The 57,431-nt window shown below is 73.2% G+C and carries 45 protein-coding genes and 3 pseudogenes (2 of these 48 running past the window's edge); 20 read left to right on the top strand and 28 right to left on the bottom strand.

Features of this window, described 5'->3' with window-relative positions:
• The 3 genes in view from opcA to gnd are tightly spaced (at most 1 nt apart) and all read left to right on the top strand, a layout consistent with a single transcriptional unit that may run on beyond the window.
• Positions 1-553: the 3' portion of a glucose-6-phosphate dehydrogenase assembly protein OpcA gene (gene opcA / locus PV419_RS27290; RefSeq protein ID WP_319693445.1), read on the top strand. Its footprint begins 419 nt before the window's first position; 553 of the gene's 972 nt are visible here — the last part of the coding sequence; its start codon lies off the left edge, out of view; its stop codon occupies positions 551-553.
• A complete protein-coding gene (gene pgi, locus PV419_RS27295) occupies positions 546-2,213 on the top strand; it encodes a glucose-6-phosphate isomerase (protein ID WP_319693446.1) in 1,668 nt (555 codons plus the stop codon). Before opcA ends, pgi begins: the two co-directional genes overlap by 8 nt.
• A 1-nt stretch (position 2,214) precedes the next feature.
• Positions 2,215-3,096: a phosphogluconate dehydrogenase (NAD(+)-dependent, decarboxylating) gene (gene gnd, locus PV419_RS27300; RefSeq protein ID WP_319693448.1), complete on the top strand. Its 882-nt coding sequence runs from the start codon at positions 2,215-2,217 to the stop codon at positions 3,094-3,096.
• A 54-nt stretch (positions 3,097-3,150) separates the two neighbouring features.
• On the opposite strand, the gene PV419_RS27305 is transcribed toward gnd, so the two are convergent.
• The 5 genes from PV419_RS27305 to PV419_RS27325 all read right to left on the bottom strand — a co-directional run bounded on the left by PV419_RS27305 (position 3,151) and on the right by PV419_RS27325 (position 11,273).
• Positions 3,151-4,479 (bottom strand): enolase C-terminal domain-like protein, encoded by a 1,329-nt coding sequence (locus tag PV419_RS27305; RefSeq protein ID WP_319693450.1) that lies wholly within the window; start codon positions 4,477-4,479, stop codon positions 3,151-3,153.
• A 129-nt stretch (positions 4,480-4,608) separates the two neighbouring features.
• On the bottom strand, positions 4,609-5,829 hold the full coding sequence (locus PV419_RS27310) for a cytochrome P450 (RefSeq protein ID WP_319693452.1): 1,221 nt from the start codon (positions 5,827-5,829) through the stop codon (positions 4,609-4,611).
• Positions 5,830-5,845: 16 nt separating this feature from the next.
• Positions 5,846-6,730 carry an alpha/beta hydrolase gene (locus PV419_RS27315; RefSeq protein ID WP_319693454.1) on the bottom strand — a complete coding sequence of 295 codons (885 nt, stop codon included), beginning with the start codon at positions 6,728-6,730 and terminating at the stop codon, positions 5,846-5,848.
• 9 nt (positions 6,731-6,739) lie between these two features.
• The gene (locus PV419_RS27320; RefSeq protein WP_319693455.1) at positions 6,740-7,735 is read right to left on the bottom strand and encodes a 3-oxoacyl-ACP synthase III family protein; all 996 of its coding nucleotides are present in this window, start codon (positions 7,733-7,735) and stop codon (positions 6,740-6,742) included.
• A gap of 187 nt (positions 7,736-7,922) precedes the next feature.
• Positions 7,923-11,273, bottom strand: coding sequence for an AfsR/SARP family transcriptional regulator (locus PV419_RS27325; RefSeq protein ID WP_319693457.1), 3,351 nt, complete (start codon positions 11,271-11,273; stop codon positions 7,923-7,925).
• 215 nt (positions 11,274-11,488) lie between these two features.
• On the opposite strand from PV419_RS27325, the gene PV419_RS27330 reads away from it, so the two are divergent.
• From PV419_RS27330 to PV419_RS27355, 6 genes are all read left to right on the top strand, one after another.
• Positions 11,489-12,484, top strand: a complete 996-nt coding sequence (locus PV419_RS27330; RefSeq protein WP_319693459.1) for a TauD/TfdA family dioxygenase — start codon at positions 11,489-11,491, stop codon at positions 12,482-12,484.
• A 166-nt stretch (positions 12,485-12,650) separates the two neighbouring features.
• Complete coding sequence (locus tag PV419_RS27335; RefSeq protein ID WP_319693461.1) at positions 12,651-14,189, top strand: AlkA N-terminal domain-containing protein; 1,539 nt, start codon at positions 12,651-12,653, stop codon at positions 14,187-14,189.
• Entirely contained in the window at positions 14,186-14,680 is a 495-nt protein-coding gene (locus tag PV419_RS27340; RefSeq protein WP_319693463.1) for a methylated-DNA--[protein]-cysteine S-methyltransferase, read from the top strand. Before PV419_RS27335 ends, PV419_RS27340 begins: the two co-directional genes overlap by 4 nt.
• The gene (locus PV419_RS27345) at positions 14,677-15,360 is read left to right on the top strand and encodes an alpha-ketoglutarate-dependent dioxygenase AlkB (protein ID WP_319693464.1); all 684 of its coding nucleotides are present in this window, start codon (positions 14,677-14,679) and stop codon (positions 15,358-15,360) included. Before PV419_RS27340 ends, PV419_RS27345 begins: the two co-directional genes overlap by 4 nt.
• Positions 15,361-15,537: 177 nt before the next feature.
• Positions 15,538-16,503: a threonine/serine dehydratase gene (locus PV419_RS27350; protein ID WP_319693466.1), complete on the top strand. Its 966-nt coding sequence runs from the start codon at positions 15,538-15,540 to the stop codon at positions 16,501-16,503.
• 261 nt (positions 16,504-16,764) lie between these two features.
• A complete protein-coding gene (locus tag PV419_RS27355; RefSeq protein ID WP_319693467.1) occupies positions 16,765-18,465 on the top strand; it encodes an NAD(P)/FAD-dependent oxidoreductase in 1,701 nt (566 codons plus the stop codon).
• A 24-nt stretch (positions 18,466-18,489) separates the two neighbouring features.
• Here the strand turns inward: PV419_RS27355 and PV419_RS27360 are convergent, their stop codons facing one another.
• Both PV419_RS27360 and PV419_RS27365 read right to left on the bottom strand, forming a co-directional pair.
• On the bottom strand, positions 18,490-18,840 hold the full coding sequence (locus PV419_RS27360) for an MmcQ/YjbR family DNA-binding protein (protein WP_319693468.1): 351 nt from the start codon (positions 18,838-18,840) through the stop codon (positions 18,490-18,492).
• Between the two features lie 70 nt (positions 18,841-18,910).
• A complete protein-coding gene (locus PV419_RS27365) occupies positions 18,911-20,719 on the bottom strand; it encodes a gamma-glutamyltransferase family protein (protein ID WP_319693469.1) in 1,809 nt (602 codons plus the stop codon).
• 218 nt (positions 20,720-20,937) lie between these two features.
• Here PV419_RS27365 and PV419_RS27370 point away from each other — a divergent pair, with 218 nt between their 5' ends.
• The gene (locus tag PV419_RS27370; protein WP_319693470.1) at positions 20,938-21,216 is read left to right on the top strand and encodes an FCD domain-containing protein; all 279 of its coding nucleotides are present in this window, start codon (positions 20,938-20,940) and stop codon (positions 21,214-21,216) included.
• Positions 21,217-21,234: 18 nt separating this feature from the next.
• Here the strand turns inward: PV419_RS27370 and PV419_RS27375 are convergent, their stop codons facing one another.
• From PV419_RS27375 to PV419_RS27400, 6 genes are all read right to left on the bottom strand, one after another.
• On the bottom strand, positions 21,235-21,723 hold the full coding sequence (locus tag PV419_RS27375; RefSeq protein WP_319693471.1) for a GNAT family N-acetyltransferase: 489 nt from the start codon (positions 21,721-21,723) through the stop codon (positions 21,235-21,237).
• A gap of 58 nt (positions 21,724-21,781) precedes the next feature.
• A complete protein-coding gene (locus PV419_RS27380; RefSeq protein WP_319693472.1) occupies positions 21,782-22,726 on the bottom strand; it encodes a TIGR03564 family F420-dependent LLM class oxidoreductase in 945 nt (314 codons plus the stop codon).
• Between the two features lie 134 nt (positions 22,727-22,860).
• Positions 22,861-24,321 (bottom strand): DHA2 family efflux MFS transporter permease subunit, encoded by a 1,461-nt coding sequence (locus tag PV419_RS27385; RefSeq protein WP_319693474.1) that lies wholly within the window; start codon positions 24,319-24,321, stop codon positions 22,861-22,863.
• Between the two features lie 177 nt (positions 24,322-24,498).
• Positions 24,499-26,820, bottom strand: a complete 2,322-nt coding sequence (locus PV419_RS27390) for a protein kinase domain-containing protein (RefSeq protein ID WP_319693476.1) — start codon at positions 26,818-26,820, stop codon at positions 24,499-24,501.
• 4 nt (positions 26,821-26,824) lie between these two features.
• On the bottom strand, positions 26,825-29,167 hold the full coding sequence (locus tag PV419_RS27395; protein WP_319693478.1) for a PQQ-binding-like beta-propeller repeat protein: 2,343 nt from the start codon (positions 29,165-29,167) through the stop codon (positions 26,825-26,827).
• Positions 29,168-29,374: 207 nt separating this feature from the next.
• A complete protein-coding gene (locus PV419_RS27400) occupies positions 29,375-31,537 on the bottom strand; it encodes a protein kinase domain-containing protein (RefSeq protein WP_319693562.1) in 2,163 nt (720 codons plus the stop codon).
• Positions 31,538-31,589: 52 nt separating this feature from the next.
• Between PV419_RS27400 and PV419_RS27405 the strand changes: the two genes are divergently transcribed.
• Positions 31,590-32,450 carry an SMI1/KNR4 family protein gene (locus PV419_RS27405; protein WP_319693480.1) on the top strand — a complete coding sequence of 287 codons (861 nt, stop codon included), beginning with the start codon at positions 31,590-31,592 and terminating at the stop codon, positions 32,448-32,450.
• 34 nt (positions 32,451-32,484) lie between these two features.
• Here the strand turns inward: PV419_RS27405 and PV419_RS27410 are convergent, their stop codons facing one another.
• The 3 genes and pseudogenes from PV419_RS27410 to PV419_RS27420 all read right to left on the bottom strand — a co-directional run bounded on the left by PV419_RS27410 (position 32,485) and on the right by PV419_RS27420 (position 35,336).
• On the bottom strand, positions 32,485-33,252 hold the full coding sequence (locus tag PV419_RS27410; RefSeq protein ID WP_319693482.1) for a polysaccharide deacetylase family protein: 768 nt from the start codon (positions 33,250-33,252) through the stop codon (positions 32,485-32,487).
• A gap of 210 nt (positions 33,253-33,462) precedes the next feature.
• A complete protein-coding gene (locus PV419_RS27415; protein WP_319693563.1) occupies positions 33,463-34,497 on the bottom strand; it encodes a DMT family transporter in 1,035 nt (344 codons plus the stop codon).
• 19 nt (positions 34,498-34,516) lie between these two features.
• Positions 34,517-35,336 (bottom strand): annotated as a pseudogene (locus tag PV419_RS27420) (SDR family NAD(P)-dependent oxidoreductase).
• Positions 35,337-35,575: 239 nt separating this feature from the next.
• On the opposite strand from PV419_RS27420, the gene PV419_RS27425 reads away from it, so the two are divergent.
• Positions 35,576-36,700, top strand: coding sequence for an MGDG synthase family glycosyltransferase (locus tag PV419_RS27425; protein ID WP_415925391.1), 1,125 nt, complete (start codon positions 35,576-35,578; stop codon positions 36,698-36,700).
• Positions 36,701-36,793: 93 nt separating this feature from the next.
• Here the strand turns inward: PV419_RS27425 and PV419_RS27430 are convergent, their stop codons facing one another.
• The 3 genes from PV419_RS27430 to PV419_RS27440 all read right to left on the bottom strand — a co-directional run bounded on the left by PV419_RS27430 (position 36,794) and on the right by PV419_RS27440 (position 39,045).
• On the bottom strand, positions 36,794-37,489 hold the full coding sequence (locus PV419_RS27430) for a prephenate dehydrogenase (protein ID WP_319693484.1): 696 nt from the start codon (positions 37,487-37,489) through the stop codon (positions 36,794-36,796).
• A gap of 286 nt (positions 37,490-37,775) precedes the next feature.
• Positions 37,776-38,246, bottom strand: a complete 471-nt coding sequence (locus PV419_RS27435) for a VOC family protein (RefSeq protein ID WP_319693486.1) — start codon at positions 38,244-38,246, stop codon at positions 37,776-37,778.
• Between the two features lie 142 nt (positions 38,247-38,388).
• Positions 38,389-39,045: a winged helix-turn-helix transcriptional regulator gene (locus tag PV419_RS27440; RefSeq protein WP_415925392.1), complete on the bottom strand. Its 657-nt coding sequence runs from the start codon at positions 39,043-39,045 to the stop codon at positions 38,389-38,391.
• 86 nt (positions 39,046-39,131) lie between these two features.
• Here PV419_RS27440 and PV419_RS27445 point away from each other — a divergent pair, with 86 nt between their 5' ends.
• From PV419_RS27445 to PV419_RS27465, 5 genes and pseudogenes are all read left to right on the top strand, one after another.
• A complete protein-coding gene (locus PV419_RS27445; RefSeq protein WP_319693489.1) occupies positions 39,132-40,346 on the top strand; it encodes a pyridoxal phosphate-dependent aminotransferase in 1,215 nt (404 codons plus the stop codon).
• A 76-nt stretch (positions 40,347-40,422) separates the two neighbouring features.
• Positions 40,423-41,224 (top strand): annotated as a pseudogene (locus PV419_RS27450) (AEC family transporter); the annotation flags it as partial.
• 139 nt (positions 41,225-41,363) lie between these two features.
• A complete protein-coding gene (gene gndA, locus PV419_RS27455; RefSeq protein ID WP_319693565.1) occupies positions 41,364-42,800 on the top strand; it encodes an NADP-dependent phosphogluconate dehydrogenase in 1,437 nt (478 codons plus the stop codon).
• Between the two features lie 121 nt (positions 42,801-42,921).
• Entirely contained in the window at positions 42,922-44,343 is a 1,422-nt protein-coding gene (locus PV419_RS27460; protein WP_319693490.1) for an MFS transporter, read from the top strand.
• A complete protein-coding gene (locus PV419_RS27465; RefSeq protein ID WP_319693492.1) occupies positions 44,334-45,527 on the top strand; it encodes an anhydro-N-acetylmuramic acid kinase in 1,194 nt (397 codons plus the stop codon). Before PV419_RS27460 ends, PV419_RS27465 begins: the two co-directional genes overlap by 10 nt.
• Before the next feature lie 93 nt (positions 45,528-45,620).
• On the opposite strand, the gene PV419_RS27470 is transcribed toward PV419_RS27465, so the two are convergent.
• Complete coding sequence (locus PV419_RS27470) at positions 45,621-46,055, bottom strand: cytidine deaminase (protein WP_319693493.1); 435 nt, start codon at positions 46,053-46,055, stop codon at positions 45,621-45,623.
• A gap of 52 nt (positions 46,056-46,107) precedes the next feature.
• On the opposite strand from PV419_RS27470, the gene PV419_RS27475 reads away from it, so the two are divergent.
• Both PV419_RS27475 and PV419_RS27480 read left to right on the top strand, forming a co-directional pair.
• Positions 46,108-46,587, top strand: a complete 480-nt coding sequence (locus PV419_RS27475; protein WP_319693495.1) for a macro domain-containing protein — start codon at positions 46,108-46,110, stop codon at positions 46,585-46,587.
• Positions 46,588-46,737: 150 nt separating this feature from the next.
• A complete protein-coding gene (locus tag PV419_RS27480; protein WP_319693496.1) occupies positions 46,738-47,292 on the top strand; it encodes a DoxX family protein in 555 nt (184 codons plus the stop codon).
• 88 nt (positions 47,293-47,380) lie between these two features.
• Here the strand turns inward: PV419_RS27480 and PV419_RS27485 are convergent, their stop codons facing one another.
• Both PV419_RS27485 and PV419_RS27490 read right to left on the bottom strand, forming a co-directional pair.
• Entirely contained in the window at positions 47,381-48,235 is an 855-nt protein-coding gene (locus PV419_RS27485; protein WP_319693497.1) for a hypothetical protein, read from the bottom strand.
• The gene (locus PV419_RS27490) at positions 48,235-49,506 is read right to left on the bottom strand and encodes a VWA domain-containing protein (RefSeq protein WP_319693498.1); all 1,272 of its coding nucleotides are present in this window, start codon (positions 49,504-49,506) and stop codon (positions 48,235-48,237) included. Before PV419_RS27490 ends, PV419_RS27485 begins: the two co-directional genes overlap by 1 nt.
• Before the next feature lie 206 nt (positions 49,507-49,712).
• Here PV419_RS27490 and PV419_RS27495 point away from each other — a divergent pair, with 206 nt between their 5' ends.
• Positions 49,713-50,903, top strand: a complete 1,191-nt coding sequence (locus PV419_RS27495) for a CdaR family transcriptional regulator (protein WP_319693500.1) — start codon at positions 49,713-49,715, stop codon at positions 50,901-50,903.
• Here the strand turns inward: PV419_RS27495 and PV419_RS27500 are convergent.
• From PV419_RS27500 to PV419_RS53400, 6 genes and pseudogenes are all read right to left on the bottom strand, one after another.
• The gene (locus PV419_RS27500; protein ID WP_319693501.1) at positions 50,894-51,667 is read right to left on the bottom strand and encodes a YoaK family protein; all 774 of its coding nucleotides are present in this window, start codon (positions 51,665-51,667) and stop codon (positions 50,894-50,896) included. The two genes, PV419_RS27495 and PV419_RS27500, sit on opposite strands and share 10 nt — an antisense overlap.
• A complete protein-coding gene (gene dnaK, locus PV419_RS27505) occupies positions 51,664-53,559 on the bottom strand; it encodes a molecular chaperone DnaK (protein WP_319693503.1) in 1,896 nt (631 codons plus the stop codon). The genes PV419_RS27500 and dnaK overlap by 4 nt, the downstream gene beginning before the upstream one ends.
• Before the next feature lie 62 nt (positions 53,560-53,621).
• On the bottom strand, positions 53,622-55,616 hold the full coding sequence (locus tag PV419_RS27510) for a SpoIIE family protein phosphatase (protein WP_319693504.1): 1,995 nt from the start codon (positions 55,614-55,616) through the stop codon (positions 53,622-53,624).
• Between the two features lie 70 nt (positions 55,617-55,686).
• Positions 55,687-56,367: a class I SAM-dependent DNA methyltransferase gene (locus PV419_RS27515; protein ID WP_319693506.1), complete on the bottom strand. Its 681-nt coding sequence runs from the start codon at positions 56,365-56,367 to the stop codon at positions 55,687-55,689.
• A gap of 95 nt (positions 56,368-56,462) precedes the next feature.
• Entirely contained in the window at positions 56,463-57,083 is a 621-nt protein-coding gene (locus tag PV419_RS27520) for an extensin (protein ID WP_319693508.1), read from the bottom strand.
• A gap of 126 nt (positions 57,084-57,209) precedes the next feature.
• Positions 57,210-57,431, bottom strand: a pseudogene (locus tag PV419_RS53400) (FadR/GntR family transcriptional regulator) (it continues 151 nt past the right edge of the window).

The following is a 57,431-nucleotide window of genomic DNA, read 5'->3' on the forward strand; positions in this document are numbered from 1 at the left end:
GGGCGCGCTCGCGCAGCGGCGGATCACCGACGCGTACGCCGTCGAACAGCCGCTGGAGCAGCTGGCCGCCCGCGCCGCCTCGTACGCGCCCGGCGACACCGACCTGGCCTGGACCCGGCTCACCCCGTGGCGAGCCATGCTCGCGGCCGCGCTGGACCAGGCCCGTACGGAGGTCACCTCGGCGGTGGTGGAGAGCGAGGCGGACAATCCGAGCGCCGAGCTGCTGGCGCGCTGGTTCGCCCACCGGCTGAAGGTGCCGGTGGAGCAGATCGTCACCGACGGCCCGGTGGTCACGGCGGTCCGGCTGCGCACCGCCGCCGGGGACATCCACATCGACCGCCCGGACGGCCCGGTGGCCACCCTGTCCATTCCGGGCCAGCCCGACCGCACCCTCGCGCTGAAGGTGCGCAGCACCGCCGAGCTGATCGCCGAGGAGCTGCGCAGGCTCGACCCCGACGAGGCGTACGCCGCCGCCCTCCGCGCCCGGGTCACCGCCCCCGCGCCGGCTCCGGCTACCGCGGTCTCCGAGAAGAAGGAGCAGAAGGATGTCTGACCCCGCCCCCCTCGACCGGCTGCCCGAGTGGGCCGCGCTCGCGGGGCACCGCGAGGAGCTCACGGGGGTCCATCTGCGCGATCTGTTCGCCGCCGACGCCGGGCGCGCCGACCGCTATGTGGTGCGGGTCGGGGATCTGCGCATCGACTACTCCAAGAACCTGGTGACCGACGAGACGCTGCGGCTGCTGCGGGAGCTGGCGGAGGCGCGCGGCGTCGCGGAGCTGCGGGACGCGATGTTCCGCGGCGAGAAGATCAATGTCACCGAGAAGCGGGCGGTGCTGCACACCGCGCTGCGCGCTCCGCGTGACGCGGTGATCGAGGTCGACGGCGAGAACGTGGTCCCGGCCGTGCACGCGGTGCTGGACACGATGGCCTCCTTCGCGCGGCGGGTCCGCTCGGGTGAGTGGACCGGCGCCACCGGCAAGCGCATCCGGGCCGTCGTGAACATCGGAATCGGCGGCTCGGACCTGGGACCCGCGATGGCGTACGAGGCGCTGCGCCCGTACACCGCACGGGAGTTGGACGTCCGCTTCGTGTCCAATGTGGACGGCGCCGATCTGCATGAGGCCGTGCGGGACCTGGATCCGGCCGAGACGTTGTTCATCGTCGCGTCGAAGACCTTCACCACGATCGAGACCATTACCAACGCCACGTCCGCGCGCGGCTGGCTGCTGGCCAATCTCGGCGCCGACGCCGGCGAGGAGGCGGTGGCCAGGCACTTCGTGGCGCTGTCCACCAACGCGGAGAAGGTGGCGGAGTTCGGCATCGACCCCGCCAACATGTTCGAGTTCTGGGACTGGGTCGGCGGGCGCTACTCGTTCGACTCCGCCATCGGCCTGTCGCTGATGATCGCCATCGGCCCGGAGCGGTTCCGCGAGCTGCTCGACGGTTTCCATCTGGTCGACGAGCACTTCCGCACCGCCCCCGCGGAGGCCAACGCGCCGCTGCTGCTGGGGCTGCTGGGCGTGTGGTACGGCGCGTTCTTCGACGCCCAGTCGCATGCGGTGCTGCCGTACAGCCACTATCTGTCGAAGTTCACCGCGTATCTGCAGCAGCTGGACATGGAGTCCAACGGCAAGTCGGTGGACCGCGCGGGCAATCCGGTCAGCTGGCAGACCGGCCCGGTGGTGTGGGGCACCCCCGGCACCAACGGCCAGCACGCCTACTACCAGCTGCTGCACCAGGGCACGAAGGTCATCCCGGCCGATCTGATCGGCTTCGCCCGGCCGGTGGCCGAGCTCGGCCCCCAACTGGCCGCCCAGCACGACCTGCTGATGGCCAACCTCTTCGCCCAGGGCCAGGCGCTGGCGTTCGGCAAGACCGGTGAGGAAGTGCGCGCCGAGGGCATCGCCGAGGAGCAGGTCGCGCACCGCACCTTCCACGGCAACAAGCCCACCACCACGATCCTGGCCGCCGAGCTGACCCCCTCGGTGCTGGGCCAGCTGATCGCGCTGTACGAGCACAAGGTGTTCGTACAGGGCGCGATCTGGAACATCGACTCCTTCGACCAGTGGGGCGTGGAGCTCGGCAAGGTCCTGGCCAAGCGGGTCGAGCCCGCGCTCACCGAAGGTGCCGCCGTGCCCGGCCTGGACGCCTCCACCGCCGCCCTGGTCGCCGCCTACCGCTCGCTGCGCCACGAAGAGCAAAGGAACATCTGAGATGCAGCTTGGACTCATCGGCCTGGGCAAGATGGGCGGCAACATGCGTGAGCGCATCCGCCGCGCGGGCCACACCGTCATCGGCTACGACCGCGACCCCAACCTCTCCGACGTCGCCGACCTCGCCGAGCTCGTCGGCGCCCTCGAAGGGCCGCGCGTGGTGTGGGTCATGGTCCCCGCCGGCGGTCCCACCCAGGCCGTCATCGACGAACTCGCCGGCCTTCTCTCCCCGGGCGACATCGTGGTCGACGGCGGCAACTCCCGCTGGACCGACGACGAGAGCCACGCCGAACAGCTGGCCGCGCGCGGCATAGGCTTCGTCGACGCGGGGGTCTCCGGCGGCGTGTGGGGCCTGCGGAACGGCTACGCCCTGATGGTGGGCGGCGAGCCCGAGCACATCGCCGTCGTGCGGCCCGTCTTCGACGCGCTCAAGCCGGAGGGCGACTTCGGCTATGTCCACGCCGGGAAGGTCGGCGCCGGCCACTTCGCGAAGATGGTCCACAACGGCATCGAGTACGCGATGATGCAGGCCTACGCCGAGGGCTGGGAGCTGCTGGAGGCCGTGGACTCGGTCACCGACGTCCGCGAGGTCTTCCGGTCCTGGCGGGAGGGCACCGTGATCCGCTCCTGGCTGCTGGACCTCGCGGTCGACGCCCTGGACGACGACGAGCACCTGGAGAAGCTGCGGGGCTACGCGCAGGACTCCGGCGAGGGCCGCTGGACCGTCGAGGCGGCCATCGACAACGCCGTGCCGCTGCCCGCCATCACGGCCTCGCTCTTCGCCCGGTTCGCGTCCCGCCAGGACGACTCCCCGCAGATGAAGATGATCGCCGCACTGCGCAACCAGTTCGGCGGCCACGCGGTCGAGAACAGCCAGGGCTGAGCCAGGCCCGGTCCGCCACGGCGGGCCGGGCCGCTCGCTCGGAGACTGTACGGACTAGCGCACGAGGCAGGGGCGCTTGTTGTCGAACGTCCAGTCCGGGACGAGGTACCGCATCGCGACCGCGTCGTCCCGGGCCCCGAGCGCCTTCTCCTGGTAGAGCTGGTGGGCGGCGAGGAGCCGGTCCATGTCGAGCCGGATGCCGAGGCCCGGGAGGTCGGAGACGGCGACCCGGCCGTCGGCGATCCGGGGCGGCTCGACGGTGAGCCGCTCCAGCCCTTCCTGCCAGATCCAGTGCGTGTCCAAGGCGTTGTACTCACCCGGCGCGGCGGCGCCGCAGTGGGCGATCATCGCCAGGGAGATGTCGAAGTGGTTGTTCGAGTGGCATCCCCAGGTCAGCCCCATCTCATGACACAGCTGGGCGACCCGTACCGAGCCCTGCATGGTCCAGAAGTGCGGGTCGGCCAGCGGGATGGACACCGACTGCAGGGCCAGCGTGTGGGTCATCTGCCGCCAGTCGGTGGCGATCATGTTGGTCGCCGTGGGAAGGCCGGTGGCGCGGCGGAACTCCGCCAGGATCTCACGACCCGAGTAGCCCCCTTCGGCTCCGCACGGGTCCTCGGCGTAGGCGAGGGTGCCCAGCAGGGGCCGGCACAGCTCGACGGCTTCGCGCAGTGACCAGGCGCCGTTGGGGTCGAGGGTGATCCGGGCCTCGGGGAAGCGCTCCTTGAGCGCCCGGATGGCCTTGACCTCCTCATGGCCCTCCAGGACCCCGCCCTTGAGCTTGAAGTCGCGGAAGCCGTAGAGGTCGTAGGTGGCCTCGGCCTGGCGGACGATCGCCTCGGGGGTCAGCGCCTCCTCGTGCCGGATGCGGTACCACTCCGCGTCGGCGTCGGGTTCGCGGACGTACTCCAGGTCGGTGCGGTCGGGGTCGCCGACGTAGAACAGATAGCCGAGGACCCGGACGGAGTCACGCTGCTGCCCGTCGCCCAGGAGTGCCGCGACGGGGACGTCGAGGTGCTGTCCCAGCAGGTCGAGCAGTGCCGACTCGACCGCGGTGACGGCGTGGACGGTGGTGCGCAGATCGAAGGTCTGCAGGCCCCTTCCCCCCGAATCGCGGTCGGCGAAGCGGTTCGCGATCTCCCGCAGCACGCGCTTGTAGTCGCCCACGCGGGCGCCGACGACGAGGGAGGCGGCGTCCCGCAGCGTCTGTGTGATCTTCTCGCCGCCCGGTACCTCTCCCAGCCCCGTGCGTCCTTCGGAGTCTTCGAGGACGACCACGTTGCGGGTGAAGTAGGGGCCGTGCGCCCCGGAGAGGTTGAGCTCCATGCAGTCCCGGCCGGCGACCGGGTAGACGGAGAAGGCGGTGACGGTTGGCTGACTCATGGACGGGTTCCCTGCCTCCGAGATAGCTCCACGCATGCGCACTGCATCTACATATGAAGATGGAGGCTAGGCTGGTGAACGCCATGGGTCAATGGGTCCACGCTTATGGATCACGCTCGGCCGCACCCCTCACGGAGCGTGATCCTCACGAAGCGCGACGATCATGGCCCGGGGCCCGCGGAGGGTGATGTGCTCTTTGAAGCGGAGGGCGCCTTCCACCAGCCGCGCTCCGGGAAGCCGCGAGACCAGCGTCTCCAGAGCCGTGGTGGCTTCCAGCCGGGCCAGTGGCGCGCCCAGGCAGAAGTGCGGCCCCGCGCCGAAGGCCAGGTGGTGGTCGGCTCCCCGATGGATGTCGAAGCGGTCCGGGTCCGGGAAGACGTCCGGATCACGGCCCGCCGCCCCCAGCTGGAAGCACACCTCGCTCCCCGCGGGCAGGTCGACGTCACCGATGCGCATGGGTTCGAGGAGGAATCGGTTGGTGAGCTGTACCGGGGGGTCGTAGCGCAGGGTCTCCTCGACGGCCGCCGCGGCGAGGGCGGGGTCCGCCCGCACCTCGGCCATCTGCCCGGGGTTGCGCAGCAGGGCCAGATAGCAGTGGGCGATGAGACTCACGGTCGTCTCGTAGCCGGCCGTCAGGAGCAGTGTGCAGGTGGAAACCAGTTCGTCGGTGGTGAGCTGGTCGCCCTGGTGCTCCAGGTGTACGAGCTCGGAGAGCAGGCCCGGGCGCGGGGCGCGGCGGCACTCCTCGAACCAGGTGTGGAAGTAGCGGTGGAACTCGGTCGCGGTGGCCCGCACCAATTGGTCGTTCTCCAGGTCCGCGGACTGCTGGGGCGGCGGGTCGAAAGCCACCCGGGTCAGCCGGTCCACCCAGTCCTGGATCCTTTCACGGTCCTCGGCGGGCACACCCAGCAGTTCGCCGATGACGCGGGAGGGCAGCGGGTGGGCGAACTGCGAGATCAGGTCGAACCGGCTATGCCCGACGAGGTCCGAGGCCAGCTCCTCGGCGATCCGCCGGATCCGCGGTGCCATGCCGCTCACTGCCGTGCGGGTGAAGGCGCGGGACACCAGCCGGCGCAGCCGGGTGTGGTCGGGGGGATCCATCGACAGGAAGGACGGTACGACCGGACGGCGGCTGATGACGTCCGCTCCCCGGCTGATCCGGTCCGCGCTGAGCCGGGGGTCGTGCAGCAGCCTGGCACAGTCGCGGTGTCGTGCGACCACGACGCCCCGGCCGCCCGCAAAGAGGAACGGCGAGGCCTCCCGCACCCGGTGCAGCACCGGATACGGGTCCGGCCTGTTCGACGGGTGGTACAGCTCGTCGAGCAGGTCCGCGTCCGGTGTGCCCGGCATGGCCAAGTCACCTCTCTCAGGTATCCGGAAGGGCCGCCCGCCCACCGCCCACGCCGTCCAGCGAGGCGTAGAAGTCGCGGAGGGCGCTGTTCACCGGCTCCGGGGTGGCGTAGGGAAGGAAGTGTTCGCCGCCCGGGACGACCTCGAAGTCGCAGTGCGGGCCGATGAGCTGGGCCATACGGCGGGCCTGGTCGACGGTCAGCAGCCGGTCCCGGTCGCCGCAGAGGGCGAGGGTGCGTACGGCGATCTCGCCCTCGACGGGTCGGTGTTCGATGAGATTCGGCAGCACGCTGTGCTTGAACAGCCGCAGGAACCGGGGGATGGCTCGCGCTTCCCGGCGGACCCACCCCGCGGGGGTGCGCTCGCCGCTGAGGTAGTAGCCGAGCAGCAGATTCAGGATCAGCGGCGGGATGAGTCGTTCGCCGGGGTTGCGGTAGGCGACGTTGGCCAGATACCGCACCGGCGCGGGGAAGGTGTAGCGGTCGGCCAGGCCGATCAGGCACAGGGAACGGCAGCGGTCCGGGCGGGCCTTGGCCAAGCGGTAGGCCGCGGACCCGGTGTCGCTCCAGGCGTACACATGGGCGCTGTCGATCTCCAAGGCGTCCAGCACCAGCTGGACTTCCTCGGCCCGGTCGGCCACTGCCACCCGTGAGGTGCGGCTGAGCCTCGGCTCGTAGACGATGAACTCATGGTCGCACGAGAGGGCCTGAATCTGCCGCGCGTAGACGAAGTTGGTCTCGGCGACCATCGGGAGGCAGATGACCGGGGTCCCCGAGCCGATGCGGGCGCAGGGCACCTGGGAGCCGTCGGACAGGCGCAGCGGCCGCATCAGCCGCTTCAGGGCCTTCCGGTCGGACACCGCCTCCTGGCTGATGTCCGCCGCGCGGCGTGGCGTGGGCATGGCCGTCCCTCAGGTCTCGATGGCGGCGGCGCCGCAGGAGAAGCCGACGCCGAAGGTGGTGAGCAGGGCCTTGGTGCCGGGGGGCATTCTGCCTTCGTGCCGGGCCAGGGAGAGGTTGACCAGCAGGCTGGCCGGGCCCATGTTGCCCAGGTGGCTGACGGGTGTGGGGACGGCGGAGGCGGAAAAGCCCAGCTCGCGGGAGACCATCGTCAGCAGCCGGACGTTGGGCTGGTGGGCGAGCAGGAGATCGACGCCCTCCGGATGCCAGCCCGCCTCCTTCATGGTGGCGCGGATGAGTGCGGGCACGGTGCTCTTGCCGAACCGGGCCAGCGCCATGCCCTGCATGGTGTAGTAGCCGACCTCGAGTCTCACCGCGGAGTCCTCCGGGTGCTTGGCGTGGATCGGCGCCACGCCCAGCTCCCATTGCTCGGAGTGGGTTTCCCAGCGGATGGCGCGGATGGCCAGCGGCGTGCCCTGGGTCGGTTGCGCCGAGAGGATCGCGGCCCCGGCGCCGGCCCCGAACAGGCCTGCCGTGCCGAGGTCCTTGGGGTCGACGGCCCAGAGGAAGTCCGCGGCGGCCGACAGGATGACACGGCGGCAGCGGCCCATGGCGAGCAGGGTCTCGGCGACCTCGAGGGCGGCCACCGGCTCGGCGCAGGCGCCGTCGATGCCCAGCACTCGGACGCGTTTGAGGCCGAGGTGGCCGCTGAGGACGGCGCCCGCGGAGGGCGTCAGATGGGTGGGGCCGTTCTGGATGTGCAGGAGCACGGTTTCGTGCCCGAGGTCGTCCGGGCTCAGTCGCGCGTCCTTCAGGGCCGCGGTGACGGCCTCGCCGGCGAGGGTCACCACGGACTCGTGGGCGTCGGTGGCGCGTCTTTCCACGATCCCGGTGCGCCGCTGGAACCAGTCCTGCGGCAGTCCCAGAGACATGGCGACGTCGGCGTTGCGTATGACCCGCGAGCCGATGGCGTGTCCGGTCCCCGACAGCTCCAGTGGAGTATTCATCCCATGCCCCTCCGCGCGGATGGTCATGTGCACGCCAAACCTTCCCGCTCCTGGAAGGACCATGCGGCCTCAACGCATCTTTCACGCTCCCCGGTGACACTGGGAGCGGTCGCTCTCGGGGGGAACGACCACCCCGTGTCGACACGGGCTCCACGGGGGTGGGCCCGCGTCGGCGCGGACGCCGCCTTCATACGGCGCGCAGCCGCTCCCCCGGCGGTGCGCCGATGTCCTCGCAGGTGCGCGCAGCCTCCGCACGGCGCCGACGGGCCTCCTGTGACCGGCCCTCCGCGGCCAGTACATCGCCCAGAACCTGCAGGGCGCGGGACGCGCCGAGGCGGTATCCGATGTCCCGGTGGACCGCGAGGGCGCCTTCCGCGAGCCGTCGCGCCTCGGCGAGCGCGCCGCCTCCCAGGTGCAGGGCGCCGAGCACGGCGAGCGCCTCGCCCTCGTGGAGCCTGAAGCCGGACCCGGCGGCGATCCGGGCGGCCGCCTCGGCCTCGGCGCGGGCCTCGTCCTCACGCCCCAGCTCGCGGTGCGCGGCCGCCAGCCCCGTGTACGCCGCCGCCTGCTCCCGGCGGCAGCCGGTGCGCAGCGCCTCCTCCAGCGCGCCGCGGTGGTGGTCCTCCGCCGCCGGGAGGTCGCCGAGACGGCTCAAAACCGTGCCAAGGACGTTGCGTACCTCCGCCTCGAAGGTGCGGCGCTTGGTCCGCTGGATGATGTGCAGGGCCCGTTCCGCGTACTCCAGGGCCCGCTGATAGCCGCCGGTGTCGCGGCACAGAGCGGCGAACTCGGCCAGCGCCGTCTCCCGGGCGTAGGAGAACCGCGGCCAGGTGCCCGTGACGTCCACGGCCTCGGTCAGGTGCCGGCGGGCCTCACCGGCCCTTCCCCGGGCGCGGTGGACGAACCCGAGGCCGCGCAGCGCGAGGGTGGTGGCGAGGAAGCTGCCGGTTTCCCGGTCGACGAGGAGGGCCGCGGAGAACCGCTCCCGGGCCTCGTCGAACCGGCCCCGGTCGGCGTGCGCATATCCCAGGTAGGCCAGCGCGGACGCGGTGGGCCGCTTCTCCCCGCCTTCCATCACCCGCAGCGCACGGGTCAGGGAGTGCTCGCTGTGGTCGAGGCCGCCCAGCTCGCGCTGGGCGGCGCCGAGGATGACCAGGGCGGTGCAGCATTCGCTCGCGATCCCGCTCTCCGCGTAGCCGATCTCCTCGTACAGGGCCACGGCCGTCCCGGCGTGGTCGACCGCGTCCGCGAACTCGGCTTCCTCCCAGCAGAGATTGCCCAGGCTGTCGTGCATGGCCGCCTGGCCGTATGCGCTGCGGCCCTTCTCGGCGGCGCGGAGTCCCGCCCGCGCGGCCCGCGCCCAGTCCGGGCGCTCCCCGCTGAGCATCAGATGGCCGTGCAGGGCGTCGGCGATCTGCCAGGTGAAGGCGGACGGGCCGAACTCGGCGGCGTGGTCCATGGCGGACAGCAGATTGCTCCGCTCGGCGCTCAGCCATGTCATGGTCTCGTTCAGATCGGCGAACTCCACCGGGCGCACCACGGGGTCGCTCAGCTCGTCCCCGGCGGGGACGAAACCCGAGTAGAACTGCCCGAACAGCCGACGCCCCGCCCTGGCGGTGGTGGACAGATACCACACCAGCAGCCTGCGCAGGGCGGCCTCCCGCTCCTCGTCGCCGTCCTCCTGTTCGGCCCGGTCGCGGGCGTAGACCCGCAGCAGGTCGTGCTGGCGGTAGCGGCCCGGCTGGTGGGCCGAGACGAGGTGGCGCGCGGCCAGATGGTCCAGCAGCCGCTCGGCCTCCTTCTCCTCGGCGCCGATCAGCGCGCCGGCGGCCGCGGCGGTCACATCCGGGCCGGGAACCAGGCTCAGCAGACGGAACAGCCTGCGTTCGGCCGCGGGGAGCGCGGCGTACGACAGATCGAAGGCGCCCTGCACCGCCGGGCGCCGCTCCCCCGCGATGTTCAGCGCGGCCAGGCGGTTGCCCTCCCGCAACTCCCGCGTCAGGTCGGCGATCCGCCGGTGCCGGCTGCCGATGAGGTTGGCCGCGCAGACCCGCAGGGCCAGCGGCAGATACCCGCACAGCCCGACCAGCTCCGAGGCCGCCTCGGGCTCGGCCCGCACCCGCCCCTCCCCCACCGTGCGGGCCAGCAGGGTGATGGCCTCGTCCTCGCTGAAGACGTCGAGGTCGACGTGGAGGGCGTCGTGGAAGGCGGTCAGCCCCCGCAGGTCGTTGCGGCTGGTGACGACCACCAGGCAGGTCGGGGAGCCCGGCAGCAGCGGTCGCACCTGCTCCAGCTCGGCCGCGTTGTCCAACAGCACCAGCATGCGCTTGCCGGCCAGCAGCGAGCGGTACAGCGCGCCCTTCGCGTCGCAGTCCTCCGGGACGCGGACGGCGGCCACGCCCAGCGCCCGCAGGAAGTGACTCAGCGCCTCGTCGGCGGCGACCGGCGATCCGGAGGCGTAGCCGCGCAGGTTCACATAGAGCTGGCCGTCCGGGAACCGCCCGGCCACCCGGTGCATCCAGTGCACCGCCAGCGTGGTCTTGCCGACGCCCGCCGTGCCGGTGACCGATGAGATCACCAGGGTCTGGGCCGGATCCGGGTCCCCCGCGGGCAACGTCGCGTCCAGCAGCCGCAGATAGCCCGCGCGGCCGGTGAAGCTTGCCACGTCCGCGGGGATCTGCCGCGGCACGGGCATGGCCGCCGCGGGCTCCGCACGCCGCTCGATGCCCGGGTCGGCCAGCAGGACCCGCTGGTGCAGATCGCGCAGCGACCGCCCCGGCTCCACTCCCAGCTCCTCGTCGAGGATCCGGTAGATCTCGCGGTACGCGGCGAGCGCCTCGGCCTGTCTGCCCGACCGGTAGAGCGCGAGGATGAGCTGCGACCACAGCCTCTCCCGCATCCGGTGCTCACCGATCAGCACGGTGAGCTCACCGATCGCCTCGTCGTGCCGGCCCAGCGTCAGGAGCGCGTCGATCCGCTCCTCCCTGGCCGTCAGCCGCAGCTCCTCCAGGCGCGTGGCCTCGGGTCCGGCGAAGGCCTGCTCACTGACCTCGCCCAGCGCCGTGCCGTCCCACAGGGCGAGCGCCCGGTCCAGCTCCGCCAGGGCCCGGTGCGCATCGCCCTGGGCCATGGCGCGCCGCGCGTCCCGGGTGAGCTCGACGAACCGCGTCGCGTCGAGCTGGCCGTCACGCAGGCGTAACGCGTAGCTCGCCTCACTCCTGCCGCCCGCGCTGACCAGCACCTCGAAGCCGAGCCCCGCCCGCCGCGTCGGCTCGAGCAGCCGCCGCAGGTTCAGCACATGGGTGCGCAAGGTCGCGGCGGCACCGTCCGGCGCCTCGCCCGTCCACATCAGCTCGATGAGCCGGCTCTTGCTGACGGCCTGTCCGCCGGCCAGGACCAACGCGGCCAGCAGCACCCGCTGTTGCGGGCCGAGCCCGATCCTGCGCCCGTCGGCCTCCAGGGACACCGGGCCCAGAATGCGCACCCGCACCGCCCCGGCCGGCGCCGAGCACGCCCCTGCCCCAGCAGCCGCGTTCACCATTCCCCCTCTGCTCGCAGACCTGGTGCCCTATGAGCCGCCCCCCGCAAGCCGCCCTTGGTTCACGTTAGTTCAGGGGGCGACATCAGCGGTGCTGCCGCGCCCGGGCGGCCGTGGGGAAGCGGCGGCGGTCACGGGGGCGGCATCCTCAGAATCCGCTCAAATCTTCCACAGAAGACGAATACCGCGAGCGAGGTGTTCGTAGGGTCAAGATCATGACCAAAAGCCGTAGCCGTATCCAGCCCCTGCACATCCCGGACTCCGCCAAGGCCGCGGCGCAGGCCGCCCTGGGCGCGGTCACCGAACTCGGCGACGCCGTGCCCGACACCGGCCTCGACCTCTATCTGGAGTACGGCGCCAAGCAGCTGCGCAACCACCTGCCCGCGCAGATCCTGGACGCGCTCGCGCAGTGGCGGCACTCCCCCACCGCATGGCTCACCCTGGCCAATCTGCCCGGCCCCCACGAACCCGTGCCCACCCCCCGGGACGGGTTCTGCGACGAGTCGCTCCTGAGGACGCCCAACCTCGTGCACTTCGGCATCCTCCACCTGCTCGGGCTCGCGCCGATCGCCTACCCGTGGGAGAACGACGGCCGCCTGATCAGGAACGTGGCGCCGCGCGCGGCATCGGCCCGCACCCTCACCTCCTGGGGGTACGCACAGCCACTGGACTGGCACACCGACGACTCGGTGCTCGACCACCGGCCGGACGCGGACGCCGCCGAGGCCATCCCCCACTATCTGTCCTTCTACGGCATGCGCAACGACGAGCGGGTGCCCACGGACCTGCTGCCCGTCGACACCCTCCTCGAGGCGCTGCCGGCCCGGACGGCGGAGGCACTGCGGCGCCCCGACTTCACGGTGACCGCGCCCGAGTCGTACACCGCCGACGGCGATGGCAGGCCGCTGAGCCGGACCGGTATCCCCATGCTCTGGACCCTTCCGGACGGCAACGCCGCCCTGCGCTACGGCCCCGGCAGGCTCACCGGCCTCACCCCTGACGCGCGCGAGGCGCTGGCGGACCTCGAGCGCCACGCGGCCACCCTGCCGGGGACTCCGGTGCTGGTCGAGGCGGGCGGGTTCCACATCTTCGACAACCGCCGCGTGATGCACCGCCGGGTGCCCTTCCAGCCGCTCGCCGAGGGCCGGGCCCGCTGGCTGCGGCGCTGCTACGCCTACCGCCCCGCGACCCGGCCCGCGCCCGTCGACTGAGCGGTCACCCCGGTCAACCCGCGCGGCGGCGGGGTGCGGCGTCGGGCCGTACGGGGTCGAGGCATGACCTTGCCGTAAAAGACCGGTGACGGCCACGCGCGCCGTGAAGCGCCATGTCCGATTCCCGCCAGCACACCGCCCTGTCCTGCCGCACAGTGGAGGGGTGATGAGCGACGACAGCAAGTACGAGGCGGTGTGCAGCCGCGACGACCGCTTCGACGGCGAGTTCTTCCTCGCCGTCTCGACGACCGGCATCTACTGCCGGCCGAGCTGCCCCGCGAACACGCCCAAGCGCAAGAACGTCCGCTTCTTCCCGACCGCGGCCGCGGCCCAGGGCGCCGGCTTCCGGGCCTGCCGTCGCTGCCGCCCGGACGCGGTGCCCGGATCCGCGGAGTGGAACATCCGGGCCGATCTGGTCGGCCGGGCGATGCGGCTGATCGGGGACGGCGTCGTCGACCGCGAGGGGGTGGCCGGGCTCGCCGGGCGGCTGGGCTACAGCGCCCGGCAGGTACAGCGCCAGCTCAACGCCGAGCTGGGCGCGGGCCCTCTCGCCCTGGCGCGCGCCCAGCGCGGTCACACCGCGCGGATCCTGCTGCAGACCACCTCCATGCAGGCCGCCGAGATCGCCTTCGCGGCCGGATTCGCCAGCGTGCGGCAGTTCAACGACACCATCCGCGAGATCTACGCCGCCACACCCAGCGAGTTGCGCGCCGCCCGCCCCGGGCACGACGCGCGCGTCGGTCCGGTCGGCTCCGGGGACGGCGCGGCCGGGATACCGCTGCGGCTCGCCTTCCGTGGTCCGTACGCCTCCGCCGAGGTCTTCGACTACCTGGGCGCCCGCGCCCTCGCGGGCGTCGAGGAGATCACCGGCGAGCGCGGCGCCCGCCTCTACCGGGGGGCCCTGCGGCTGCCGAACGGCGCCGGGATCGCGGAGGTCGGCGAGGCGCCCGGCGCGGGCGGCTGGCTGGAGTGCCGACTGCACCTGGGCGATCTGCGCGATCTGACCACCGCCACCCAGCGGGTGCGCCGCCTGTTCGACCTGGACTCCGACCCGTACGCGGTCGGCGAGCGGCTGGGCGCGGACCCCGCGCTCGCCCCCCTGGTCGCCCTGCGGCCGGGGCTGCGCGCGCCCGGCGCGGCCGATCCGCACGAGCTGGCGGTCCGGGCGGTGCTGGGCCAGCAGGTCTCGGTGGCCGCGGGCCGCAGGCTCGGCGAGGCGCTCCTGGCGGCGTACGGCGAGCCGCTGCGGACGCCCAGCGGCGGGCTGACCCATCTCTTCCCGCGGGCGGAGCGGCTGGCCGAGGCGGCGCTGGGAGAGCTTGGAATGCCCGACGCGCGCCGTGACACCGTGCGCGCCGTCAGCGCGGCGCTCGCCGACGGCGCCGTCCGGCTCGACCCCGGCGCCGACCGGGACGAGGCCGAGAAGGCGCTGCTGGGCCTGCGCGGCGTCGGTCCCTGGACGTCCGGCTACATCCGCATGCGGGCGCTGGGAGACCCGGACGTGCTGCTGACCGCGGATGTGGCCGTACGGGCCGGGATGCGGCACACGGGCGCCGCGGCGGTCGACTCCGAGGCCTGGCGGCCCTGGCGCAGCTACGCCATGCACCACTTCTGGAACGTTGCCGCGGACCGTGAAGACTTCCACAGGCACGACAGGCACGAGACGCACGAGACGTACGAGGAACACGAAAGGAAAGACCGATGACGGTCTACACGACGGTCGACAGCCCGCTGGGCGAACTGCTGCTGGTGGGCGAGGAGTCGAAGACCGCCAAGGGCGGCACCGCACTCGCCTCTCTGTCCGTGCCCGGCCAGAAGGGCGGTGCCGTGGTCCAGGACGGCTGGCGGCCGTCCCCGCAGGCGTTCGGTGAGATCGTCTCTCAGCTGCGCACGTACTTCGACGGCGGGCTGACCCGGTTCGACATCGAGTATGTGACCCGCGGCAGCGCATTCCAGCAGCGGGTGTGGCAGGCCCTGGACACCATCCCGTACGGCTCCACGACCACCTACGGCAGGCTCGCCGAGCGGATCGGGGCCCCGCGCGCGGCGGTGCGCGCCCTGGGCTCGGCGCTCGGCGCGAACCCGCTGCTGGTGGTGCGCCCCTGCCACCGCGTGATCGGCGCGAACGGCTCGCTGACCGGCTACGCCGGCGGCCTGGAGCGCAAGCGGCAGCTGCTCGCCCACGAGGGCGCATGAGCGCACTGATCCCACGCCCCCGCAGGGAGGTCGCCCCGGGCGCGGTGCATGTGCCGGACTGGCTCACGCTCCAGCAGCAGCGCGAGCTCGTCGCGGCCTGCCGGGCCTGGGCGGGCGGGCCCGTCCCGATCCGGCACACCAGGCTGCCCAGCGGAGGCGTGATGTCCGTACAGACCGTGTGCGTCGGCTGGCACTGGCTGCCCTACCGGTACAGCCGTACGGCCGACGATGTGAACGGCGCCCGGGCCGCGGAATTCCCCAACTGGATGGTGGAGCTGGGCCGCCGAGCGCTGGCGGAGGCATACCGTGACGAGGGGGCCGGGATGGCCGACATGGCCGCGGCCGACTACACACCCGATACGGCGCTGATCAACTTCTACGACGGGGACGCCAAGCTGGGTATGCACCAGGACAAGGACGAGAAGTCCTCCGCCCCGGTCGTCTCGCTGAGCATCGGCGACACCTGCGTCTTCCGGGTCGGCAACACCGCGACCCGCACCAAGCCGTACACGGACATCGAGCTGGCGTCCGGCGACCTGTTCGTCTTCGGCGGCCCCTCGCGGTACGTGTACCACGGGGTGCCCAAGGTCCACGGGGGCACCGGCGACCCGGCCACCGGGCTGCGCGCGGGGCGGCTGAACATCACCATGCGGGTGACCGGGCTGCGGAACGCGTCGTGACCGTCCGGGTGGCGTGGTTAGGGTGTTGATCACGGGCGATGGCGACGGGGTTGGCGAGGCGCCGCGGATGACGCTCCCCCAGCTACCGCTGGCGGGGTCCCCCAGCGGTAGCCGAGGGCGCGCCCTGTCGTCCGTCGTCGCGCCCCGTCGCACTCTCACAGAAAGGTGGGTGCCGTCATGGGCATCGCGGACATCGAGGCGATCGAGACGGCCGCCGAACGGATCGCCGGATATGTCGTACGCACCCCGACCGTGCCGAGCCCGGGTCTCACCGGTCTGCTCGGTGCGCCGGTCACCGCCAAGCTGGAGTTGCTGCAGCGCACCGGCTCCTTCAAGGCGCGCGGGGCGACGGCGAAGCTCCTGTCGCTGAGCGAGGCCGACCGCGCGGCAGGGGTGGTGGCGGTGAGTGGCGGCAACCACGGGATCGCGGTCGCGGTCATGGCCGGCGCCCTGGACGTGAAGGCGACCGTCGTGATGCCGCGGTCGGCGCCCGCGCGCGCCGTGCGGATCGCGGAGGGGGCGGGGGCCACGGTGCGTCTGACGGACGACATGGACGGCGCGTTCGCTTTGATGTCGCGGCTGCAGGCCGAGGGCCTGACGCTGGTGCACCCCTACGACGACCCCCTGGTGGTCGCCGCGCAGGGCACCGTCGGCCTGGAGCTGACCGACGACGCCGACGAGCTGACCGATGTGCTGGTCAGCATCGGCGGCGGCGGGCTGATCGCCGGGGTCGCCGCGGCGCTGCGCGCACGGCGGCCCGGGGTGCGGATCTGGGGTGTGGAGACGGAAGGTGCCCAGGCCATGTCCCAGGCGCTGGCCGCGGGCGGCCCGGTGCCGGTCGCGCTGTCCTCGATCGTCTCCACCCTCAGCGCGCCATCCGTCTGCCGACTCACCTACGACCATGTGTCCGCCTTGGTCACCGAGGTACTCGTGGTGTCGGACGCCGAGGCGGTGCAGGGCACCCTCGATCTCGCCGAGCACGCGAAGGTGTGGGCCGAGCCCGCCGCCGGCTGCCTCCTTCCGGCCGCGCGGCGGGTGTTGGAGCGGGTGGGCGACGGCGCCCGGCTGGGGCTGGTGATCTGCGGCGGCAACGTGACCACGTGGGACGTCATGTCCTGGGCGGACCGCTTCGGCCTTCGCTGAAGGGGGCCCACCGGCTGTCCGCCCACATAGTGGACGGCACGCGCGCGCAACCCCACGGAGCGACACCTGGGCTGATGGCTGATCAACGCTTCGCGGCGGCTCACACTTATGTGAGTTTTCACCGTTAGCCGGAGCTTCAGGCCATATATTGCGGTCAGGATTTATCCATGAGCACGTGGCTCATGTCGTTAAGTCCTGGGCCGGGCCGGTACGCCACAGTTGGCCTTGAGGTCCAGGCGGCACCGTACAAGGGGGAGCTGGATGGCCACCGATGTGACCTCGGACCAAACGACACGGTCGGATCGCTATGACGCGATCATCGTCGGCAGCGGCATCGGCGGCCTGGTGTGCGGCGGTTATCTCGCCGCCGACGGCCGCCGGGTGCTGGTCCTGGAACAGCACGACGTGGCCGGCGGAAACGCGCATGTCTTCCGCAGGCGGCGCCAGTACGAGTTCGACGTCGGCACCCACTACCTGGGCGACTGCGGGACGGACGGGATCATTCCGGCCATCCTCTCCGGACTCGGCGTCGGCGACCGGGTGCGCTTCCGGCCGATGGACAACGAGCGCGGCTTCGACCGGGTGATCACCCCCACCACCACGCTGGATGTGCCGTCGGGCTGGGACAACTACCGCGACAGACTCAAGCGCGCGCTGCCCGGCGAGGCCGTCGGCATCGACACGTTCATCGACCTCTCCAAGAGCACGACCGCGCTGAGCCGGGCGAGTCTGCTCGGCGAGCCGGTCATTGATCTCTACCACGCCAACCCCGAAGTGACGCGCTGGAGTCGGCGGTCCCTCGGCAAGGTCTTCGGCCACTGCGGGTTCTCGCCCAAGGCCAGGACCCTGCTGGCCGCACAGTTCGCAAACTACGGGGCGCTGCCCGACGACATCGGCTTCGCCGTGCACGCCAACCTGATGGATCACTACATGCGCGGCGCCTACTACCCCGAGGGCGGCGGCCAGGTGCTGGTGGCCACCCTGGTCGAGGCGCTCGAGGGACATGGCGGGGAGCTGCGCACCCGAACCGCGGTGGCTCGTATCCTCATCGAGAACGACACGGCGGTCGGGGTCGAACTCACCGACGGCGAGCGCGTCATGGCGCCCTTGGTGATCTCCAACGCCGACTACCGCCGGACCATCCTCGACCTGTGCGGCGGGGAGGCGGCCTTCCCCGCCCACCTGGTCAGACAGACCCGGGAAGCGACCATGCGGTGCCCGTTGACCGCGGTGTACGTCGCGCTGGACATGGAGCTGCCCGACACCCCCAACGCCAACGTCTGGTGGCACGACAGCGACGACCTGGAGCGGGCGCACGCGAGGATGATCGAGGAGCAGATGAGGGAGGTTCCTCAGCTGGTCTTCTCCTTCGCCTCGGTCAAGGACGCCGGCGCCCCCCATGTGTGCCCGCCGGGTCACAGCAACTTCCAGATCATGACGCTCTGCCCGCCCGGCTATGAGTTCTGGGGCGTGGAGAAGGGCCCGGCCGACGGCGGGCGCTACCGCCGCAACGCCGCCTACGTGGCGCGGAAGAAGCAGGTCACCGAGAAGATGCTGGCCACCGCCGAGCAGGTCATCGGCCCCTTCCGGGACCACATCACCCATCTGGAGACCGCCACCCCGCTGACCAACGAGCGATACATCCTGGCCAGCGGGGGCACCCCGTACGGGCTGGCCGACTGGGGCGGCGTGGGCAAGCGCCCCGATGTGCGCACCGGCGTCGAAGGCCTGTACGTGGTCGGCCAGAGCACCCGGTACGGCAGCGGGGTGGGCGGCGCCGCCACCGGCGGCATGGTGTGTGCCTCCCATGTGCTGGGCCGCCGGCTGCTGCCGGAGGTGCACCGGGGCGCCGTCCTGGGAGACCCGTCGCTGCTCCCCGACCGCGGGCCGGACTGGGATCCGCTCAGGGTCTCCCGCGGCCGGGCCCGTCAGCAGGCGAAGGGCCTGGCGCGCATCGGCTGACGGCGCGCTTGCCCCGCCGTGGGCTCATCGCCCCGTCTGCCCGGCCCGCTCCGCCAGGAGCCGGGGCGGTGCGGCCTGCTGCCAGGAGTCGACCAGGATGTCGCGCAGCTCGTCCAAGTCCTCCAGCGCGGCAAGCCGCACCCGCACCCAGGCGAAGCTCGCCTCGTGGTCGGCGATCCAGAACTTCTCCGGCTCGGCGAGGACCAGCTCGTCGCGCTCCACCTTGGGACATCGGACCGCCATCGAGGTCTCGTCCTCGGGGAGCGTGGCGAACATCTTCCCGGCGACCCGGAAGGTGGGCATGGACCAGGCGGTCTTCTCCGTCGTCTCCGGGAGCGAGAGCGCGATGGCACGGACATCGTCGGACGTGGTCATGGGATGACCGTAAGGCACGCCACCGACACCCGCCCGGCAGGCCGCTCCTCGCAAGGGCCGGGGCCCTCCGTCAGCGGCCCACGGCGTACCCCTGGGCGCCACGGGGGTTGGCCGCCGCGAGGAGGACACCGGTGTCCGGGTCGCGGGCGACCGCGCACAGCCGGCCCTCGGTCCAGGCGCCGCCGACCGTGACGTCATGGCCGCGGCGGCGGAGCTCGGCGATGGCAGACTCGCCGATCCGGGACTCGACGACGACCTTCCCAGCCGCCATCGACCGTGGGTGGAACGAGCCGGGGAAGCTCTCCTGGTGCCAGTTGGGCGCGTCGATGGCGCCTTGCAGGTCGAGTCCCGAGCGCACCGGCGCGCGCAGGGCGACGGCGAGGAAGAAGTGTGTGCTCCACTGGTCCTGCTGGTCGCCGCCGGGGGTACCGAAGGCCATCACGGGGGTGCCGTCGCGCAGCGCGAGGGAGGGGGTGAGGGTGGTGCGGGGGCGGCGGCCAGGGGTGAGGGAGCCCGGCAGCCCGGGATCCAGCCAGGTCATCTGCAGGCGGGTGCCGAGCGGAAAGCCGAGCGCCGGGATCACGGGGTTGGACTGCAGCCAGCCGCCACTGGGGGTGGCCGCGACCATGTTGCCCCAGCGGTCGACGACGTCGAGGTGGCAGGTGTCGCCGCGGGTGGTGCCGTCGGAGCCGACGGTGGGCTCCCCGGCGCCGGGCGCGGTGGCGGGCCCGGGGGCGTGGGACGCCGACCGCGCGATCGCGGCCAGGGCCTGCTGGCTCAGGCGCGGCTCGCGGCCGCCGGGCCGCCCCGGCCGCAGTTCGTGGCTGGCACGCTCGCCGATGAGCGCCCGGCGCTCGTCGTTGTACGGGGCGGAGAGCAGGTCGTCGAGCGGGACCTCGGCGGCGTCGCCGTACCAGGCCTCGCGGTCGGCCATGGCCAGCTTGCCGCCCTCGATGAGGGTGTGCAGATAGTCGGGGGTTCCGTAGTCGTCGGCGGTCAGGCCGGGCGGCAGCAGGGCCAGTTGCTGCAGGAACACCGGGCCCTGGCTCCAGGGTCCGGCCTTGCACACCGTCCAGCCGTTCCAGTCGTAGGTGGCCGGGGGCTCGTAGGTGGCCGAGAAGGCGGCGAGGTCGTCGCGGGTGAGGGTGCCGGCGTGGCGTTCCCCGGAGGAGTCCATGGTGGGCCGGGCGGCGGCCTCGGCGAGCGCCTCGGCGATGAAGCCCTCGCGCCAGATCCCGCGGGCCGCGTCGATCCGGGTCTCGCGGCCGGGTCCCGCGCACTCGGCCTCGGCGACCAGTCGCCGCCATGTCGCGGCGAGGGCCGGGTTCTTCAGCAGACGCCCGGGGGCGGGGGACTTGCCACCGGGCAGGTACAGCTCGGCCGAGGTGGTCCACTCGGTCTCGAAGAGCTCCCGTACGGTCTCGACGGTCTCGCCGACGCGCTCGACGGCGGGATGGCCGCCTTCGGCGTAGCCGATCGCGTACTTGAGGACCTCGGCGAGTTCCTTCGTGCCGTGGTCGCGCAGCAGCAGCATCCAGGCGTCGAACGCGCCGGGCACGGCCGCGGCCAGCGGGCCGGTACCCGGGACCAGGTCGAGGCCGAGCGAGGTGTAGTGGTCGATGGTGGCCCCGGCGGGGGCGGGGCCCTGTCCGCACAGGACGGTCGGGGTGGAGCCCGCCGGGGCGAGGATGATCGGCACCTCGCCGGCCGGGCCGTTCAGGTGCGGTTCAACGACGTGCAGGACGAACCCGGCGGCCACAGCCGCGTCGAAGGCGTTGCCGCCGTCCTCCAGGACGGCCATGGCGGACTGGGAGGCCAGCCAGTGGGTGGAGGACACCATGCCGTGGGTGCCCTGGAGGGTGGGGCGGGTGGTGAACATGAAGCGGCTCCCCTGGTCTTGGTACGGGTGATCGTTCCACGCGGGCGCGGGTGCGGGCGAGGCAGGGGCGGCGGGCTCTCGACGGCGGCAGGTCTTGGTGGCGACGGGCCCGGGTCAGCGGGCCGGGGCCGAGGCGCCGGGCGCGGTGTCGTCGTCGGCCACCGGATGCCAGGGGACCTGCAGTGCGCCGCCGGGCGGCTCCCGCAGGGCGGGGCTCGGTGCGGCACCGGTCGGTGGCGAGCGGACAGCGGGCACTGTCGTCCTCGACCCGGGAGCCACCCCGCGCGGCGACGTCCCGGCCGCGGGGGCTTGACGCCACGGCCGAACTCCTCCAGGTCATGGAGGTCCGCGCGTGCATCGAACCGTCGGTGACCGCACGGGCGGCGGCACGCGTGACCCCCGCCGACATCGTCCAGCTCCACGCCCTCCTCGAGGCGATGCGGCGCGAGCCGTCGCGGCAGAGCGCCGAGGCCCAGCGGCGGCGGAACGCCGGCTGAGCGGCGCGGCGCCCGCGCTCACAGCGCGCGGTGCATGATGTGCAGCCCCACATATCCCTTCGTCGGGTGGTGGAAGCCCTCCGGGAGCGTGCCCAGCACCTCGAAGCCGAGCGACCGGTACAGCCGCACCGCGTGCACATTGGTCTCCACGACCGCGTTGAACTGCATCCGGCGAAAGCCCGCCGCCCGCGCCCAGTCGAGTGAGTACGCGCACAGCGCCCGGCCCACGCCCTGTCCGGAGTGGGCCGGGTCGACCATGTAGCTGGCGCTGGCGATGTGCGCGCCGTTGCCCATCTGGTTGTTGTTCATCTTCGCCGTGCCGAGGACCGTGCCCGCCTCGTCGACTGCGACGACCGTACGGTTCGGTGGCCGCAGGAGCCACCAGTCGCGGCCCTGCTCCTCACTGAGGCCGAGCGGATAGGTGAAGGTCTCGCCCGCGGCGACGATCTCGTGGAAGAAGGGCCAGATGACGGGCCAGTCCCGCGGCGTGGCTTCCCTGATCAGCATCGGGGCATGATGTCGCCTCGGCCTGCCGGTCCGCCACCGTATTCCGCGTGCCCGGAGATCAGTTCTGTTGGGCCAGTTCGCCGAGAAGCTTCCAGGTGCGGCGCTCGTCCTCGGGGGAGCCGATCGCGGTCTGGGTGTAGACGAGTTCGGTCGCGCCCGCCTCGAAGTAGGCGGCCACTTGGGCCGCGAGCAGTTCCTCGTCGCCGATCGTGACGAGGTCGGCGGGGTTGTCGACGCCCTCGCGGTCCAGCGCGGCGCGGTAGGCGGGGAGGGTCGCGTAGTACGCCATGTTCTGCTCGGCGCGGGCGCGGGCACCCGCCACGTCGGCGGTCACGACGCCGGAGACGATGGCGGCGACGCGGGGCGCCGGGCGGCCCGCGGCCTCGGCGTGGCGCGTGAGGGTGGGGACGGTGTACTCGGCCAGGGTGCGCGGTCCGGAGAGGATCGGCAGCGCGCCGTCGGCGAGTTCGCCGGCGGCGCGCAGGGTCTGCTCCCCCGCCGCCGCGACCAGCACCGGCACCCGCGGCCGGGCGCCCGGCACACTGGCCGGCAGCGAGGTCCTGGCGACCAGCGTCTCGCCGTTGAGGTCCACCGCGCCGGTCTCCAGCAAGGATCCCAGCGCGTCCAGGTATTCGCGCAGATGACGGACCCTGGGGTGCGGCGCGAGCCCGTAGGTCTGTTCGACGAACGACTTGACCGAGAGCCCCACGCCCAGCGTGAAGCGCCCGTGGGAGGCCGCCTGCGCGGTCTGGGCCTGCATGGACAGCACGATGGGGTGGCGCGGATAGATGGGCACGACCGCGGTGCCGACGTCGATGCCGGGCACCCCGCGGGCCGCCAGGGCGGCCATGGTGATGGCGTCGTGGTCGAACCGCTGGGTGAACCAGGCCGCGGACAGCCCGGCGTCGGCGAGCTCCTCCACCTGGCCGATCAGGGTGTCGACGGAGTTGGCCTCGCGTGACAGCTGGGTGTGGTCGGTGGGCAGGGCGACACCGATGCGCATGACATGCTCCGAATCGACGATCGACGGACAGCCGGCCCCGCCGCGGGCGGGAACCCGAAACATACTTTAACTCGGTAACGAAAATTACCAGGTTAAGAGGTGCTGTCGGGAGTCGCGGGCGCGCCGACGCCGCGTCAGGCGCGTTCCGGGGTGCGCTCCTCGGTAGGGGTGTTCGCCACCGCCGCGGCCGCCGGACGGCGGTGCGGGAGGCACAGCGCGGGGAGGACGGCGGCGAGCATCAGGGCCACGGCCCAGAGGTAGGTGTCGGCGAAGGGCCCGGCGTGTGTGGGGGTGGTGGTGGTGCCGCCGTTGATGGAGAGCATGACGGAGAAGAAGGCCACCCCCATCGCGGCCGCCACCTGGGAGGTGATCTGAAGGGCCGTCGAGGCCGAGGGGGCGTCGTCCGCCGAGAGCCCGCGGGTGGCGGCGGCCATCGTGGGCATCATGGTCGTTCCGACGCCGATGCCCAGCACCAGGAGCGGCACGGCCACCCGCCAGTATGCGATGGTGTCCGACAGTTGCCAGGTCAGCAGCCCCATGCCGAGCGCCGCCGTGGCGACACCGCCGACCACCAGCCGCCGCGGCGGAACCTTGTCCGCGAGCCGCCCGGAGAACTGCATGGTCACCCCGGCCGCCAGCCCCAGCGGGGCGCCCAGCAGGCCGGAGGCCGTGGCGCTCTCACCCCGCACCACCTGGAAGTACATGGGCAGAAGCAGCATGCTGCCGAAGTAGCCGACGACGAACAGGCCGAGCGTCCCCGCCCCGGCGGCGAAGGCCCGGTCGCGGTACAGGCGCAGGTCGATCAGCGGGTGCGGGCTGACCCGGGCCCGTACGGCGAAGCCCGCGACCAGCGCGGCCCCCACGGCCGCCGGGAGCACCACGCCGACGTCTCCGAAGTCGCGGCGCTCCGCGCCGGTGGACAGGCCGTAGATGAGCGCGGCCAGGCCCGGGGAGAGCATCAGCAGGCCGGGGAGGTCCAGCCGCCGGCCGGGGGCTCCCGCGGCGCGTGGCAGCGCGCGGGCGGCGACGACCAGGGCGGTGACGCCGATGGGCACATTGATGGTGAACATCCAGCGCCAGGAGAAGGAGTCCACCAGCCAGCCGCCCAGCACCGGGCCGCTGACGGGGCCGATGAGGATGGGGATGCCCATGATGCTCATGATGCGGCCCATGGTTTCCGGGGTCGCGGCCTGCATCATGATCGTCATCCCCGTCGGCACGATCATGCCGCCGCCCAGCCCCTGCACCATTCGGAAGGCCACCAGCGACTCGATCGACCACGCCGTCCCGGCCAGCAGGGAGCCCAGGGTGAACATCGCAATGGCCGTCATGTAGACGCGCTTGGTGCCGAAACGCCGGATCGCCCAGGCCGTCACCGGGATCACCGCGGCCAGGGCCAGGGAGTAGCCGGAGGACACCCACTGGACCGTGGGCAGCGGGGCGTCGAAGCGCTGGGCCAGCGGGTTGATGGCGACGTTCACCACGGTGGTGTCCAGCACCGACATGACGGAGCCGAGCGTGACCACGGCGGCGAGGACCGCCAGCCGGGGTGAGGTGGGCGGGGCGTCGCCGGGAGCTTGCTGCGTAGGTGACATGACGGAGCCTTGTCTTCGTGATCGGCGGGGCGGGTGGATCGCCCGCCCGCCTCCCGAGACTCCGATATGAACCAAGGTTTAAGTCAACCGGGGACCGGCTCGGGCATGTTGTTCGGCCCACGCGCCGTGCCCACCGGCCGTGCCCACGCGGCGCGCTCGCTGACCGTGCTCGTCGCTTCAGGTCAGCGGCAGCGCCCGGATCGACTTGCCTCGCACGACATAGAGCCGGTCCTTCCCCACCAGCAGCCGCGTGGTGCCGAGTACGGAACCGGACGAGTCGCGCAGGGTCCACCGCGTCCGCCCGGTGCGGCGGTCCACCGCCACCGCGGAGGCACGGCTGTCGGAGGACGGCGGGAAGACCAGCCCGCCGGCCACCGTGGTGCGGGCGAGCGGCGAGGCCAGGTCGGTGTCCGCCTTCCACTTCCACCGCACATGATGGGACGCCAGATCGATGGCGAATACATGCGTGCCCAGGACCGTGAGGTAGGCGACGCCGTCCGCCACGGCGGGGGCGCCGAACCCCGACCCGTCGGCGGTGCCGGAGGGCAGTTCGTCGGGGTCGAGCCGCCACCCCCCGCGGCCGGTGCGCAGATCGATCGTGCGCAGCCCGGGCCCGCTCATCAGCACGGTGCCGCCTGCCGCCGCCACCGTCCACCGCGGCACCTCGTCGCTGCCGTCACCCGCGACCACATCGTCCCCGGGCAACTCCACCCGCCACCGCCGCCGGCCGTCGGCCGTGTCGTACGCGGTCACCGAACCGGCGTCGACGAGCACCAGCCGGCCCTCCGCCACCGCCCCCGGCAGCACACTGGCCGCGCCGGGCCCGAGCTCCCGGCGCCAGCGCACCTTCCGGGCCACCGTGTCGTATGCGAGCAGATACCGGCGGCGGGTGTCCGGCAGGCCGTCGCGGTGCGCGCCCGAGTGTCCGATCACATACGCGGTGCGGGCGTCCCCGGCACTGACCGGGCGGTCCGTGAAGCGGAAGGTCACCCCCAGCGGGTCGGAGTACCAGGTCCTGCCGTCGGCGGGGTCGACCATCGCCAGCCGGTCGTCCCCGTCGGCGTAGGTGGCCTTCATGACGATCAGACCGCCGCAGGCCATCGGCGTGTACCCGGACACCGCGGGCGCGGTCCAGCGCACGGTGCCACGGCGGACGTCCACGCCGAGGATGCCGTCCCCCGGGTCGGCCTGTACGGCGATGACTCCCCGGTGGAGCAGCGGCCTGCCGAGGTCCCCGATGGGGCCCCGGTACTCCCACAGCGGCTGCGGCGCGGTGTCCGTGCCGGTGACGCCGGGGCCGGGCCGGGGTCCCCCGGGGGCGTCGTCGTCATCGGGGCCGGCCACCGCCCACCACACGCCGCCGGCCGCCCCGACGGCGGCCAGGGCCCCCAGCCCGCCCAGCACCAGCCGGCGGCGGGCCGGGCGCGGGCCCTCCTGGGGCGGTGGCGCCTCGGAGGCGGTGTCGGGCGGCGGGGCCTGGGGCTCTTCGCGCCGCCGCACCGCCACATCCCACACGGTCGCGGTGCGCAGCGCGATGTCGTACAGGACGCCCGCCGGGAGCAGGCCGGCGAACCGGTCCCGTTCGTCTGCCTGTTCCCTTTCCTGTTCCCTTTCCTGTTCCCTTTCCTGTTCGCGATCGCCGTCGTCGCCCGTGCCCGCCAGGGCGCGCGCGATCCGGTCGGCTGCGGGACGGTCCGCGGGGTCCTTGGCCAGACACCCGACGACCAGCGGCCACAGCTCCTCCGGCACCCCGGCGAGGTCCGGCTCCGCGTACGCCACGCGGTACAGCACGTCGTTGGCCTCGCCCTCGCCGAACGGCGCCCGCCCGGCGGCGGCGTACACCAGCAGGCCGCCCAGCGCGAACACGTCGGCGGGCGGTCCGACACTCTGCCCGCCGACGGGGCGCGCCTGTTCGGGCGATATGTAGGCGGGGGTGCCCATCTGACGGCCGGTCCGGGTCAGCCGCTCGGCGCCCACGGCCCGGGCCAGCCCGAAGTCGATCAGCTTGGGCCCGTCGGCGGTGATCAGCACGTTGGAGGGCTTCAGATCGCGGTGCACCAGGCCCTGGCGGTGCACCGTGGCGAGGCCCCGGGCGAGCGCCACCCCCAGGGCGCGCAACGCGGCGTACGGCCAGGGGCCGTGGGCCTCCACTGCCTGTGTCAGGGAGGGGCCGAGCAGGTATTCGGAGGCCAGCCACGGCCGCGGCCCGGCGGTGTCGGCGTCCACGACGGCCGGGAAGAAGTCGGCTCCGCCCACGGAGCGGGCGGCCTGGAGTTCCTGCCGGAACCGCTCCCGGAACTCCTTCTCCTCGGCCAGGTCGCGGTGGACGGCCTTGAGGGCCACGGTCCGGCCCCCGTCGGAGCGGGCCAGGAAGACGGTGCCCATCCCGCCGGACCCGAGGCGGGCGAGCAGACGGTAGCGGCCGAACGACTCCGGATCGTGGCCGAGCAACGGCCGCACGGGCAGGGCGGGCTCGTCCGCCGTCACGTTCACGGTCATCCCTTCACTCCACCGGAAGCATGAACACGGCGGCGCCGTGGGCGACGACGGCCGACGATCTCGCCGGGTAGACGTGGTAATCCTCGAGGAGCCCGCTGCTGCTCTCCTGGAATCGCCACCGCACCGCGCCGGTCCGGGCGTCGAGCGCGAACACGCCCGCCGCCACGGCGGCCAGCACCGTACGGCCGGAGTCGGTGACCGAGAGGGTGGGGGTCGCCTTCCACACGGTGTCGTCGGGCAGCGCGGACCGCCACAGCTCGGTGCCGCGGTCCGGGTCGATCGCGTAGACCAGCTTGGTGCCGTCGGACACATACAGCACATCGCCCTTCCCGCCCGGCCCCTGGCGGATCACCGGGTGGCCCAGCGGGGACTTCGTCGTCGCATAGCTGTTGATGTCCAGCGACCACCGCTGTCTGCCCGAGTCGATGTCCACGGCGCGCAGCGTGGCCCCGCGCGCGGCGTAGATCAGACCGCGGCTGGAGGACATGCCGAACTTGTCCCCGGTGCCGACGCCGTCGAAGCGCCTGCGCCACTCCTGGTGTCCGTCGGACAGCCGCAGCGAGATGAGCTCCACCTTGCCGCCGGGGTATCCCAGGCCGACCAGCGAGCGGCGGGTGGGGAACGCCCCGATGTCATCGCCGTAGGCGGCGGGCAGTCGGTTCCGCCACAGCTCGCGACGGGTCCTGGTGTCGTACGCGACCACGTAGGCGGGGGGCCTCTCGCCGCCGGTTCCGCTACCCGCCTCGGTGGCGGTTCCCGTCGCGGTGAAGTAGGCGTGGCGGCCGTCCGGGTCGACGGAGAGCATGGTCTGGAAGGTGAGGTCGGTGCCGGAGTACGTGGACTCCACCCAGCGCTGGTGGCCGTCGCGGGCATTGAAGGCGACGAGTCTGCCGCCGATGGCGAGGAGGGCGAGTTCGCGGCTGATGGGTTCGGGGGTGGCGTCGGTGCCCAGGTCGTCGCGGCGCCAGCTCGGGCGGCCGGTGCGCAGGTCGAGCGCGACGGCCTCCTGGGCGTTGGTGATGATGGCGAGCCTGCCGCGCCACACCAGGGGCCGTACGGATGTGGCGGCGGTCAGGTCGAAGCGCCACCGGGCGACGGGGGCGGTGCCGGCCGGGAGACGAGACGCCGGGCTCGTGGCGGGGTGCCGGGCCGGGCCGGGATCGGTCAGGGCGGACAGCCCGCCGCGGCCCGCCACCCACCCGGCCACCGCCGCTCCCCCGGCCAGCAGCCCGGCGGCCCCCGCGGCGGCTGTGGTGAGCACGGCGCGGCGGGAGGCGGCCGCGGTACGGGACGGTGGCGGGTCGGCGACCGGATGCGAGCGGTTGCGGCCCTCGCCCCGCGTGGGCGCCGTGAACACGTCGTCGACCGGGAACGCTCCGTCCTCGGCGGCCGGTTCGTCGCGGGCGCCGGACGGGGCCGCGGACCCGGGGGCGGCCGCGGGCTCCTCCAGCACCAGCGCCCGCGCGGCCTCGCGGGCCAGCCGGGCGACCACGGCGCTCGGCAGCCGAGGGGGCGGCAGCGGCGCGGCCGGGTCGGGACCGCCGAAGGCCGCGCGCAGCGCGGCGGCTTCCGGGCGGCCCTCGGGGTCCTTGTCCAGACAGCCCGTCAGGATCCCGGCGAGCGGGTCGGACAGATGGCCGAGGTCCGGCGGTTCGGCGGCGATCCGGTACAGCACCTGCGGTGGCGCGTCGTCGCCGAACGGGGGGCGGCCGGAAGCGGCGTAGGCGAGGACCGCGCCCAGGGAGAAGACGTCGGAGGCGGGGACGGGGGCCCGGCCCCGCGCCTGTTCGGGTGACAGGAAGGGGGCCGGCCCGGCGAACCGGCCGGTGTCGTTGTCGTACGCGTCCTCTCCCTCACCGTCGGCTCCCCCGCCGAACCCTCTCCCGCCGTGGGCTCCCTCGCCGTGGGCCCCCCGCCGCGGCAGGCGCGCGTGGTGAAACCCGGTCAGCCGGGGGCCGTCCCCGGCGACCAGGACGGCGTCGGCCGAGATGCCACCGTGCACCATTGCGGCCGAGTGGACCCGCTCCAGCGCCTCGGCGAGCGCGGCGCCCAGCGCGCGTACGTCGTCCTCCGCGAGCCCTCGGGGTGCGGCGCGGACGGCTTCGACGAGCGGCACGGCGGGGACGTACGCGTAGGCCACCCATGGGGCCGACGCGTCGAGTTCGGCGGCCTCGACGGGGCGCACCCAGCGCCCGGCGGCGGCCCGTGACGCCGCCACGTCGCGGCGCAGCCGGGCGCGGAACCGCTGGTCGTCGGCGAGCGCGGCGCGCACCAGCGTGACCTCGACAGCCGGCCCCTCGCCGACGCGCCGACCCAGCAGCCGCACCCCGCTCTCCGTCTCCCCCAACCGGGCCAGCATCCGAAACGGCCCGAGGCGACGCGGATCCGCGTTGTGCAAGGTGTGCATATGTCGGCAGCCCTCCCGGCACGGTGCCGCGCCCCCGCTATCTGAAACGTACCGCAGCTTAGGGGCGTCGAAGCATGGAAGTGACACGTGGCCGAGACCACGGGCCGGGCGCCGGTGGCGGTGCGGCCGGTGCGTTGGCGCCGCCGGTCATAGGACCGGCATGGCGTGCAGGGTGCCGGCGTGGGTCAGGAAGACCCGGTTGGCCGCGCCGGTGAGGTGCCAGGGCTTGTCGCCCCCGCCGCCGAGCGACCACGCCGCCGCGGCCTTCCGCAGGTCGACGGTCACGACTCCGTCGTCGGGGCCGGACCGGTCCGCGCCCAGCGGGTGGTAGAGGGACTGGCCCTGGACCACGGGGGCGGTGGTGGGGAGGGCGTGCGTACCGGGGAGGAGGGACCAGGTCTGTTCGCCGGTGCGGGCGTCGACCGCGATCAGCTGGTCCTGCCAGACGAGATGGAGGGAGCCGTGGGCCGGGGTGGGTGAGCCCCAGACGCCGTCGCCGGGCGCGGGGGTGGCCCAGCGCCGTGCGCCGTCCGCGAGGGAGAGGGCCCTCAACGAGGCGCCGCCCAGGTACACGGTGTCGCCCGCGACGGCGGGCGTGAGGGCCACCTTGGCGGCGGTGTCCTGATGCCAGGCGACCGAGCCGTCGTCGTCGGTGCGGTACGCGGTCACCGTCCCGTCGGATCCGGCGACGACGAGCCGTCCCCCGGCCGCTGCCGCCGCGGCTCCCTTCGCCGTGCCGCTCGCCGCCGGTGTCCTCCAGCGCGCCCGAGCGCCCGTCAGCGGCAGTGCGCTCAGCCGCCGTTCGCCGTCCAGTACGTACACCGTGTCGGCGCCGGCGGCGAGGAGCCGCGTCGCCCCGGCCGCCCGGGACCAGCGTTCCCGTCCGTCGCGGGCGTCCACCGCGCTCAGCCGTCCGCCCGCGGTGACGGCGAGGACGGCGCCGGCCGCCGCGAGCAGGCCCGCGGCGGGCAGCGGCGCGCCCCGGTCGGTCCAGGTCCACACGGGCTCCCCGGTGTCCGCGGCCCAGGCGGTCAGGCCCTTGGGGGTGCCGGCGACCACGACCTCACCGGCCGCGAGCGGGCCGGCGCCGTCGGGGGCGAGGCCGTCGCGGGTCCACAGCGGGGCGGGCGCGGTCCCCGTGGTGTACCGCGCCAGCGGGGCGGCGGCGGGGGCGCCGGGGCCACGGCCGTCGTCGCCGCGCAGCAGCCACCACCCCGCCCCGCCGCCCGCGGCGCAGACGGTGACCGCGGCCGCGGAGGCCGCCGCGACGCTCACCCGGCGCCGGGACGGGGCCGCCTCCGGGGCGGCGGAGCGGACCGTACGGTCGACGTCCGCCGCGCGGCGGGCGAGTTCGGCGGCGAGCGGCCCGGAGCGCCAGGCGGGGCGGCGCAGGGCCAGGCGCGGCCGGTTCACCGCGCGCCGCGCCGCACCGCGCGCCGTGCCCCGTTCTCCGTCCCGTTCAGTGCCCCGTTCAGTGCCCCGTTCAGTGCCCCCCGCTGTGCGCAGCCGCCGCGCCACCTCGCGCGGCTCGGGGCGCTGTGCGGGCTCCTTGGCCAGGCAGTCGGTCACCACCCCCAGCAGGGCCGGCGGTACGCCCTCCAGGTCCGGCTCCTCATGGACGGTGCGGAACTGGACGGCCGCCGGGTGACCGTCGCCGAAGGGCAGGCGCCCGCCGGCGGCGAACGCGAGCACGGCGCCGAGCGCGAAGACGTCGCCGGGCGGCCCGGTGCGCCGGCCGAGCACTTGCTCGGGGGCGGAGAAGCCGGGCGTGGCGGGGGCCGACCCGGCGCCGGTGAGGGTCATTCCGTGCTCGGGCCGGGCGATGCCGAAGTCGATGATGTACGGGCCGCCGCGGGTGAGCACCACGTTCGACGGCTTCAGGTCCCGGTGCACCAGGTCGGCCGCGTGGATTTCCGCCAGCGTTCCGGCCAGTGCCGCCCCCAGCGTCCGTACGTCTCCCTCCGCGAGGGGGCCGTACCGGTCCACGGCGCGGGTCAGGGTCAGCCCCGGGAGGAATTCCGAGGCGAGCCAGGGCCGTTCGCCCCACATCCCGTGCCCGAGGACGGCCGCCACCCCGGGCCCGCGCACCGACCGCGCCACCTCGGCCTCCCGCCGGAAGCGGTCCAGCATTCCGGGGTCCTCGCCGTCCGTGGCCCGCGGTGCCTTCACGGCGGCGGTCCGGCCCGCAGCGTCCACCCCCAGGTAGACCTTCCCCATGCCGCCCGCGCCGACCACTCCGAGCAGCCGGTAGGGCCCGAGCCGTATCGGGTCGTCGTCGGCGAGCGGGGCGACTGTCGGGTTCTCGGTCATGGCCACGAACCGCGATCGTAGACGGCCCCGGACCGGCGTCTACGCTGTGCCCGTGATCTTTCCGCGCGCCCCGCTGTCCGAGCTCGTCCGCCGAGTACCGCCCCCGTCCGAGGCGGTGGACGGCCACGGCGACTGGGAGGCGGCCGAGGCCGTGCTGGGCGTGCGGCTGCCCGCGGATTTCAAGGCGCTGGTCGAGACGTACGGGCGGGGCGAGTTCTGCGACCACATCTGCCTGCGCACGCCGTTCGGCGAGGACAACCCGGTCCGGCTCGAGGCGGATCTGCTCGAGGACTACGGCGACATGCGGGAGATGTTCCCCGAGCGCTACCCCTACCCGCTGTTCCCCGAGCCGGGCGGGCTGATCGCGTGGGCGGTCACCGGCAGCGGACACCATCTGTGCTGGCGGACCGCGGGGCCGCCGGAGGCGTGGCCGGTCGTGGTGTGGTCGCGTGACGACGACTACGAGGAGTACGGGCCCGGCGCCGCCGACTTCGTGGAGGGGTGGATCACCGGGCGGATCGTCTCGGAGGCCATGCCCAACAACCAGCCCGACCTCGCCCCATGGTTCGACTCCGCGCGCGAGCTGGCGCATGTGTACGTCGAGCTGGCGGAGGGCGGGCGGCCCTACCCGGAGCGGCTGCGACTCCTGCGCGAGGCGCTGTCGCCCACCGCCGACCGGGGCGGCTTCGTGTCCGAGTACGACGGCAAGCGGCAGGATCATTTCGCCACCGTCGACGGCGGCTGGGAGGTGACGTACGAGACGGCGTACGGCCATCAGATCCGGGTGGCGTTCCCTCCCGAGGACAGCGAGCGGGCGCGGCTGGCCGTGCTGGGCGCGGCGAGGTCGATGGGCTGTGAGGTGCTGAGGCTGTCGACCGTGCACGGCACGGCCGTGTGGCAGCCCCTGCCGTAACGACCTGGGGGGCGTCCGGTGGCCGGGGCGCCGTTCAGCCGCCGATCCCGTGGTCGGCGAGCGGACCCACCGTCCAGCCCTCGTCCCGGCATACGCGGACGAGGGCGGGCAGCGCGCCGAGGGCCGCCCGCCAGCAGCCGGGCTCGGCCGCCCGGTCGGAGTCGTGGAGCAGCACCGTGCCGCCGCCGCGCAGATCGCGGCGTACGGTGGCGAGCACCGAGGCCGACGTGGCCTGAGCGGTCCAGTCGCGGCCCCACGCCGTCCACAGGACGGGGCTGAGCCCGGCCCGTGCGGCGGCCAGCGTGCGGCCGCCGGTCAGGACCCCGTACGGCGGCCGGTACCAGCGCGGCACCGCGCCCGTGGTCCGCCGTACGACACGGGCGGCGTGCGCGACCTCGCGCAGATCGCGGGCAACTGTGGACCGCCATGGGCGGCTGTGCGTCCAGCCGTGGACGGCGAGCTCATGGCCGCGGTGGGAGATTTCGGCCGCGGTCCGCGGGTGGCGCAGGACACTGTCGCCGAGGACGAAGAAGGTGGCCCGTACGGCGAGCTCGTCGAGGGCGTCGAGGAAGTACGGGGTGGACCCGGGGTCGGGACCGTCGTCGAAGGTCAGGGCGATGTGGTCGGGCCGGCCGCGGCCGGCCAGGGCCGGGAAGAGAGCGCGCCGCACGCCGGGCAGCCAGGTGCCGGCGGGGACCAGGTGTGCGGCCGCCACCAGGCCCGCCGCGGCCGCGGCCAGGGCCTCGGCCCGGTGGCGCGCGTCGCCGCGGCGGCCGTCGTATCCGGCCGTTCCGCGGCTCATGAGCGGCTCACGTGGGACTGCCGCTTTCCGGCCACGCAAAACACCCCTTCCGGCCATGCGGGACCCCCGCTCCCAGCCATGGCCCGCCGCGCCCGGTCATGCGGAACCGCCGCCCCGGCCACGCGGGACCGCCGTTACCGGCCATGGAGGGCCACCCCTTCCGGCCGTGCGGGACCCCCGCTTCCAGCCGTCTGGGGCCACCGCTCCCGCTCACGAAGCGCCGCCGCTTCCGCTTCCGGTCCGCCGCGTCGCACGGGGCGGGTGGGCGGGGCGGGCGGTGGTCGCCTGGGTGGCTGTGTCCCAGCCGTCGGCGACGGCGGGTGCGCGGGACAGGCCGACGACCCCGGCCGCCATCAAGGCGACACCGATCGCCTCGGGCACGATGCGGGGCCCCAGAGCGACGCGTTCGCCGAAGAGCACCCAGCCCAGCGCGATGCTCATCAGCGCGTCGCCGAGGGTGAGCGCGGGCTGGGACGCCGCGAGGGTGCCGGCCCGCAGGGTGCTCTGCAGCAGCAGGAAGCTCAGCAGCCCGACGCCGCACACCGCGTAGAGCGGCCAGCTGGTGAAGACGGCGGCCACGCCGTCGGAGAACCGGCCGGTGAACTCCTTGATCAGCGCCGCGGTGCAGGCGAAACACGCGGCGGTGGCGCATCCCAGTACCGCGGCGCGGGCCGGGCCGCGCAGCGCGCGGGCCGGGCCGCGCAGCGCGCGGGCCGGGCCGCGCAGCGCGCGGGCCACCGCGGTCAGGGCGCCCACGGCGAGCACCGTCAGCAGCCCTACCGGGAGCCAGCGGCCGTTCATCGCGGTGCTCTGGCCGTGCGAGGGGTCGGCGGCGACGAGGAACAGCGCCAGCCCGGCGGCGAGCGTCACGAACGCCAGCCAGGTCCGGCCGTCCGGGCGGTGGCGGAAGACCAGGCTGCCGACCACCAGGGTGAACAGCAGCTCGGTCACCAGCAGCGGCTGGACGACGGAGAGTCGCCCGACCGCGAGCGCTCCCACCTGGGCCACCGCCGACACCACCATCGCCGCCCCGCCGGCCAGCCAGAACGGACGCCGCAGCAGCCGGACCAGCCGGAGCAGGGGCTGCCCGGCCCTCCACCCGCTCCCCCGTCCCCCTCGCCGCTCCTGCCCCTGCCCCTGCCCCTGCTCCCGTTCGTGCTCTTGTTCCTGTTCCATCGCGGCACGTCGCTGCAGCACCGACGCCGCGCCGTTGCCCAGGGCGGACAACAGCGCCAGCAGGACCATCAGCGTGTCGTTCACCGCGTCACCCGTAGCGGGACGCCAGCCGGCGGTACAGGGCCGGGGCCGCGCTGCGGACCAGCCCGGGCAGGCGCAGCCAGGCGGGTACGTAGACCTCGTCGCGGCCTCGCGCGACGGCGTCCCAGACCGCGTCGGCGACCCGGGCCGGGGGCAGTGGGCGGGGCCGTCGGCGGGTGTAGGGGGGTGCCGCGGCGGGCGAAGAACGGGGTGTCCACCACGCCCGGGACGACGTGGGTGACCCGTACGCCGGACCCGTGGAGCTCGTACCGCAGGGCGTCGGCGAAGGTGCCGAGCGCCGCTTTGGCGGCGGAATACACCGCCTCGCCCTTGACCCCCACGCTGCCCGCGACCGATCCGATCAGCACGATGTGTCCGCGCCGCTCGGCCAGCATGCGGGGCAGCACCAGACGCGCCAGGCGTACGGTGGCGAGCAGGTCGACGGAGATCACCCCCTCGATGGCCGCGGCCGGCATCGAGCCGAACGGTCCGGCCCAGCCGACCCCCGCCCCGGCGACGAGCAGGTCGATCCGCCCGGCCACGTGGTATGCCTCCCGGACCAGATGGCCGCTTCCCTCCTCGGTGGCCAGGTCGGCGGGGAGAGCGGTGGCCGAGGTCCGGGCCGCCACGCGGTCCAGCCGCTCCCGGTGGCGGCCGTTGATCAGCAGCCGCCAGCCGCCCTCGGCGGCGAACCGGTCCGCGACGGCGGCCCCGATGCCGGAGGACGCGCCGGTCACCAGCGCCACGCCGCGCCACGCGGCCGTGGGGCCGTCCGTGTCCCGGGCAGGGCCACGGTGGGTTCCTGTGTCCGGGAGGGGGCGGGCCATGGCGACTCCCTGTGACGGCCGGCCGGGTGAACGGCCGCCGTACGGTTTGGCGACACGCGCAGCGGTTACCTCCAGTTAGCCACGTTCAGCTCCACCACGCACCACACGCACCACGTGCCACGCCGCACCGGGCGCGGCGCGTCGGCACCCGCGGTGCGTCGGCCGTGCACACCAGCGGAGGTGACCATGAACCCGCCGCCCGATGACCGGCGCGCCGGGCGCCCTCCCCGGGAGCGCCGGTGAGCAGGCGTTTCCTCGTGGTGAGCGCCAGCATGGGCTCCGGTCACGACGCGGTGGCCGCGGAGCTGGCGCGGCGTCTGGCGGACCGGGGACACCGGGTGGACCGGACCGATGTCCTCGCGCTGCTGCCCGCCGGGATCGGCCCGGGGCTGCGCTGCGGATACCGGGCGACGATCCGCCGCCTCCCCGTCCTCTACGCGGGAATCTACGCCGCGTTCTTCCGCTCCGGCCCCGGCCCGCGGCCGGGCAGCGCCCCGCTGGCGGCGCTCGCCGAACACCGGCTGCTGGAGCTGGTGGAGCGGTGGCGGCCGGATGTGGTCGTCCCGGTCTTCCACCTCGCCGCCCAGCTCACCGGCCGACTCCGCGCGGGCGGGGCGCTGGCGGCGCCCAGCGCCGTCTTCGTCACCGACTTCGCGGTGCACCGCCAGTGGCTGCACCCGGGCAACGATCTGCATCTGTGCGTCACCGCCGAGGCGGCCGGCACCGTGCGGCAGGCCGTGGGCGGGCCCGCGGTGGCCACTGGTCCGGTGGTGGCCGGACGTTTCTTCGCCCCCGCCCCGGGGGCGGCCGACTGGCGGCGCCGCTTCGCGGAGCGCGGGCCCGGGAAGCCTCCGGTGGTGCTGGCGGCGGGTGCGTGGGGGGCCGGTACCCGCCTGGCCGCCACGGCGCGGCTGTTGGCCTCGGCGGGATATCTGCCGGTGGCGCTGTGCGGCCGCAACGAGCGGCTGCGCCGCGAACTGTCGCGGTCGCCTGGGGTGTGGGCCATCGGCTGGGAGCCGGACCTGCCGGGTATGTTGGCCGCCTCGCGGGCCGTGGTGGACAACGCCGCCGGGCAGACCGCTGTGGAGGCGCTGGCCGCCGGGGTGCCCGTGGTCGGCTACCGCCCCATCCCGGGACATGGGCGGGAGGGTGTCCGCCGCATGGCGGCGCTGGGCGCGAGCGACCACGCGCGGGACGCGGGGGAGCTCGTACGGCTGCTCGACACGCTCACCGCGCCCGGCGCGGCGCGTGACCGCCGTATCGCCGCGGGGCGCCGCCTGTTCACCGGCGACGCGGCGGCCTGTCTGGCCGAGGTGGCCGAGGGCCGGGTGGCCGGGGCGGCCCGCGGTACGGCGGGCGATTAGGCCGGTTTTCTCAAGGGGGCATATCGAGGAGGCGCCTGCCGGGCGGTGGATGGGCGGTGTCCGCCCGTCAGGCGCCGACCTCCTGGGCTTGGGTCAGGCCTCGTACAGGCCGCGGCCGGCGCTCTTGGCCCGATCCGCCTTGCGGAGTCGCTCCAAAGTGTTACGCACGGAGTTGACGTTCGTGCGCGTCTCGTCCCGCCCCAGGGCCTCGTTGACCTCAGCGGCCCGCAGCGGGCGGCCCGCCTTGCGCAGCGCGGCCAGCACGTTCTCCGAGAGCCCCCCGGAGCGCTCGGCCGCCGGCTCGGCCTTGGGCGCGGGCGCCGCGGCGGTCTTCTTGGCCGTCTTCTTGGCGGTCGTGGCCTTCTTCGCGGCGGTCTTCGAAGCCCGCCCGGTGGCAGGGGCCTTGGCCTTGCCCTTGCTGCGCTGACGGCCGATGGCGGCCTTCCGCGTCGCGGTGGCGGTGGCCCCGGCGGTGGGAGCCGCCTCAGCGGCCGGTTCCGGTGCCGCCTCGGGGGCGGACTCGGCCGCCGTGGCTGCCTTGTTGTCGGCTACCGGCTCCGGAGCCGGTGGCGCGGTCTCGGCCACGGGCTCCTCCGGCGCCTGCTGCGGCGCCGGCACGCTGGAGAGCGCTTGAAGGCTGTTCAGCGCGCCGCTGACCGCCTCCAGTCGCTTGGTGACAGTCTCCAAATCCTTCTTGAGAGCCTCCTGCTGTTCCTCGAGTCGAGGGAGCTCTGCCTCCAGCGCCTCGATCGTCGATCCCACACTGTTGTCCGCACTCAATGCGTTCACCACCACTTCGTACCCTTTCTACGCCCATCGCAGCTGTGATTATGCCTGGTGTTCAGATGTGTACGGTGCCCTCCACACCGCCACACAACACCATCGAATCCGCTTGCGCACCACTTCGAACACATGCGTTTCCCCGCGTGTGAATGTCCGACTGGGTGTCAGAAGCCCTGAAAGGCCGAGCGTAGAGGGGCAACCAAGCTCTGCGGGACACCGGTTGGCGATACGGATGTGGCCACCATGCGGATATGGCCGCCGTGCGACGGCGGCCATATCCGTGTGGCGGGGTCTACTGCTCGTGGGCGGCCACCAAGGCCTGGATGTCGATCTTCTTCATACCGAGCATGGCCTTGGTGACCCGCGCGGACTTGGCCGGGTCGGGGTCGCGCATCAGCTCGGTCAGCTTCGTCGGCACGATCTGCCACGACAGCCCGTACTTGTCCTTCAGCCAGCCGCAGGGCCCCTCTTCCCCGCCGTCGCCGAGCCGCGCCCACAGGTCGTCCACCTCTTCCTGCGTGGCGCAGTCCACGGAGAGCGAGATGGCCTCGGTGAAGGTGAAGTGGGGGCCGCCGTTGAGCGCGATGAACCTCTGCCCGGCGAGCTCGAAGGTGACGGTCATGACCGTGCCCGGCTCCCCCGGACCCGCCTCCCCGTAGCGCTGGATGTCCACCACCCGGGAGTCGTCGAAGATGGACGTGTAGTGGTGGGCCGCCTCCTCGGCCTGGTGGTCGAACCACAGGAACGTCGTGATCTTCTGCATGATGTGCTCTCCTTGCCGACTCGGGTCCGGTGCCTGTGTGTCCTAGGACCGGCCGGGCCGCGAGAACTCATCGGTCGGGGGCGAAATGGCGGAGCTCATCGGTTGGTGCGCAGGCCAGGCCGGTAGCGCCGGGACTGCGCCGTCAGGAATCGGCGCCGCGCAGTGCGTCGGCGAGCGGGCCGGCTCCGGTCAGCTCGATGGTTCCGGCGGCGATGCCGTCGGCGACCGTGAGCGTGCCCTGGGCGAGGGCGACGCAGGTGTCGGCGTCCACGACGAGCCGGGCGTCCGCGCGCTCGGCCGGTCCGTCCCCGTACGAGGGCTCGGCCGCACCGAACACCAGATGGAAGCCGCCCTCCTCCAGCACCACATCGACGACCCCTTCGTGTTCCGCCGCGAGGCGCCCCAGCCGGTGCAGCAGCGGCAGGGCGAACCAGTGGGCACGGATGGCGTCGGTGGGCTGCCGCTCGGCCAGCGCGGGCGCGCCCCAGGCGGCGAGGGCGGTGAGGACGGGCAGCAGCGCGCGGCCGTGAGGGGTGAGCTCGTAGACGGCGACGGACGCCGGCGGCGGCAGCTTCCGGCGGGCGAGTACGCCGTCGCGCTCCATGTCCTTCAGTCGGGTGGCGAGCATGTCCGTGCTGACCCCGGGCAGGTCGGTGTGGAGGTCGGTGTATCTGCGGGGGCCCGCCAGCAACTCCCGCGCGATCAGCAGCGTCCACCGGTCACCGACGGCATCGAGGGCCCGCGCGATCGCGCAGTACTGGTCATAGCTTCGGCGTGGCATGCGCCCCAGTCTAGCCATTAAGTTGGACTTTCCAAGTGGCACCTTGGTAGAACAAAGCAAGCCGTCGTCGAGTGATGAGGCAGAGCGAACCGGGAGGGCGTGACATGGAGTTCCGGCAGTCGAGCAAGCTCAGCGAGGTCTGCTACGAGATCCGGGGTCCGGTGATCGAGCACGCCAACGCGCTGGAGGAGGCCGGACACAGCGTGCTGCGCCTCAACACGGGCAACCCGGCGCTGTTCGGGTTCGAGGCCCCGGAGGAGATCCTCCAGGACATGATCCGGATGCTGCCGCAGGCTCACGGCTACAGCGACTCGCGCGGCATCCTCCCCGCCCGCCGGGCCGTGGTCCAGCACTACCAGCAGCGCGGCCTGGACGACATCGGCGTGGACGACGTCTTCCTCGGCAACGGCGTCTCCGAGCTGGTCTCCATGTCCGTCCAGGCCCTGGTCGAGGACGGGGACGAAATCCTCGTCCCGGCCCCCGACTTCCCGCTGTGGACGGCGGTCACCACCCTGGCGGGCGGCAAAGCCGTGCACTATGTGTGCGATGAGTCCGCCGACTGGTACCCGGACCTCGACGACATGGCGTCGAAGATCACCGACCGTACGAAGGCCGTGGTGATCATCAGCCCGAACAACCCCACCGGGGCCGTCTATCCGCGCGAGATCCTCGAAGGCATCCTCGACCTGGCGCGCCGCCACCACCTGATGGTCTTCTCCGACGAGATCTACGACAAGATCCTTTACGACGGGGCGATCCACCACAGCCCCGCCGTCCTCGCCCCGGACCTGGTGTGCCTGACCTTCAGCGGCCTGTCCAAGGCCTACCGGGTGGCCGGATTCCGTTCCGGCTGGGTGGTCGTGTCCGGCCCCCGGCAGCATGCCAGGAACTACCTGGAGGGCCTGACCATGCTGGCCTCGATGCGGCTGTGCCCCAACACCCCCGCGCAGTTCGCCATCCAGGCGGCCCTCGGCGGCCGGCAGTCCATCGAGGACCTCGTACTGCCCGGCGGACGGCTGCACGAGCAGCGCGACCGCGCGTGGGAGAAGCTCAACGAGATCCCCGGCGTCTCCTGCGTCAAGCCAAAGGGCGCGCTGTACGCGTTTCCGCGCATCGACCTCGGCGTCCACCGGATCCACGACGACGAGCGGTTCGTCCTTGACCTGCTGCTGCGGGAGAAGATCCAGGTGGTGCAGGGCACCGGCTTCAACTGGCCGCGCCCCGACCACTTCCGCATCCTCACCCTCCCACACGTGGACGACCTCGAGTCGGCCATCAGCAGGATCGGGCGGTTCCTCGGCGGATACCGGCAGTCGTGACCGCGGGCGCCCCGACCGCGCCTTGACACAGGTGTCGCGCACCACGAGCGGGCAACCGCTTGTAAGGTGCATGCTTATGGGCGGGGTGATCTCGGGTTTCGGTGTCATCGCGAGCATCGTCGTCACCGGTTACGTCCTGGGGCGCCGCGGCTCGCTGGGCGAGCACGGGCGCGCCTCACCGCGCTCGCCTTCCAGGTCGCCAGCCCCGCGCTGCTGTTCTCCACGCTCGCCCGGGCCGACCTCTCCGTCCTGGTGTCGGTCCCGATGCTCGTCACCGGCTTGAGCACCTTCGTCGTCGCGGGGACGTTCATCGCCGTCGGCGCCGTACGCCGCTGGAGCGTCGGCCGCACGACGATCGGCGCGCTGTGCGCCGGCTACGTCAACGCCGGAAATCTGGGCATCCCCGTCGCCATGTACGTCCTCGGGGACGCCTCCCTGATCGCGCCGGTCCTGCTCTTCCAGCAATCGTCATGTCCCCGATCGCCCTGACGGTCATCGACCTGAGCCGCGGTGAGGGCCGGCCGTCGCTCCTGCGGCGCCTCACCACGCCGCTGCGCAACCCCGTCGTCGTCGGCTCCCTGTCCGGCGTGGTGGTGGCCGCCGCCGGGTGGCGGATCCCCGGGCCGGTCATGGAGCCGGTCTCGCTGCTGGGCGGGATGGCGGTGCCCGGTGTGCTGCTGGCCTTCGGCCTCTCGCTGCCCGGCAGCGCCCTGCCCGGGCGCGGCGAGGACCGCGGCCCGGTGCTGCTGTCGGTGGCGCTGAAGTCCTTCGCGCAGCCGGTGGTGGCGTGGGCCGTCGCGGCCGGGGTGTTCGGGCTGGACGGCGCCGCGCTCTTCGCCGCCGTCGTCACCTCCGCGCTCCCCGCGGCGCAGAACCTCTTGTGAACACCGACGACATCCACGTCCATCTCACCGTGCGCCCGATGTGAGTGTCGCACTGCGCGCATCCGGCGGCCCGGCTACCGTCGATGTCGCTCGGCCCCCCGCCAGGAATCGAGGAACAGCAATGGCACCCTCTGTGTCAGCCTCTGCCTCCATCGGAGTCACAGGGCTCGCCGTCATGGGCAGCAACCTCGCCCGCAACTTCGCCCGGCACGGCTACACGGTCGCCGTGCACAACCGGACGCCCACCCGCACCCGCGCCCTGATCGAGGAGCACGGAGGGGAGGGCTCGTTCGTGCCGGCCGAGAAGCCCGCGGACTTCGTGGCCGCGCTGGAGCGGCCCCGGCGGCTGGTGGTGATGGTGAAGGCGGGCGAGCCGACCGACGCGGTGATCGACGAGTTCGTGCCGCTGCTGGACCCCGGGGACATCGTCATCGACGGCGGCAACGCCCACTTCGAGGACACCCGCCGCCGCGAGGCCGCGCTGCGCGAGCGAGGCATCCACTTCGTCGGGACGGGCATCTCCGGCGGCGAGGAGGGCGCGCTGCACGGGCCCTCCATCATGCCCGGCGGGTCGGCGGAGGCCTACGCCGAGGTCGGGCCGATGCTGGAGACGATCAGCGCGCATGTCGACGGCGAGCCGTGCTGCACCCACATCGGCGCGGACGGCGCCGGACACTTCGTCAAGATGGTGCACAACGGCATCGAGTACGCCGACATGCAGCTGATCGCCGAGGCGTACGACCTGCTGCGGCGTGCGGCGGGACACACCCCCGCGCAGATCGCGGAGATCTTCCGCCGCTGGAACACCGGCATGCTGAACTCCTACCTCATCGAGATCACCGCCGAGGTCCTCGCCCACGCCGACCGGGAGACCGACACGCCGTTCGTCGACATCGTCGCCGACGCCGCCGAGCAGAAGGGCACCGGCCGCTGGACCGTACAGATCGCGCTCGACGTGGGCGCGCCGGTCCCCGGCATCGCCGAGGCCGTCTTCGCACGCTCACTGTCCGGCCACACCGATCTGCGCACGGCCGCACGGCAGCTGTCGGGACCGCAGGGGCCCGCCCTGGCCGGGCAGGACGCCGACCGCCTGGTCGACCGGGTCGAGCAGGCCCTGTACGCCTCGAAGATCGTCTCGTACGCGCAGGGCTGGAACATGATCCAGGCCGCGGCCGACCAGTTCGGCTGGGACATCGACCTGGGCGCGGTGGCCAAGATCTGGCGCGGCGGCTGCATCATCCGGGCCGGGTTCCTGGACGAGATCCGTAGCGCGTACGCGGCCGAACCCACGCTGCCCTCGCTGCTCGCCGACGAGCGGTTCGCCCGTCAGCTCGGCGAGGCGCAGGACGCGTGGCGGGCCGTGGTGACCACCGCCGTCCAGCAGGGGATCCCCACGCCCGGGTTCTCCTCCGCGCTCGCCTACTACGACGCGCTGCGCGCCGACCGCCTGCCCGCCGCCCTCATCCAGGGGCTGCGGGACTTCTTCGGCGCCCACACCTACCGGCGCGTCGACCGCGAGGGCGTCTTCCACACCGAGTGGTCCGGCGACCGGAGCGAGACCCGAAGGTGAGGCCGCATCGGGGCGCGATGTGATCGGCGGCGTCCCGGTGGAGAACCGGGAAACGGGGGAATCAGGAAACGGAAACCGGCTTCTGACCGCGCGAGGACCGCGACGGCTGAAGGGAACACAGGTGACCGTATCCATACCGGATCCGCCCCGGACCCCCGGGGAGGCCGTCCGCCCGACGCGCCGCGCCCTGGTGGCGGGGTCGGTGGGCAACTTCATCGAGTGGTACGAGTTCGGCGTCTACGGCTACTTCGCGACGGTCATCGCCGCGAACTTCTTCACCCCCGAGGGAGGAAACGACCTCGAGGGCCTGGTCAAGACCTATGCGTCCTTCGCTCTGGCCTTCTTCTTCCGGCCGATCGGCGCCGCCGTCTTCGGCCGCCTCGGCGACCGGATCGGCCGCCGCCCCACCCTGATCCTCGTGGTGCTGCTGATGACCGCGGCCACCACGCTGATCGGGCTGCTTCCCACCTACGACACGGTGGGTGCGGCCGCGCCGTGGCTGCTCACCTTCCTGAGGGTGGTGCAGGGTCTGTCCGCGGGCGGCGAGTTCGGCGGCGCGGTCTCGATCATGACGGAGTTCGCCCCTGACGGGCGGCGCGGGCTGTACGGGGCATGGCAGTCCTTCACCGTGGCGCTCGGCCTGCTGGGCGGGGCCGGCGTGGCCGCGCTGCTGGCCACGGTGTTGAGCGAGCAGGCGCTGAACGACTGGGGCTGGCGACTGCCGTTCGTGCTGACGCTGCCGATGGGCCTCGGCGCCCTGTGGCTGCGGCTGCGGCTCGAGGAGACCCCCGCCTTCCGGGGCGCCGGAGGCGCCAGGGGCACCGAGAGGCAGTCCGGTGGCGCGGCCGATCCCGCGCCGACTCCGCCCGCAAAAGAGGTGGCGTGGGCCATCGTCCTGGGCGCCGGGCGCATCATGGGCTGGGCCGCGGCCGGTTACACCTTCCTCGTCGTCCTGCCGTCGTATCTGCAGAGCACCTTGGGCGCCAGCTTCCGGCAGGCGCTGATCGCGACCGTGGTGGCCAATCTGGGCTTCGCCGCCTCCATCATCCCGGCCGGGTGGCTCAGCGACCGGATCGGCAGACGGCCGGTGATGCTGTCCGGGGCGGCACTGGTGACCGTCTCCGCGATCCCCCTGCTGAACCTCCTGCAGGACGCGGACCGTTCCAACCTCGTCAAGGGGCTGGCGGTGTTCGCCGCCGGGGCCGCGGTCGGGCTGATGGCCGGCCCGGGCCCGGCCATGCTGGCGGAGATGTTCCCGACCCGGGTCCGCTACACCGGGCTCGGCCTGGCGTACGCGCTGTCGAACGCCGTCTTCTCCGGCTGCGCCGGGCTCATCATCACCAAGACCATCGAGCGGACCGGCGAGGTGGACATCCCCGCGTACTACACGACGGTGACCTGTGCCATCAGCCTCCTGGCTCTCCTCACCCTGCGCGGGGACGACCACCGCGGGCCGCTGCGCGAAGGCCACCGGGCGCGGCAGGGCGAGACACCGCGGCCTGGCGGGGCAGGGGACGGGCAGGGGGTCGGCCGATGCGGGTGATCGGGCTGATGTCGGGCACCTCGTACGACGCCATCGACGCCGCGGCCGCCGATCTGGCCCTCGACGGGGACCGGCTCGTACTGACCCCTCTGGGCCTGGTCAGCGCCCCGTACGAGGAGGAGCTGCGCGAGGCGCTGAGCGCCGCGCTGCCACCCGCGCCGACGACCCTGCGGGCCGTGTGCGAGCTCGACACGCGCATCGGCCAGGCGTTCGCCTCCCTCGCCGTCCGTGCCGACCGGGAGCTGTGCGACGGGCGCGCCGAGCTCATCAGCTCGCACGGGCAGACCGTCTACCACTGGGTGGCGGACGGCCGGGCGTACGGCACCCTGCAGCTGGGGCGGCCCGCCTGGATCGCCGAGGCCACCGGCCACCCCGTCGTCTCCGATCTGCGCAGCCGCGATATCGCGGCGGGCGGGCAGGGGGCGCCCCTGGTGAGCCTCGTCGACACGCTGTGGCTGCGCGGACGACCCGGCGTGTGCGTGGCGCTGAACCTCGGCGGCATCGCCAATGTCACCGTGGTGCCGGACAACGACGGCAGCGGCGCCCCCCTCGCGTACGACACCGGGCCGGGCAACGCGCTCATCGACGCGGCGGTGCGCCATCTGACGGGTGGCCGGCTCGACCACGACGAGGACGGCGCGATGGCCGCGCGCGGCACCGTGCACGGCCCGCTGCTGGGCCGGCTGCTGGCCGAGCCGTACTACGCCCGGCCGGCCCCCAAGACGACCGGCAAGGAACTCTTCCACCTGCCCTATCTCCAGGCCGCGCTCGCGGGCCTTGGCCCGCTGCCCGCCGACGACGTGGTCGCCACGGTCACCGAGCTCACCGCCGCCACCGTGACCCGTGCGGTGCGCTCCGCCGGGGCGGACGAGGTGATCGCCTCGGGTGGCGGCACCCGCAACCCCACACTGCTGGCCGCCCTGCGCCGGGCGCTGGGTGCCGTGCCGCTGCGCACCTCCGACGAGCTGGGTCTCCCCTCGGCCGCCAAGGAGGCGTACGCCTTCGCCGTCCTCGGCTTCCTGACCGCCCACGGGCTGGCCGGCACGGTGCCGGCCTGCACCGGCGCCCGCCACCCCAGCGTGCTCGGGTCGATCACCCCGGGCCGCCACGGCCTGCGCCTGCCGCCAGATGCTGCCGCCGCAAGCCGAGCCGCGCCCGCCCGGCTGGAGATCTCGTCGCCGTGAGTTCCGCCGCGCCGGGACTGTTCCGTGCGGTGGCCCGCTTCATCGGGCTACGTGTTCTTCCGGCACCACGGCTGACCCTTCGCACGCCGCGGCTCATCCCTGGCCGCCGGCGCCGGCCTCTTCGTCGTCACGGTGGTCCGCCCAGATGTAGGCGTCGGGGAGCAGCTCGGCGACGGGGACGGTGCGCGGGCGGTCCATCGTCCCGACGATGACTTCGAGCGTGGGGAAGTAGTCGAACAGGAACTGGCGGCAGCGGCCGCACGGCGGTACCACTCCGCGCTCGCGGTCGCCCACCGCGACCATCGTGACCAGCTCGTACGCGCCCTGGGCCGCCGCGACGCCGACGGCCACCATCTCCGCGCACGGGCCTCCGGTGAAGTGGTAGGCGTTCACCGCCGTGATGACGCGGCCGTCGGCGGCGCGCGCGGCGGCGGCCATGGTGTGGTCGTCGCCCCGGCAGTAGGTCCGCGCGACATGGGCCGCGGCCTGGATGAGCTCCTCGTCGGCGGTGGGGGGCTGCGTGGTCATGTTCTCCGCTCTCGCCGGGGGATTGTCGGTGCCGGACCGTAGGCTGCGGATTATGGCAGCGATCGAGTATGTGCGCGGGGACGCCACCGCGCCGCGGGGGAAAGGGAAGAAGATCATCGCCCATGTCTGCAATGACCTGGGCGGCTGGGGAAAGGGTTTTGTGCTGGCCGTCTCCCGGCGCTGGCCGGAGCCGGAGGCGGCGTACCGCCGCTGGCACCGCGAGCGGGCGCGCAATGACTTCGGGCTGGGCGCGGTGCAGTTCGTGCAGGTGAGCCGGTATGTGTGGGTGGCCAATATGGTCGGCCAGCGCGGGATGCGCTCGGGCAGCAAAGGGGTGCCGGTGCGGTACGAGGCGATCGGCGCGGCGCTGGGCCCGGTCGCGGCGAAGGCCGCCGAGCTGGGGGCCTCGGTCCATATGCCGCGCATCGGCTGTGGGCTGGCCGGCGGGCGCTGGGAGCGGGTCGCGCCGCTGATAGCCGAGCGGTTGGTGGCGCGGGGGATCCCGGTCACCGTCTATGACCACGGCGACTGACGTCCGAGTTGAGCACGCACCCCATCGGGGGCATATTTGAGACAAGGCGCGTGACCGGATCCGGTCCGCCTGTCTGATGGGTCTGAGTGGTCTGAGTGGTTTAAGTGGCCTCAGCGGCCTGAGTTACACATCCGACCAGACGAGGGCGCCATGTCTGCCTACCATCGCACCCCTCCCCCGAACGACACATCCGCACCGCCCTCGCCACGCTCCTCACCCCATGTGCTGGTCGCACACGACGTGGGGCTGCTGGTGATACGTCTGGGCGTCGGGCTGATCGTCGCCGCGCGGGGTGCACAGCATCTGTTCGGCTGGTGGGACGGCCTGGGGATCGACAACACCAGCCGGGCCTTTGAGAAGTTCGGCTATCCGGCACCCAAGTTCATGGCGGTGGTGGCCGGTATCTTGGAGACGTTCGGCGGCCTGGGGCTGGCCGTGGGCCTGCTCACACCGCTCGCGGGCGCCGCCGTGGCGGGCACGATGGCCAACGCGGTCGATGTCGTCTGGCCGTTGGGGTTCTTCGGGGGCTTTGAGTTCCCCCTGCTCATCGGCGTGGGGGCGGCAGGGCTCGCGTTGAGCGGGCCGGGCCGGATCGCCGTGGACGCCCTGATCCCCGGGTTGCGGTCCCATCGCGTGATCTACGGGGTGGCGATGCTCTTGATCGCGGCCGTCCTGGCGGCGATCACGATCGCGATCCGCGACTGACGCTCCGTGTGCCCACGGGGACGTGGGCACACGGAAACGCCCGTGCGGCCGGTGAGGGTTCAGCCGGTGGCCGGCGAGTCGGCGCCGTTCACTCGGCGGCCGGTGGGCGGCGGGAGGAGCCGCGGCCCCGGGTGAGCGCGTAGCCGCCCACTCCCGCGAGCGCCCCCAGGGCGCCGCCGACCACGGTCCACACCCAGCGGTCCGACCACCAACCCGAACCCCAGCCGCCGTTCGGCTCGGCCGCGGTGTGGGACGAGGTGTCCTCCCCGGCCGACGACTCGGACGCGTCCGGGCTCGGCTCGGCATCCGGCGCCTGGGTCGCCCCGGCCCGCACGGCCGGGGTCAGCGGGGAGAGTTCGCCGCCCTCCGCGTACTTGCCGCCGGCGTCCCGGGTGGAGGCGGTGATCTCGGTGGTGAAGGGCAGTCCGAGGTCCTGTTCCGGCAGCTTCACCACCGTCAGACGGACGTAGTACGACCCCGGCAGCGGATCGTTGGCCCAGGCCTCGGACCAGGAGCGCACCCGGCGCAGCCGGCAACTGAGGTCGACGGAGGCGTCCTGCTCGGTCGCGGTGGCGGTCTGGCTGCCCGAGGTGCAGGCCTGGCGGCGGCGCAGCCCGTCGTAGACGTCGAGTTGCCAGGTGGTCCTGCCGTGCCGGGTCTGTGCCTCGGGGAGCTTGACGGTGGCCTCGACGGTGGGGACCTGCCCGGCCGCCGCGGGGAACACCCAGTAGAGGTAGTCGCCGGCCGACGCCGAGGCGGTGGCGGTCTGCCCCTGCTCGATCGCCGTGGCGGTCCGGAAGCCGGTGCCCGCCTCGGTGGGTTCGTCGCCCCCGTCCGTGCCCGCACTCGCGTTCGGGGACGCGTCGGCGGCCGCCACTGGGGCGGTGGCGAGCAGGGCGGCGCAGAGCGCGAACGCGGCGCCCGCGGTACGTAGGGCACGCATCAGTTGGTCCTCCAGACGGTGACGCGCCAGCGGGCCAGCCAGCCCCACAGCAGTCCCACGAGCAGCCCGGTGACGGTGAGCACAGCCAGCAGCACCCAGCCGCGGCCGAGGCCGAAGGCGGCCACGTCACCGGGCGGGTCGCCGACGTCGACCATGTTCACGGACAGCTCGACGGGGAGTCCGGGGGTGCGCTTGACGGAGGCGGGAGCGGAGAACGACTGGCTGACCTCGAGGCAGATCGCGCGCCGCGTGTCGTCCTCCACGTCGCGGCCCTCGGCCACCGGGTAGCGCAGCCCGGTCGAGATGACGTCGGTGCGGCCGCTGCCCGCCTCGCTGCCGCGCACCAGCTCGCGGCCGCGCTCGGTCACCGCCCGCACCAGCACGCCGTAGTCCGGGGCGACGGCGCGGTCGGCGCCCACGGTCGCCGAGACCCGCAGCTCCTGGCCGGGGGCGACTTTCACCCGGTACCAGCGGTGCTCGCCGAAGCCCTCCCGGTCGTTGTAGAGGCCCGCGCCGAGAACGGGGGCCTGGGCACACGCCTCGGCGCCCTGCACCGCGGTCGGGGTCTGGACCGGGGTGTCCGCGGAGCGCCGTACCAGCTGCTTGATGCGGGTGGAGAGCTGGTCGGTGTGCTGGACCGCGGTGTAGGTGCCACCGGTGGCCTCGGCGATGCAGCTGAGCTGGTCCCGGACCTTGCTGTCCAGGGTCAGCCCGAGCGTGTCGACGACCAGATGGGTGCCCTCGGCGGCCAGTTCCCGGGCCACGTCGCACGGGTCGGGCTGTCCGCAGGAGTCCTCGCCGTCGGTGATGAGCACGATCCGGCGGGTCGCGTCGCCACCCGCGAGGTCCTTCGACGCGCCGCGCAGGGCGAGGCCGATGGGTGTCCAGCCGGTGGGGCGCAGCGTGGCGACGGCGGCCTTGGCCTCGGTGCGGTCCACCCGGCCGACGGGGTAGAGCTGCTTGCTGTCCAGGCAGCCGGTCTTGCGGTCCTTGCCGGGGTAGGTGGCGCCGAGCGTGCGTATGCCGAGCCGCACCTCGTCGGGTACGGCGTCCAGAACCTCGTTGAACGCCTGTTTGGCCGCGGCCATGCGGGACATGCCGTCGACGTCGCGGGCGCGCATCGAGCCGCTGACGTCCAGGACCAGTTCGACTTTGGGGGACTCACGGGCCGGTTCGTCGTCGGCGAAGGCCGCGGCGGGGGACAACAGGCCGCAGGCCAAGGCCGCGAGCAGCCCGAAGGCGCCTGTCGCCAGGCGTTTCTTTATGATCACCGCGGCATCTTATGGAGCATCATATGACCGCTCCAAAGCGGGTGGTCAGCGGCGGCCGGCTGTTCGACGTGCGGCTCGGGGGCGGTCACGGTGGCGGTGGCCGTGGCGGGGCCGCAAGGTCATTGGTCACTCCGTATGAATGTGTGGCGGGCCGGGGCCGTGGCGCTGTACGGTGCGTCCAGCCCACCGGCCGGAGGATCCAGTTCGTGCTCAGCCCCTCACTCGCCCAGGAGATCGCCGGGGACACCTCCGCGGTCATCGGTTTGAACGTCCTCATCACCGACAGCGAGGGCATCGTCATCGGCAGCGGTGACAGCAGCCGCGTCGGCACCTTCCACGAGGCGTCCGTGGAGGTGATACGCACCCAGGAGGCCGCCACGCACACCGCCACGCAGGCGCAGCAGCTCAAGGGGGTGCGCGCCGGGGTGACACTGCCGCTGGTCATGGACGGACACGCGGTGGGCACGGTCGGCATCACGGGTACGCCCGCCCAGGTCCGGCGCTTCGGTCTTGTGGTCAAGCGGCAGACGGAGATCCTGCTGCGCGAGTCGGCCGTACTGCGCTCACGGGTGGTCAGGGAGCGGGTGCTGGAGGATCTGCTCGCGGATGTCGCCACGTACGACGCCGAGGTCGTCGAGCCGGACTTCATCGTCTTCCGCGCCGCCGAGGTGGGCTTCGATCTGCGTCTGCGCCGGATCGCGGTGGCCGTCGAGGTGTCCGCCTCCGGCGGGACGGGCGGCGCCCGCCACCGCGCCGGGCCGCCGGTGCCGGACACCTCGCTGGTCCGCTCGGAGCTGCTGCGCACCGTGCGGGAGGTGTTCGCCGATCCGCAGGACGTCGTCGCGGGGGCGGCACCGGGGTGGATCGGGGTGCTGCACCGGCTGCCCGAACAGGGCTCGACAAGCCGGGCGATGACGGCCTGTCAGCGACTGGCGGATCTCGTGGGGGTCCAGCACGGCCTGGCGGCCCGGGTCGGCATCGGGGAGCCCGCCACCTCGGTCGGCGGTCTGCACGACTCGTACCAGGACGCGTGCGACGCGCTGCGCCTGGGGGCCCGTGTCGCGCCGGAGCTGCCGGTACACCTCGTCTCCGATCTCCGCGCCCACCAGCTGCTCGCGGCCACCGGCCAGCACACCCGCACCCGGCTGCTGGCACTGACCGCCGCGGACCTGCGTGAGCAGCCGGACTGGCCGGTGCTCCGGGACACCGTGGTGGCCTGGTGCGAGAACGGCTTCAACTTAGTGCGCGCCTCCTCGGCGCTGCACATCCACCGCAACACCCTCGTCTACCGGATGAACAAGATCGAGCAGATCAGCGGCCGCCCGCTGCGCGACCACCGCACCACGCTCGCCCTGTACCTGGCCTGTCTGGCCGACCAGCTCGACACTCAGCCCTGACTCCCGTCTCCCCTTCCTCTCCGTTCTTCCCGGGCTCCCCGGGCTCCCCGGGCTCCCCGGGCTCGGCCCACGAGGGAACCCAGCCAGACGGCGGCGACCAGCCCGGTCGGCAGCGCGGGAGCGGCCCACGGCACCAGGGTGAGCAGGAGCCCGCCCCCGACCGCCCCGGCCACCAGGGCGGCCAGCAGCGCCGAGCTGGACCTGCGCACCCGGCCGGTGGCGGCGAGGTCGGCAAGCAGCCCGGTCAGCATGCCGGTGAAGTACGTGGTGGAGACCCCGGACGGCGCGACGGCGCGCACCAATGCGCTCTGCCCTCCCATGGCCACGGCGGCCAGGGCCAGCAGCCCCTGCCGCCACCCTCCGCCGGGGTGGCCGCCGGCCGCCACCCACAGCGCCCACAGGACGCCGAGCGCGAGCACTTCCACACCGAGCGCGTGGCGGGCCAGCCGCCTCTTGCCGGGTCCGCTGACGATCCGGCCGCTCACCAGCGAACCCAGGACATAGCCTCCGACCGCGACGGCGGCGTGACCGGCGAGCGCGGGGTCGCGGGTCGCCGCCGACATGCCGAGCAGCGAGAGGTTCGCGGTCATCACGCTGGTGAAGACACCGCCGAGCGCGAGAAAGCTGACCGCGTCCATCGAGCCGGTGGCCACGGTCAGCGCCACGGCGGCCGTCAGGGCGCCACCGCCCGGCTCGGCCCGGCCACGCCCGCCCGTTAAGCCGCTCGCCGGATCGCCGTCCCGGGGTGGCAGGGGGTCGGTCATCCGGTGTTCCCCTTGGACCCGTCCCCCCTTGACCCGTCCTCCTTGGGCCGGTCCTCGTCGACGATCTCCGCCTCGACGACGTCATCGTCGGCGCCGTGCTCCGGGCCCGCGCCCCCGGCCGGCCCGGCGGTGTCGCCCTGGGCCCCGGCCCGGGCGTACATGGCCGTGCCGATCTTCTGCGCGGCCGCGGCGGCCTTGTCGGTGGCCGCGCGGATCCGGCCGGAGTCCTCGCCCTTCAGCGCCTCCTTCAGCTCGGCGATCGCCGCCTCGGTCTCCTGCCGCACATCCTGCGGCACCTTGTCCGCCTGGTCGCGCAGCAGCTTCTCGGTGTTGTACACGAGGGACTCGGCGGAGTTGCGGGTCTCGGCCGCCTCGCGCTTGCGGCGGTCCTCGTCCGCGTACCGCTCGGCCTCGCGCATCATCCGGTCGATGTCGTCCTTCGGCAGCGCGGAGCCGCCGGTGACGGTCATCCGCTGTTCCCTGCCGGTGCCGAGGTCCTTCGCCGACACATGCATGATCCCGTTGGCGTCGATGTCGAAGGTGACCTCGATCTGCGGCACGCCGCGCGGCGCCGGAGGCAGGCCGGTCAGCTCGAACATGCCGAGCTTCTTGTTGTACGCCGCGATCTCGCGCTCGCCCTGGTAGACCTGGATCTGCACGGAGGGCTGGTTGTCCTCGGCCGTGGTGAAGATCTCCGAGCGCTTGGTCGGAATGGTCGTGTTGCGCTCGATCAGCTTGGTCATGATGCCGCCCTTGGTCTCGATGCCCAGGGACAGCGGGGTGACGTCCAGCAGCAGGACGTCCTTGACCTCACCCCTGAGGACACCGGCCTGGAGCGAGGCGCCGACCGCGACCACCTCGTCCGGGTTGACCCCCCGGTGCGGGTCCTTGCCGGTCAGCTCTCTGACCAGCCCGGTCACCGCGGGCATCCGGGTCGAGCCGCCGACCATGATCACATGGTCGATGTCGGACACCTTGATCCCGGCGTCCTTGATCGCCTGGTGGAACGGCCCCTTGCAGCGGCCCAGCAGGTCCTCGGTCAGCTGCTCGAACTGGGCACGGGTGAGCTTCTCGTCCAGGTGCAGCGGGCCCTCGTCGGACGCCGTGATGTAGGGCAGGTTGATGGTGGTCTCGGACGCCGCGGACAGCTCGATCTTCGCCTTCTCCGCGGTCTCGCGCAGCCGCTGGAGCGCCATCTTGTCCTTGGACAGGTCGACCCCGTAGCCGTTTTTGAAACGGGTGACGAGGTGGTCGACGATCCGCTGGTCCCAGTCGTCGCCGCCGAGGTGGGTGTCGCCGTTGGTGGCCTTGACCTCGACCACCCCCTCGCCGATCTCCAGCAGCGAGACGTCGAAGGTGCCGCCGCCGAGGTCGAAGACCAGGATGGTCTGGTCGTTCTCCTTGTCCAGGCCATAGGCCAGGGCGGCCGCGGTCGGCTCGTTGATGATCCGCAGCACCTTCAGGCCCGCGATCTCGCCCGCCTCCTTGGTGGCGGTGCGCTGGGTGTCGTTGAAGTACGCCGGGACGGTGACCACCGCCTCCGTCACATCCTCGCCGAGGTAGCCCTCCGCGTCGCGCTTGAGCTTCTGCAGCACACGCGCGGAGATCTCCTGCGCGGTGTAGCGCCTGCCGTCCACCTCGCCGGTGGCCGGGAAGCGCCACTGCGCCTCCCCCATGTGGCGCTTGACCGACCGCGCGGTGCGCTCCACGTTGGTCACCGCCTGACGCTTGGCCACCTCGCCCACCAGCACCTCGCCGTTCTTGGCGAAGGCCACCACGGAAGGGGTCGTCCGGGCGCCCTCGGTGTTGGTGATGACGGCCGGCTCGCCGCCCTCCAGGACACACACCACGGAGTTCGTCGTCCCCAGGTCGATCCCGACTGCGCGGGTCATCTCAGCACTCCTCTCCTGCGAGGCGGGAGCCCTTCACAGAGTGATCCGATTTATGTTCAATGCTACAAAACAACATCTTTGTGGGGGGCTTGCGGTGCTGTCGGGGGCGCCTGGGGGATGCGCTGCTCGAACCAGACCACCTTGCCCGTGCTCAGCCTCGTCGCGCCCCAGCGCTCGGCGAACCGGCTGACCAGGAACAGGCCGCGGCCGCCCTCGTCATCGAGCCGTGCGCGGCGCATCCGGGGCAGCTGCGGCGAGTCGTCACCGACCTCGCAGCGGAGCACGTCCGTACGGAGCAGCCGCAGCGACAGCGGACGGGTGGCGTAGCGCACCGCGTTGGTCACCACCTCGCTGACCAGGAGCTCGGTGGACTCGATCAGGGGGTCGAGCTTCCAGCGGTGCAGTGTTCTGCGGGCCAGCCGACGGGCCCGGCCCGCGGTCTGCGGCTGGGGGTCCAGGAACCAATAGGCGACGTTGTGCCAGGGTATGCCGTCGAAGCGGGCGGCGAGCAGCGCCACGTCGTCGTCCTGGTTTCCCGGGTCGAGGGGGCCCAGCACCAGGTCGCACAGGTCCTCGGGCGCCATGGGGGCGGGGGTGTGGGCCGCGGCGCAGCGCAACCGGACGCACAGCGACTCCACCCCGGTCCACACATCGGTCTCGCGGGACTCGACCAGGCCGTCGGTGTACAGCAGCAGGGTCGCGCCGGCGGGGGCGTGCGTCTCGACGCACTCGAAGACCACGCCGCCGACGCCGATCGGCGCCCCCGGCGGAATCCGCAGCGCCTCCCCGCGGCCGTCCGGGTGCAGCAGCAGCGGGGGCGGGTGGCCGGCGTTGGCCAGTTGCAGCCGGTGCGCGATGGGGTCGTAGATGGCGTAGAGGCAGGTGGCGATGTGCTGGCTGCCGAGGCGCTGGGCCTGTTCGTCGAGGTGGTACAGGACCTCCTCGGGCGGCAGGTCGAGCCCGGCGAGGGTCTGCACGGTGGTGCGCAGCTGGCCCATGACCGCGGCGGAGGTCATCGAGTGGCCCATGACGTCGCCGATGACCAGCGCGACGCGGTTGCCGGGCAGCGGGATGGCGTCGTACCAGTCGCCGCCGACCCGGGCGGTCTCCGAGGCGGGCAGATAGCGGCTGGCCAGGCGGACGCCGGTGGCCTCGGGCAGCGAGGAGGGGAGCATGGCGCGCTGCAGCACGTCCGCGACCGACGCCTCGCGCCCGTAGCGCACCGCCTTGTCGATGCCCAGCGCGGTGTGCGTGGCGAGCTGGGAGGCGACCAGCAGGTCATCGGGGGTGAAGGCGGGGCGGCCCGGCTCGCGCAGCAGCGTGACGGTGCCGATGACATGGTGCCGGCCACGCAGCGGGGCGACGATCAGCCGCTGGGTCGGCGGCAGGGGCCCGTGGCCGCTCGCGGCGCCTCGTAGCAGTCGGCCCACCGCCGGCGCGACCCCCGGCGCGTCCCCGAACACCGGCCGCCCGGCCAGCAGCAGTTCGGCGAACCGGCCGGTGACGGTCACCGGCGCGGGACCGGGCCCGGGGTCGGCGTCCGGCTCGGGGGTCGGCTCGGCGCCCTGCCACGGGTCCCGAGCATCTGCCACATCCGGGGGCACGGCGGGCGCGCCCGGCTGGGCGGCGCGGGAGCCGGGCGCGGCCGGAGCCCGGAGCCTGGGGCCGGTGGTGTGCGGCCGCAGCGCCACGGGCCCCGTGGGTTTCGCGTCCCCGGTCGGCAGGGGTTCGCACAGGTGGATGAACGCCGCGTCGGCGAAGGCGGGGGTGGCGGCCCGGCACAGTTCGCACAGGGTCTCGTCCGGGTCCATGCCGCGGGCGATCCGGCGGGTCGCCTCATCCAGGTAGCGCAGCCGCTCGGTCTGCGCCCCGGCGCCGTGCGCCGCCTCGCCGCCCCGGGCATCCCGGGCGCCCGGGGCGGGTGCCGCGGGGCCGCTGACGGCCGGCCGCCCGCGGTCCGCGGGCGCGGCACGCTGCACCCGGCCGGGGGGAGCGGTCGGCCGCTCGGCCCCGGCGGCGGGCCGGTCCGGGCCTTCACAGGGGATGCGGTGAGCCATGGCGCTGTCGGTTCGGTCGGGGACAGTGGTGTGGGGTGGGGGATGGGGGCGGCCGGGTAAGGCGCCGCCCTCAGTCGGATCTCCTGCAGGTGAGGAAGATCTGCTCCTCCGGCGGCACGTCCGAGGTCGCCGGGGCGTAGGTGTACGAGGTCTCCTGGGCGATCGCGAAGCCGGCTGCCTGGACGACCGCGCGCAGGTCCTCCCGGAGATAGCCGGACACCCGGATCGTGCTGCGGAGGAACGGGATCGGGAAGTTGTCCACGTCGGCCTCCACCATCGACAGGGCGAACAGACCGCCGGGCACCAGGATGTGGCGTACGGTCCGCAGGGCGAGCGGGATCTCGGCGCGCTCCAGCATCAGCAGGGAGAAGAAGGCCGTGACCGCGTCGAAGCGGCCGAGGTCCCGGGGGCCGCCCGGCCGCAGATCGGCGATGTCCAGCCGGTGGAACGTGGCATCGGGGACGTAGCGCCGCGCGAGCTCCACCATCCCGTACGAGAGGTCGACGCCGACCACCTCGAATCCGGCGCCCGCCAGCTGACGGGCGGTCGGCAGGCCGGTGCCGCAGCCGAGGTCGAGCACCCGGGAGCCCGCCGGCAGGGCGTCGATCAGCCACTGTCCGGCGGCGAGCTGTCCCTCCTTGTGCGGGAAGGCCTCGTCGTAGCGGTCACCGATGGCATCGAACGCCTCGGCCTGACCCGTGCGGTCGAGCCGTATGTTCTCGTAACCCGTCCGGCTGATCCTGTCGTGCACGTGGACATCCCTTGCAGACCCAGTTACCCCATATTTCCACATTGGTCCGGATCTGCACCATGTCAGATGGCCTCGGGGACCGCCCCCGGGGATGCTCAGCCGAGGAGACCGCCGAGCACGCCGCCCACCGTGTCACCGACGCCGTCGATCACACCGCCCACCAGCCCGCGGTCCTTGCCCTTCCCGGTGTCGTCGTCCTGCTGACCGCCGGACTGCTGCCCGCCGGACTCGTCCCCGGGGGTGGCCGGGTCGGTGGTGGGCTCCTGACTTGGCGAGGACGGCTTCGCGGTGTCCGGCTCGGAGGCCGAGGGCGCCGTGGAACCGGGGTCGCTCGTGGGCGCGGTCGTGGGGGCGCTGCTCGCCGGGGTGTGCGACGGCTCGCGGGTCCGCGAGGTGTCGGCCCCGGCGGTGCCGCCGTCGCCGTCCCGCACGAGCTCCGGCTCGGCGGAGGCGGTGGGGACCAGCCCCCCGCCGGTGGGCCGGTCCGTATCGGTGGACCGGTCCGCGCCGCTCGGCTGGTCGGAGCCGGTGGGGTCGTCCTCGGGCGTCCCGGCCGGCTGGGAGCTGACGTCCGAGCGCGCCTGAACGGTCTTGTCGCTGCCGAGCGACGAGTGGAGAGCGAGGGCGATGGTGCCCGCCACCCCCAGCGCGGCGGCAGCCTTGATCGTGGTGGCACGTGCCTGCTGCGCAGGGGTGGGGCGGCTGTGTCGGCCCATCTCGCTCGAGTCTCCCGTATGACATGTCCTCGCTACGGCGCACCAGTAAAGCCTGATCACTCGGCCGCATGGCGTTTCCGATACGGAGTTGTTACGCGGCGGGGCGATTCGTCCCTCGATGCCTGGTCAGGGCGCGTCAGCGCCTGCCTGCTCGGGGCGCCCGGGCAGAAACGCGTGCAGCCACTTCTCGGTGTGGGCGACATGCGCCGCGGCCGCGTTCCCGGCGGCCGCCGGATCGCGCCGGGCGAGCGCGCCCGCGATCGCCCGGTGGTCCTCGTCGCTGGCGCGCTTGATGCCGGGCCCCTCGGGCAGCGTGAACACCTGGTAGGCCCGGGAGCGCGCGGAACA

The organism is Streptomyces sp. ME19-01-6, from assembly GCF_033793745.1.
Classification (GTDB): Bacteria; Actinomycetota; Actinomycetes; order Streptomycetales; family Streptomycetaceae; genus Streptomyces.

What these genes read in the sequence shown, in the direction of transcription:
- pgi (WP_319693446.1), top strand. Translation starts at nt 546, where the DNA reads ATGTCTGACCCCGCCCCCCTCGACCGGCTGCCCGAGTGGGCCGCGCTC.
- gnd (WP_319693448.1), top strand. Translation starts at nt 2,215, where the DNA reads ATGCAGCTTGGACTCATCGGCCTGGGCAAGATGGGCGGCAACATGCGT.
- PV419_RS27305 (WP_319693450.1), bottom strand. Translation starts at nt 4,479, where the DNA reads ATGAGTCAGCCAACCGTCACCGCCTTCTCCGTCTACCCGGTCGCCGGC.
- PV419_RS27310 (WP_319693452.1), bottom strand. Translation starts at nt 5,829, where the DNA reads ATGCCGGGCACACCGGACGCGGACCTGCTCGACGAGCTGTACCACCCG.
- PV419_RS27315 (WP_319693454.1), bottom strand. Translation starts at nt 6,730, where the DNA reads ATGCCCACGCCACGCCGCGCGGCGGACATCAGCCAGGAGGCGGTGTCC.
- PV419_RS27320 (WP_319693455.1), bottom strand. Translation starts at nt 7,735, where the DNA reads ATGAATACTCCACTGGAGCTGTCGGGGACCGGACACGCCATCGGCTCG.
- PV419_RS27330 (WP_319693459.1), top strand. Translation starts at nt 11,489, where the DNA reads ATGACCAAAAGCCGTAGCCGTATCCAGCCCCTGCACATCCCGGACTCC.
- PV419_RS27335 (WP_319693461.1), top strand. Translation starts at nt 12,651, where the DNA reads ATGAGCGACGACAGCAAGTACGAGGCGGTGTGCAGCCGCGACGACCGC.
- PV419_RS27340 (WP_319693463.1), top strand. Translation starts at nt 14,186, where the DNA reads ATGACGGTCTACACGACGGTCGACAGCCCGCTGGGCGAACTGCTGCTG.
- PV419_RS27345 (WP_319693464.1), top strand. Translation starts at nt 14,677, where the DNA reads ATGAGCGCACTGATCCCACGCCCCCGCAGGGAGGTCGCCCCGGGCGCG.
- PV419_RS27350 (WP_319693466.1), top strand. Translation starts at nt 15,538, where the DNA reads ATGGGCATCGCGGACATCGAGGCGATCGAGACGGCCGCCGAACGGATC.
- PV419_RS27355 (WP_319693467.1), top strand. Translation starts at nt 16,765, where the DNA reads ATGGCCACCGATGTGACCTCGGACCAAACGACACGGTCGGATCGCTAT.
- PV419_RS27360 (WP_319693468.1), bottom strand. Translation starts at nt 18,840, where the DNA reads ATGACCACGTCCGACGATGTCCGTGCCATCGCGCTCTCGCTCCCGGAG.
- PV419_RS27365 (WP_319693469.1), bottom strand. Translation starts at nt 20,719, where the DNA reads ATGTTCACCACCCGCCCCACCCTCCAGGGCACCCACGGCATGGTGTCC.
- PV419_RS27375 (WP_319693471.1), bottom strand. Translation starts at nt 21,723, where the DNA reads ATGCTGATCAGGGAAGCCACGCCGCGGGACTGGCCCGTCATCTGGCCC.
- PV419_RS27380 (WP_319693472.1), bottom strand. Translation starts at nt 22,726, where the DNA reads ATGCGCATCGGTGTCGCCCTGCCCACCGACCACACCCAGCTGTCACGC.
- PV419_RS27385 (WP_319693474.1), bottom strand. Translation starts at nt 24,321, where the DNA reads ATGTCACCTACGCAGCAAGCTCCCGGCGACGCCCCGCCCACCTCACCC.
- PV419_RS27390 (WP_319693476.1), bottom strand. Translation starts at nt 26,820, where the DNA reads ATGACCGTGAACGTGACGGCGGACGAGCCCGCCCTGCCCGTGCGGCCG.
- PV419_RS27400 (WP_319693562.1), bottom strand. Translation starts at nt 31,537, where the DNA reads ATGACCGAGAACCCGACAGTCGCCCCGCTCGCCGACGACGACCCGATA.
- PV419_RS27410 (WP_319693482.1), bottom strand. Translation starts at nt 33,252, where the DNA reads ATGAGCCGCGGAACGGCCGGATACGACGGCCGCCGCGGCGACGCGCGC.
- PV419_RS27415 (WP_319693563.1), bottom strand. Translation starts at nt 34,497, where the DNA reads ATGGTCCTGCTGGCGCTGTTGTCCGCCCTGGGCAACGGCGCGGCGTCG.
- PV419_RS27435 (WP_319693486.1), bottom strand. Translation starts at nt 38,246, where the DNA reads ATGCAGAAGATCACGACGTTCCTGTGGTTCGACCACCAGGCCGAGGAG.
- PV419_RS27440 (WP_415925392.1), bottom strand. Translation starts at nt 39,045, where the DNA reads ATGGCTAGACTGGGGCGCATGCCACGCCGAAGCTATGACCAGTACTGC.
- PV419_RS27445 (WP_319693489.1), top strand. Translation starts at nt 39,132, where the DNA reads ATGGAGTTCCGGCAGTCGAGCAAGCTCAGCGAGGTCTGCTACGAGATC.
- PV419_RS27465 (WP_319693492.1), top strand. Translation starts at nt 44,334, where the DNA reads ATGCGGGTGATCGGGCTGATGTCGGGCACCTCGTACGACGCCATCGAC.
- PV419_RS27470 (WP_319693493.1), bottom strand. Translation starts at nt 46,055, where the DNA reads ATGACCACGCAGCCCCCCACCGCCGACGAGGAGCTCATCCAGGCCGCG.
- PV419_RS27475 (WP_319693495.1), top strand. Translation starts at nt 46,108, where the DNA reads ATGGCAGCGATCGAGTATGTGCGCGGGGACGCCACCGCGCCGCGGGGG.
- PV419_RS27480 (WP_319693496.1), top strand. Translation starts at nt 46,738, where the DNA reads ATGTCTGCCTACCATCGCACCCCTCCCCCGAACGACACATCCGCACCG.
- PV419_RS27485 (WP_319693497.1), bottom strand. Translation starts at nt 48,235, where the DNA reads ATGCGTGCCCTACGTACCGCGGGCGCCGCGTTCGCGCTCTGCGCCGCC.
- PV419_RS27500 (WP_319693501.1), bottom strand. Translation starts at nt 51,667, where the DNA reads ATGACCGACCCCCTGCCACCCCGGGACGGCGATCCGGCGAGCGGCTTA.
- dnaK (WP_319693503.1), bottom strand. Translation starts at nt 53,559, where the DNA reads ATGACCCGCGCAGTCGGGATCGACCTGGGGACGACGAACTCCGTGGTG.
- PV419_RS27510 (WP_319693504.1), bottom strand. Translation starts at nt 55,616, where the DNA reads ATGGCTCACCGCATCCCCTGTGAAGGCCCGGACCGGCCCGCCGCCGGG.
- PV419_RS27520 (WP_319693508.1), bottom strand. Translation starts at nt 57,083, where the DNA reads ATGGGCCGACACAGCCGCCCCACCCCTGCGCAGCAGGCACGTGCCACC.